Consider the following 56,571-nt stretch of genomic DNA (forward strand, 5'->3'; position numbering starts at 1 on the left):
CCGCCAAGCTCAGCTCGGCGTGTTGAACCAATGACCGGATCAACCGTTATTCAGACAGTCCCTGCCGATCGAGAATCGGACTCAGTAGGCGCCGTCGTAGTAGGACTCTCCGGTGCTGTACGTGTTGGTTCCGGTGGCATCGGCGCCGCCGACGTACATGTCGACGCCGGTGTCCCAGGCGCTGTTGGACTCAGCCGACCAGTAGTTGTAGCTGTCGTAATCGCCCGACTGCCATGCGGTATCCGCGTAGCTGTTGGCCTCGATAGATGCCCAGGTGTAGTCGCTGTATCCGTATCCGGAGTCGAGTTCCATGATGGTGCCCTTCGTGATGTGGTTGTTTGCGTGCGGTGGTGTTCTTAGGAGTCATTCTCTGGGGCGAATGTTCCCAGGAACCCGGTATCAAGAGCACGGTCAACGCACGGAAGGGCACGGTCGGCGGTCGGATTGGCACTGTCGGCGGTTGTTTCGGCCCGCTCGGCCGTTGTTCGGGCCCGGTCAGTGGACGGTGCGGGCCAGAGACAGACCTCGGTCGAGGCGGCGGATGTTGTCGGCGATGTCGCGGACACGGCCGACGAAGGTGTCTTTGGTAACCCCGGACGAGTGGGGGGTCATCAACAGATTCGGCAGCTCGGCGAACGGCAGGTTGCCGGGATCGCCCTTACCGTCGGGACCGGGGTAGGAGTACCAGACGTCGATGGCGGCGGCGCGGATGAGGTTGCGCTGCAATGCATCGTAGAGCGCCTGCTGTTGCACGAGCGGCCCGCGGCCGACGTTGATCAGGACCCCGTCACTGCCGAGGGCCGCAAACTCGGTTGTGCCGATCATCCCGCGGGTGTGGTCATTGAGGGGTGCGGACACAACGACGATGTCGGACTCGGTCATCAGGCGGTTCAGGCCGGCGGCGTCAGCTGCCCACGACAGCCCGACGGCCGCAGCATCGACGGTGCCGCGGCCGGTCACAGCGGACCCGGTGCATCCCAGACCGCGGAGCAGCTTCCAGCTCTTCGAACCGATGTGCCCGAATCCGACGAACCCGATGTGAGCGCCGTTCATCGACAGAGGCTGGGGAAGCGCGTCGTCGTACACGGAGGTCGACCAGGTGCCACAGCGAAGGGCCCTGTCCTGGGCAATGAATCCGCGCCGCAGCATGATCGCAGTGGACAGAACGTACTCCGCGATCGAGTCCTCATGGTGAAAGGTGTTGGCGACCTTGGTGCGTGGATCGAGCGAAGCGAAGGCGATGTTGTCGGTACCTGCTCCGGCAACATGGACCAGCTGCAGCCGGGGTGAGGCGGCGGCCATCGCCGTGGTGAACTTGCCGCCGACGTAGACGTCGGCCGTACCCAGGTCGGCGATGATCGCAGCTTCGTCGAAGACTTCGTGCCAGATCAGGTCGGTGTGAGCGGGAACCAAGCCCTCCAGGAGCTCCCGGTGTGGCAGCAGGTTTCGATCGCCGATGACCACGCGCATGCTTGTCCCGATCTGTTCAGGCCCGCACGAGAGCGGGTCGTTTGCTGTCGAAGGTCCAATTGGGCACGAGGAATTGCATGCCGACCGAGTCGTCGCGGGAACCGAGGCCTTCACGCAGGTACAACTCGTGTGCGGCCTCCACCTGGTCCATGTCCAGGTCGACGCCGAGGCCGGGCCGATCGGGAACGGTCAGGTACCCGTCGACGATCTCGTAGGGCGCCTGGGTGATCCGCTGGCCGTCCTGCCAGATCCAGTGGGTGTCGATGGCGGTCACGTTCCCGGGGGCGGCAGCGGCCACATGGGTGAACATCGCCAGTGAGACGTCGAAGTGGTTGTTGGAGTGAGACCCCCAGGTCAAACCCCACGCGTCACATATCTGGGCAACGCGGACCGAGCCGGCCATCGTCCAGAAGTGCGGATCTGCGAGCGGGATATCGACCGCTCCGGAGCGGATGGTGTGGCCCATCTCGCGCCAGTCGGTGGCGATCATGTTGGTGGCGGTGAGCATCCCGGTGGCGCGTTTGAACTCGCTCATCACCTCGCGACCGGAGAAGCCGCCCTCCGGGCCGACGGGGTCCTCCGCGTACGCCAGCACGTCGCGCAGACCGCGGCAGGTCTCGATTGCCTCGGACAACAACCACCCGCCATTGGGATCCAGGGTGATCCGGGCGTCGGGGAATCGCTCGGCGAGAGCGGTGACCGCGTCCGCCTCGTCACGGGGCGCGAGCACACCGCCCTTGAGCTTGAAATCGGCGAAACCGTATCGGGCTTGCGCGGCTTCGGCGAGGGCGACCACCGACTCCGGCGTCAGCGCCTCCTGATGCCGGAGCCGGAACCAGTCGTCGGTCTCACCGGCACCGTCGGCGTAGTCGAGCCCGGTCTTGTTTCGGTCACCGATGAAGAACAGGTACCCTAGCGCCTGCACACGTTCGCGCTGTTGTCCGTCGCCGAGCAGGGCTGCGACCGGCACGCCGAGGTGCTGACCGAGGAGGTCGAGCAAGGCGGATTCCACCGCCGTGACGGCGTGGATCGCGACCCGGAGGTCGAACGTCTGGTTGCCGCGACCCCCGGCATCGCGATCGGCGAAGGTGCGTCGCATGTCGGCGAGAACCGCGTTGTGGCCGCCGATTCCGCGGCCGACGACCAGCTGCCGGGCATCGTCGAGCGTCTGCCGGATCGGTTCACCGCCGGGTACCTCGCCGACACCGATGTTGCCGTCGGAGTCGGTGATGATCACCAGGTTTCGGGTGAAGAATGGCGCGTGCGCACCGGACAGGTTGAGCAGCATGCTGTCGCGGCCGGCGATGGGGATCACGCGCATGTCGGTGACGACGGGCGCGCCGGGGCTCGTCGAGTTCGGGTGTGTGGTCATTCCTGCGGCCTTTCGGGTGGTGGTGATCATAGAATTTGTTGTCCGATGAGCAGGACGGCCCCGACGGATGAAATCCCGATCGAGAGCCACCGCAGACGAGCCGGGTCGAGGATCCGGTTCACGAAACGTGATGCGACGTAACCCAGAACGGTGGCCGGGATGAGCAACACGAACATCTCGGTGTTCTCCCGCTCGATCGCCCCGGCGACTGCGAGGACCGCGATCGACATGATCGAGCCGACCAGAAAGAAGGCGCTCATGTTGCTGCGGAGCCGGGCACCGGTCGAGCCCTGTAGCACCAGCGCCATGGGTGGGCCGCCGATGGAGGTGGCCGTGCCGAGAAGTCCTGACGCTGCGCCCGCAGTGGCGAGGTTGCGGCGCAGCGGCTCCGGTGCCCATCCCATCGTCGCCATCACGACCCCGGCCAGTACCACCCCGGCGAGTAACAACGAGAGGCCCTGTTCGGGGAGGAGTAGCAACAGGGCGGCACCTGCGAGGGTGCCGGGCACCCTGCCGGCCAACGCCCAGCCGGTGCCACGCAGATCGAGGCTCTGCCGCTCTCGCAGCACGACCAGCAACGTGACGACGACCGCCGACATGATGAGGGTGCCCGGGATCAGACTCGGCTCGATGAGCGCCACGATCGGGGCCGCGAGCATGCCCATCCCGAACCCGATCGACGCCTGCATGCAGGCGGCGGCGAAGACGGCCAGTGCCACCAGAGAAAAGGCGGCGACGCTCACCCGACCGCAGTGGGTATGCCCAGGGACACGGAGCTCCGGGGATGGAAGCATTCCGCGATGTGGGACGGCTCGCTCAGCTCGGCCCGGATCGACTTGCCCGGTGCCACATCGGTCGCAACGGGTGGCGCCGACTCCGCGCATTCGGCCGTGGCATGCATGCAGCGCGTGCGGAATCGGCAGCCCGACGGCGGATTCAGCGGCGACGGGACCTCGCCTTCGAGGATGATGCGCGTCCGGCGGGTGCTCGGGTCGAGAGTAGGGGCGGCCGACATCAGCGCTTCGGTGTACGGATGCAGGGGTTTGTCGAAAACTGTCTCGGTCGGTCCTGTTTCGACGATCCTTCCGAGGTACATCACCGCGACGCGGTCGGCGACGTGCCGGACGACCGACAGGTCGTGCGAGATGAAGATGTAGGAGATCCCCAGTTCCTTCTGCAGGTCGTTGAGGAGGTTGAGCACCTGCGCCTGGACGGAGAGGTCGAGTGCGGAGACGGGCTCATCGCAGATGACCACCGACGGGTTGAGCGCGAGCGCGCGGGCGATGCCGAGCCGCTGCCGCTGACCGCCTGAGAACTCCTGCGGCGAGCGGTGCTCATCGCTCGGCCGCAGTCCTACCAGGTGCAGGAGTTCGCGGACCCGGGCGGCCCGGTCGCGCTTCGACTTGTAGAGCGTCTTGTGTGTCCGCCATGGCTCGGAGACGATTTCTGCTGCTGTCATCCGGGCGTTCAGTGAGGCGTACGGGTCCTGGAAGACCATCTGGACGCGGCGCCGCAGGGCGAGCATGTCCTTGCTGCCGAGGGTGTAGGGATCAACACCGTCCCAGCTGACTGTGCCGTCGTCTGGGCGCTCCAGCATCATCAGGGTCCGAGCGAGGGTCGATTTGCCGCAACCGGATTCGCCGACGAGGCCGAGGGTCTCACCGCGGGCGAGATCGAGACTGATCCCGTCGAGCGCACGAAGCTGCGTCTTCCCGTCCTTACCGGCGGGCACCTTGAAGGTCTTGGTGAGATCCCGGACCTCGAGGACTTTCGATTTCTTGGCGACTGGGGTTGATTCAGACATTGCCGACCTCCTCGGTGAAATGGCACGCTGCCGAGCGTCCGGTGTCGAGCGACTGCAGTGCGGGGCGTGTAGTGCAGCAGATCTCCTGTGCCAGTGGGCATCGCGCTTGATATACGCACCCGGTGGGGATCGAGTGCAGATCCGGCGGGGTGCCGCCGATGGACTTGAGATCCTCGCCCCGCTTGGTGTGCACCGGCACCGAATCGAGCAGGCCCTTGGTGTACGGGTGCCGCGGGTTGGCGAAGACCTCCGAGACCGGCCCCGTCTCGACGACGTTGCCCGCATACATGATCGCGACACGATCGGCCTGCTCGGCGACGAGCGCGAGGTCGTGGGTGATCAGGATGACCGCCATGTCGAACTCGGTCCGCAGATTCTGCAGCAGCGACATGATCTGCGCCTGCACGGTGACATCGAGTGCAGTGGTCGGTTCGTCGGCGAGTAGCACCTTCGGGCTCAGGGCCACGGCCATGGCGATCAGCAGCCGTTGCCGCATACCGCCGGAGAACTGGTGCGGGTAGGAGTCGATCCGCGATTCCGGTTCGGGGATCCCGACGTGTTCCATCAGCCGGATTGCCTCGCGTCGGGCGGCTTTGGCCGACATCTTGCGATGGATTCGGAACGGTTCGGCCAGTTGTGTGCCGACCGTGTACACGGGATTGAGTGCGGTGAGAGCGTCCTGGAACACGATCGCCAGTTCGGTGCCCGCGACTTGACGGAGCGTGCGTTTGCTCGCTGTCGTCAGATTGGTCTCGCCCAGCAGCACCGTGCCGTCGGTGATGTCAGCGATGGGGTCGAGCAGCCCCACCAGCGCCTGCGCGGTCATGGACTTGCCGCACCCGGATTCGCCCAGCAGGGCCAGGGTCTCACCACGGCGGGCGACGAACGACACGTGGTCGACGGCGCGCACCACACCTGTCGGGGTACGCAGATCGACGGTCAGATCCGAGACGTCCAGCGCGATGCGGTCGTCGGCGGCCGTGGCGGTCGGGTTGTCGATGGCGGGAGCACTCATGCGACTGCCTTTCGTGAGGAGAACAGACGGCGGCGGGCACGCGGCACCGTCAGGCGCCAGCGCTGACCGGGATCGGTGGCGATCCGGGCCCAGGCCGCGAGGATGGTGGCCGACACGGTGGTCACCACGATGGCCAGTCCCGGGAAGAACGAGAGCCACCATGCGGTCTGCAGATAGGTACGGCCCTGCGAGACCATCAGGCCCCAGCTGATGTCCGGGGGCTGGATGCCGATGCCGAGGAAGCTGAGCGATGATTCGGCCAGCATCACGAAGCAGAAGTCGAGCGTGGCGACGGTCAGCAGGGTCGGGAGCAGGATGGGGAAGACGTGGGAGCGAATGATCGATCCGCTGCTCGCCCCGAATGTCCTTGCGGCGTCGACGAAGATCCGGCTCTGCAGCTCGGCCGACTCGGCACGGGCGGTGCGCAGGTAGATGGGGATCCGGGTGAAGGCCAGCACCAGCACGATGTTTGCGGCGCTCGGTGAGAACACGTAGAGCACGACGACGGCCAGGAGCAACGAGGGGAAACTCATGATGACGTCGGCGACCCGCATCGCGGTGGTCTCACGCCAGCCGCGGTGGTAGCCGGCCCACATGCCGATCACCGATCCGATGACGCCCGAGATGACCACTGCGGGTAGCGCAACCATCATCGTCGTCTGGCAGGCCACGATCAGCCGGGCCAGCATGCTGCGGCCGAGCGGGTCGGTACCCAGGACGTTCATCCAGCCGGTGTCGAGGTTGAACGGGGCCAGGTTCGACTCGTCCAGATTCTGGTCGGTCGCGGCATTGCCGACCAGCCACGGCCCGAAGACCGCGACCAGCAGGACGAAGGTGAGGATTCCCGCGGCGACGGTGGCCATCGGGTCCCGCAACAGCAGACGCCAGAGCGGCATCTTGCCGGACGGGACCTTGCCGGTGGCGACGGAATCGCCGGCGAGGTCGGTGGGTGCGACCAGAGACCCGGTGGGGTCGGTGACGGTGGACTCGGTGGGTCCGGTGGCAATCGACATGTCGTTCTCCTAGACCTTGACCTTTTCGCGGACCCGCGCATCGAGCAGCGCGTATCCGGCGTCGATGACGACGTTGAGAATGAAGATGCTGACGGCGGTCAGCAGGACCGCGGCCTGCAACACCGCGAAGTCGCGTTGCAGGATCGAATCGATCATCAGCTTGCCGATGCCGGGCCACCCGAAGATGGCCTCGACCACCACCGCGCCGTTGACGAGGGCGACGGCGAGATCGCCGGCGACGGTCAATGCCGGTGCGGCGGCGTTGCGCAGGGCGTGGTGGGTGACGACCCGGAAGTCGCCTGCGCCCTTGCTGCGGGCGAGTCGAACGTAGGGTGCCGACAGGGCCTGCACCATCGCTCCGCGGACGACCTGGGTCAACACACCCAGCGGCCGGATCAGCAGGGTCGCGATCGGCAGGATCCACGACAGGGTGCTGCCGGTGCCCGAGGTGGGCAACCACCCGAACACCACGGCGAAGATCCAGATGCCGGTGATGGCGAACCAGAAGTCGGGGACGCTGGCCGCGGTCATCGACAGCAGTGACGAGAGGCGGTCGGCGAGGGAGTTCGGCCGCAGGGCCGCCCAGCATCCGAGGATCACTGCGCCGACGATGGCCAGCAGCATGGTGAAGAACGCGAGCTGCAGGGTGGCCGGGAACGCGCGCAGGGCCATTCCGGCGGCGGACTCCCCGGTGCGCAATGACTCGCCGAAGTCCAGGTGTATGACGCCACCGAGATAGTCGAGCATCTGGTTCCAGACGGGCTTGTCGAGGCCGTTCTCGGCGGCGAACTCGGCGCGCTGGTCGGGGGTGGCGGAGACCGGTAGGTAGAGGTTGGTGGGGTCACCGGTCAGTCGGGCGAGCAGGAAGACACCGAAGAGGACGACCAGTAGTGGGATGAGGCTGGTGTACATGCGGCGTCGCAGGAAGGCGAACATCTCTCACCGCTTTCTCGGTTGAGTGGGACTGGTCATGGTGGATCCTTCGAGTGGGCTGAAGAGCGCGAGTGGGCTCACGGCGGATGTCAGTCGTTGCCGGACGCGGTGGCGTGGGTCATCTCGGCCAGGCGCATCTCGTCGCCGGTCGCGGAATTGGGTTGGTAGGCAACGGTCGATGCCTTGGCAAGGACGGCGTTCATGTGCGCGATGTAGGCGTACTGCCGGATCAGGCGTGGCTCGTCGGCGAGCACCGCCGCGAAGGCATCCTGGCGGGCGTCGCCGATCTGTTCCTGTGCGGTCTCGATCTCGCGGTCGAAGGCGGCGGTGCCGTAGGTGCTCTGGTAGCCGTCGCTGAGCAGGTATTGCTCGGCGGTGAACTGGGCGTCGCCGGCCTGGTTGCCATGCTGGATCATCAGGATGACCGGGCCTTCGTCGGGGAAAGGGCGGATCTGGTAGAGCATCTGGCCCGAGGTGTCCATCATCTCGATCTTCACGTTGAGGCCGGCCTGGTCGAGGGAGTTCTGGATGACCTCGATGGTCTCGTTGATCTTGGGGAACATTCCGGTCCGCCCGATCAGTTTGATCTGCTTGTCGACCGGGACACCGTCTGCCTTGGCCTCGGCCACAAGCTCTTTCGCCCGGTTCAGATCGTAGGGGGTGGGCGTGATCTCGTCGTTGAACCCGACGATGCTCGGACCGACGAGTTGCGATGCCGAGTCTCCGAGGCCGCGGAACAGGGCCTTGATGATGCCGTCACGATTGACCGACAGGTCGATGGCCTCGCGGACCCGGTAGTCGTCGAGCGGTGGTTCGTCCGCCTGCATCCGCAGCGCGGTGGTCTCGTTGTTCGGGTAGGAGACCCCGAGGTCGCCGGCGCCGTCCTCGGGGCCGAGGTAGGTGGCGATCTCCGCCTCGTCGTTGGTCACCATCGCGGCCCGAACACTGCCCTCGGTGCGCCACTGGTACACCGCGCGAGTGTATTCCGGTGTCGGACCTGAGTATTCGGGATTCAGTGCGAGTGCCAGCTTCTGGCCCGCGTCCCAGTAGTCGACGAGGTAGGGCCCGGTCCCGATCGGGATGCGTACCTTGTCCCCTGCGTCGGTGGTGGTGGGGACCATCTCGATGAACGAGATACGCAGCGGCAGAATGGGATCAGGTGTCGGCGTGGTGACGGTGACCGTGGCGGGATCGGTGGCCTCGACGACGAGTTCGTCGTCGCCGAAGACGTATCCGTCGACCTCGCATCCGATCGAGGAGTTGATGGTGCGGTTGATGGAGAAGGCGGCATCTTCGGCGTCGAAGGTGGTGCCGTCGCTGAACTTCACCCCTTCGTGGATGCGGAAGGTCCATGTGTTCGGCGAGGTCTGCTCCCAGGAGTCGGCGAGCTTGGGTTCGAGGTCGCCGCTGTCAGGATTGCGCTCGATGAGTGGCTCGGTGATGTTGGAACGGACCACCGGGCCGGTGGCGGTCAGCGAGGCGTCGCACGGTTCGAGTGTGGGCGGCTCCTGGGGGAGCACGATGCGAAGAGTGTTGGGGTCGGCGGCGTCGGTCTGTGTCGTGTTGGCGACAGAACATCCGGTGGCGAGTGCGGCGACTGCGGCGGCAGCCACGACAGCGCGCAGGGTGCGTCGGGAAGCCGGCTGCATCGGGGCTGCGGCGTGCATGGTTCCTCCGTTGTGAAGATGAATCGCGTCGGTCGTCGGACGCTGCCGTTTGTGACGGTAGCCACAACGTAGGAGTGCTCCGAGAACGCGTCAACAGGCCAAAACGCCTGCAAACGGCCCTTTTGACCGATGATGACCATCACCGGGGCGCCGAACTGGTGACTTGAATCACTGTAAATATACTGCGTGACCAGCCAGTTCCCCGAATGGCCTGGAACGTCCGACGAGCGGTGCCGAGCGAATCATGCCGTTTGGGTATCAGTTGATGTTATTTACGAGTTGGACAGGTATTCCTGGGGCGGCATAACGTACATGTAGCCCAGTGGTGGACCACGATGGTTCTGCCCTGCCGTCAGGAGGCGCGATGGTGAACGCAGCAACAGCCGCGACAAGAGATGCGAAATCGGTTGTGAAACAGGCTGATCGGGTGCTCCAAGTCGGCCCACTGAAGCCTTCACTCGCCAAGTCGCTGGCCGTCGACCACGACGCGATCCTGCTGCCCACCGATGAGACCAGGGCCGCGTTCCTCGCCGAGCACGGAGACGCTGTTCGTGCCGTGGTCACCTCGGGACGCACCGGAGTCGACGCCGCTCTCATGGCGGACCTGCCGAACCTCGGCGCGATCGTGCATTTCGGTGTCGGCTACGACACCACCGACGTCGAGCTCGCGGAACAGCGCGGAGTCGGGGTCAGCAACACACCCGACGTCCTCACCGACTGTGTGGCCGACACCGCCCTGGGGCTGCTCATCGACACCCTCCGCGGCTTCTCCGCCGCGGACCGCTTCGTGCGGGCAGGCCGCTGGCCGCGCGAAGGCAACGTCCCGCTGTCCCGCAAGGTGAGCGGGGCTCGCGTCGGCATCATCGGCCTCGGCCGGATCGGCGCAGCCATCGCCGACCGGCTCGTCGGATTCGGCTGCGACATCGCGTACCACAACCGCAACGAGATCCCGGATTCGCGGTTTCGATACGCAGCGTCCCCGGTGGAACTCGCGGCGTCGGTCGATGTCCTGGTGGTCGCCGCGGCAGGCGGCAAGGGCACGCGAAAGTTGGTCGATCGCGTGGTGCTCGAAGCACTCGGTCCCGACGGCTACCTGATCAACGTGGCCCGCGGCAGTGTCATCGACCAGGAGGTGCTGGTGGAGCTGCTGACCTCCGGTGGCCTCGCGGGTGCGGGTCTCGACGTCTTCGCCGATGAGCCGAACGTGCCCGCCGAACTGTTCGACCTCGACAACGTCGTGCTCCTGCCCCATGTGGGCAGCGGGACCACGCAGACCCGTGCGGCGATGGAGGCGCTGACGTTGGCGAACCTGAATGAGTATCTCGAGCACGGGACACTCACAACCCCTGTGCTGCAACCGAAGTTCACGTCAGGAGTGCACTCATGAGCGTCGTCTTGAGCTATGTCTCGTCCATCGAGGGCCGCGGTGCGCTGAGCTTCGGCTTCGCGGAGGCTCGAATGCGTGGCACCGATCTCCTGGTCATCGCCGAGGACGACAGCGCCGCGACGCCCGAGTTCGATCTAGACCTGACCGCCGCTCGCCACGCCGCCGACGCGGCGGACGTCGTGGTCAAGCTCGAGCCGAACGACCCGGATCTGTCCCATGCCGACAACCTGATCGATGCGTCGTACCGCGACGACGTCGAGCTGATCGTCATCGGCATCCGCCGCCGCTCACCGGTCGGCAAATTGCTGACCGGCAGTGCCATGCAGCGGGTCCTGCTCGACGCCCAGTGCCCCGTCACGGCCGTCAAACCCCCGGTGCGCTCAGCTGTCTGACCCGGAATTGGTGGGTTCTGCCGAGCGTTTCCCCAGGCAAAGTCAAGTGGTCAACGCAACGAGCTGGTCTTAGCGGTGACTTCTTGACGGGCTTGGAAGACTCCGGGCTGGCGGCGTGGGTGATCGACCCGCGTCGCCTGTGGAGTGGCTTGGGGTAGTTGCTCTTGCTTCCGGTTCGAGGGCAGGGACGGGGTATGGATTTACTTAGGCGGCGGCGTGTACGGCAAGTAGTTCCGTCAAGGCTTGGGCCGGAGTTTTCCACTCCAGGGTTTCCCTCGGCCGTCTGTTGAGGGTCGCAGCGACGCGGGCGACGTCGGCTGCGGTGTGCACGCTCAGGTCGCTGCCTTTGGCGAACCAGTGGCGCAGAAGCCGGTTGGTGTTCTCGTTGCTACCGCGCTGCCACGGTGAGTGTGGATCGCAAAAGTACACAGGCGCTTGGAGTTCAAGCTGAATCCGGTCGTAGGCGGCGAGCTCGGTGCCGCGATCCCAGGTAATGGATCGCCGTATGTGGGCGGGCAAGTCTCCCATCGCTGTGATCATCGCGCCAGCAACGGTATCGGCTTGGTGATTGCCCGGCAGGTGCAGCAAGATCACGAACCGGGAGGTTCGTTCGACCAACGTCCCGATCGCTGTGCCACCGGACCCCATGATCGGGTCACCTTCCCAATGCCCCGGAACCTTACGAGCTTTCACGTCTTGGCGGTCAACGATCTTGAGGGCTTTGTCGTAGATTTTGCCCTGTCGACTCGCGCTGATTCGCGACTTACGCGCCGGCCTACTGGTGGACAGAGTCTTGTACAGGTCCGCCCGTAACGACCCACGCGACTGGACGTACAACGTGTTGTACAGCGTCTCGTAACTAATTTGATGCGCCTTGTCGTTGGGGAACTGAACCTTGAGCGAATGCGACACAACCTTGGGACTCCACCCGTCGTCAAATGAGTCTTCCATCATCTGCTGTTCGGGGTGGCCATCGAGCTTGAATGCTTTAGGCCGCAACGCATTGACCTTGGATCGCTGGTGCGCCATCAGCGCGTGATACGTGCCGTCGGCGTTCGAGTTGCGGCCGATCTCACGCCACACCGTCGTCCGCGGCCGACCTATGAGCATCGCGATCTCAGTGACGCCCAGATCGCGCTGCAGCGCGGACTGGATCTCGATCCGCTCGCCCAACCCCAGTCGATGCCCACGCGCCTCAGTGCCATCGTCGTCGACCACAACCGCCAGGCCGCCTACTCCGCCCTTCATCAGTGTCATGCCGCCAGCATTCGCCCACCAGCGGTCGGCAGTGCTGTTCGACACGCCCATCACCCGAGCCGCAAAATCCTTCGTCGACCCCGTGCAAAGCAGATCGAAGAACCCAAACCGAATAGCAATATCAAACGGACGTCTACCCATCGCAACCTCCAAGCAGTCAGTGTTGCGTTGACCGTATGAATTTGCCCCAGGTCGGCCTCACCAAAACCCACCAACTCCGGGGAGCCGGGGGTCAGATCCACTCTCGTTGCGGCAGCACGTCTTCCATGAGTCTGGCCAGGGCCGGATTCTGATTGTCCGGGCGCCAGGCGGCATTCATCTGCACCGGCCGGTCCCGCACCGACGTCACCTCTTTGAAGACCACGCCCTCAGGGTGCATGGTGGCCGCTGATTCGGGAACCAGCGCCATCCCAAGGCCGGACCGGACGAGGACCAGCATCGTGTGTACCTGCGTCACGTACTGGACGTATCTCGGTGTGGCGCCGACGATCGTGAAGGTGCTGATCAGCAGTTCATGGAAGTATCTGGCGTCGACGGGGGAGTACATCACCACCGGACGGTTGTCGAAGTCCTCGATCGTCAGATGCTCGGCGTCGACCAGTTCGTGGTCGGTGGGCAGCGCTGCGATCAGCCGCTCGTGATGAATGGGCCTGCTACTGATCCCGGGGCGGGTCATGATGGGCCGGACGAGCCCCAGGTCGAGTTCGCCTCCGGACAGCGACTCGATCTGGGCGGATGAGACCATCTCGCGGAGAACCAGTTTGACGTCGGGAAGTTTCTCGCGCGCAGTTGACAGCAGCCTGGGTAGGACGGCGTGCGCCGACGCCCCGGTGAATCCGATGATCACGGTGCCGAGGTCGCCGGCGGGCACCCGTCTGACGGTCAGCACCGCGCTCTCGGACAGGCGGACGATGCGACGGGCGTCGGGCAGAAAGGCCGTGCCTGCAGCCGTCAGCGTCACCGAACGGCTCGTCCGGTCGACGAGCTGAACGCCGAGTTCGTTCTCGAGCTGCTGGATCTGTCTGCTCAGGGGCGGTTGCGTCATGTGCAGGCGCTCGGCTGCCCTACCGAAGTGGAGTTCCTCGGCGACAGCGATGAAGCACGTGAGGCGGGCCAGCGAGAACATTGATCCACTCCTGGTATCGGAAGGAGACGCGTGCGCGTCCCAGTGGATCAATGTACGCGCTTCGTCGGGCCGCGGAGCGCCAAGCTACCAGCGTGGGCAGGTGTTTTCGAACGACGGGTCGATCGATTTCATGTACCCGGTGTCATCACGATCGCGGATGCCGCAGTCGAGATACTGCTGGTGGAGGACAGAAAGTGCGTCCTCGTCGATCTCGACTCCGAGCCCCGGAGCAGTCGGGACCGGCACGGCGCCGTCGACGATGGACAACGCGCCGGGTTTGACGACGTCCTCGCTCTTCCATGGCCAATGGGTGTCGCACGCATACGAGAGGTTGGGCGTCGCCGCAGCCAGGTGGACCATGGCTGCGAGGCTGATCCCCAGGTGCGAGTTGGAATGCATGGACAGCCCGAGGCCGAAGGTGTCGCAGATGCCGGCGAGCAGTCGCGATCGCTGCAGGCCACCCCAATAGTGGTGGTCGGAGAGCACCACAGACACCGAGTTCTGCCGTACGGATGGTTCGAGGTGATTGAAGGCGACGACGCACATGTTGGTGGCGAGCGGCATCTTTGCCTCCGCGGCGACCTCGGCCATTCCTTCGAGTCCCGGAGTCGGATCCTCGAGGTACTCCAGCACGCCGGCCAACTCGGACGCCACGTGAATCGACGTGTCGACCGTCCACGCGGCATTGGGGTCGAGCCGCAGGGGCAGGTCGGGGAAGGCCGCGCGCAGCGCCTTGATCGCCGCGATCTCCTGCTCGGGAGGGAAGACCCCGCCCTTGAGTTTGATCGCCTTGAAGCCGTACTCGTCGATCATCCGGTGTGCCTGGCGGACCAAACCCTCAGGATCGAGGGCGCTGCCCCAACTGTCGGGTTCGGCACCGGGATGCGCGGCCCACTTGTAGAACAGGTACGCGCTGAACGGCACCTCGGTGCGCACCGCGCCGCCGAGCAGATCGGACACCGGTCGACCCAGCGCCTTGCCCTGCACGTCGAGACACGCGACCTCGAAAGGCGAGAGGACCCGGTCGGTCGTACTCGCGGTCGTGATCATCCCCGCGACGCCGTCGCCGCCGGTGATCGAGAGGGTGTCGAGCTCGGCGTCGATGGCCTGCCGGACGGCGCCCAGGGCGAACACATCCTGACCGACGATGGCGTCGGCGGCCGCTTCGAGCCGCGCCAGGTGGGCGGTGTCGGCATAGGTTTCACCCAGTCCGACCAGTCCGGCATCGGTGTCGAGCTGGATGATCGCCCGGAGCGCGTAGGGCTGGTGGACGCCGACCGTGTTCAACAGCGGCGGGTCCACGAAGGCGACCGGGGTGATACGGGCCCCGGTGATGCGGATCGGTGCGGCGCTCATCAGACCGCGACGGCCGAGGCCAGTGCACTGTCGAGGACTGCACGTCCCGCCGCGGTGATCTCGATCAACTCCTGCTGGTGTTCGGCGGTCAACGCCACGAGGGGCGCGCGTACGGGCCCGGCGTCGATGCCTTCCATCGTGACACCGAACTTCACCAGCGAGACCGCATATCCCGGGACGAGATTGCGCAGGCGGACCAGCGGATGGAAGAAGTTGCGCAGCAACGCCTCCGCGAGCTCGTCGTCGCCGGACTCGAGGGCGTTGTAGAACGCCAGCGCGATCTCGGGTGCGAACGCGAATGTCGCCGACGAGTACAGGGTCACGCCGATGGCGCGGTAGGCCTGCTGGGTGATCTCGGCGGTCGGCAACCCGTTGAAGAAGAGGAACTCCTTGCCGGACGGCGCCAGCGCATCCTTGACCGCGATGACGATGCGGGCGACGTTGTCGAGATCGCCCGTGCCGTCCTTGAATCCGATGACCGTCGGTAGCTGCGCAACCTCCACCGCCGCGGCCTCGTTGTAGACGGCGGTGCCGCGGTTGTAGACGATGAGCGGCAGGTCGGTGGCAGCGGCGATGGCGCGGGTGTACTCGACCAGGCCGGCAGGCGGCATCGTGACGAGGTATGGCGGTAGCAGCAGGATGCCGTCCGCACCTGCGGCCTTGGCGCTGACCGCGAACTCCTTCGCCTGCACCAGCGAGCCGCCAGCGCCGGCGAACACCGGCACGCGACCGGCGACGACGTCGACGGCAGTGGCGACGATCCGGCCGAACTCCTCGAGTCCGAGGGCGTGGAATTCCCCGGTCCCGCAAGCGATGAACACTCCGCCGGGACCGGCCGCGACGCCCTTCTCGAGGTGCTGCGCGAGCAGCGAATAGTCGACGTCGCCGGCAGGCGTGAACGGGGTGACGGGGAAGAACAGGACTCCGTCGAGCATGGGGTATCTCCTTGGTGTGTGTGGTCTGATCGAGCGGGGGGTGAGGTCAGTCCTGGACGAGGCGGCCGTCGATGCGGCGCCACAGGTGATCGGGGTTGCCGTCGGCGATCGCAGACGGCAGCAGAGCGGGTGGGACGTCCTGATAGGCGACTGGGCGCAGGAAGCGTTCGATGGCCAGTGAACCGACCGAGGTACTGCGAGAATCCGAGGTCGCCGGATACGGGCCGCCGTGAACCATCGCGTGCCCGACCTCGACCCCGGTGGGCCATCCGTCGAACAGGATTCGCCCGACCTTGAGTTCGAGGACGTTGAGCAGGGCCGAGGCGTCGTCGGTGTCGGCGTCGTCGGCGTGCACCGTGGCGGTGAGTTGTCCCTCGAGTGCTCCGGCCACGGCGCGGACCTGCGCTGCGTCGGTGCACTTGACCACCAGACTCGCCGAGCCGAACACCTCTTGCTGCAGCACTTCCGATGACAGAAATGTGTCGGCGTCGGTGCTGAAGACCGCAGCGCCACAGCTGTTCGGCGCGCCGGAGCCGGGGGCCTGGGCCTCGATCGTCGATGCGGCCGAGAGAGCCTCGACGCCGGCCGAATACGAGCTCGCGATGGTCGGGGTGAGCATCGGGGTGGGAACGGTGTCGGCGATCGCGGCCCCGGCAGCCTCCACGAAGGTGGACAATCCGGGGCTGTCCACGGCGATGACCAGCCCGGGGTTGGTGCAGAACTGCCCTGAGCCCAGCGTCAACGATCCGATGAAGGCCTTGCCGAGCTCTGCTCCGCGAGTCTGCAGTGCGTTGTCGAGTAGGAATACCGGGTTGATGGAACTCATCTCGGCGTAGACGGGGATCGGCTCCCGCCGGGCAGCTGCTGCGGCCACGAGAGCTGTTCCACCTGAACGAGATCCGGTGAATCCGACTGCCTTGATCCTTGGGTCGGTGACGAGTCGTGTGCCGAGGGTCGGGCCGAAGCCGTACAGGAGGGAGAAGGTGCCTGCCGGCATCCCGGTGCGGGCGATGGCGTCGGTGATGGCGCGGCCCACCAGTTCGGAGGTGCCGGGATGGGCGTCATGGGCTTTGGCGACCACGGGGCATCCCGCGGCGAGCGCCGATGCGGTATCGCCGCCGGCCACCGAGAAGGCCAGTGGAAAGTTGCTGGCGCCGAAGACGGCGACCGGCCCGAGTGGGATCTTGCGCTGGCGGATGTCGGCGTGTGGCAGGGGAGAACGATCGGGCTGCGCCGGATCGATACGTGCTCCGTTCCAGCCGCCATCGCGCAGAACTCCTGCGAACAAACGCAGCTGGCCGGACGTGCGGCCGACCTCGCCGGTGATGCGTCCGATCGGTAGCCCGGACTCGGCGGCCGCCCGGTTGATCAGGGTGTCCCCGAGGGCTTCCAGGTTGTCCGCGATCGCTTCGAGAAAGCCCGCGCGGGCCTCGGACGTCGTTGCACGGTAGTGGTCGAAGGCCGTTTCTGCGGCTGAGCAGGCATTATCGACATCAGAATCGTTGCCATACGCGTAAGCGGGCTCGAGAACGTCATTGGTCGACGGGTCGAGTCCACGGATCGTTTCGCCGCTGCCGGTCACGAAAGTGCCTGCGATGATCATCTGCCCGGTCAGGGCGTCGGTCCGATTTACCGTTGCTGTCATGGTCGATTCCTTGCGTTGTCGATGCGCGTGCTCTCGTTGCCGACTCTGATCACGCCCGGGAAACCCAGAAGCGTGACCTGAGTCATAACTCTGACCGTAGGAGGCGGATTCATTCCTGTCCAAGTCAAATGTGCCGATCTTCAATAGCTCTATTGAATCGACGCACGTCAACGCCCCAGCGGTACGCCTGGGAGAATCGGGTTTGCGATCGTGTGCCCTGCGGTAGGTTTCCCTCATGGAGCGAATGTCGCCGGCCGACGCCCAGATGTACTGGATGTCGGAGAAGATCCCCAACGACCAGTTTCTGGTCTACGCGTTCGACCGCGCTCCGCAATCTCTGGAATCGGCAATCGATTTCGTGATCGAGCGAGCCGGATCGATCCCTGATCTCCGGCTTCGGATCGCCGACGTCGACTGCGCGCTGGACTACCCGTATTGGGTCCGGTGCGATGCCGACTGGGACCAGGTCATCGTTCACGACCTCGAGGATCCGACCTGGGGCAACTGCCTCGACGAGATCGCCGGGCTCGCGGATGCGCAGCTCGACCCGCGCCAGAAGGCGTGGCGGCTGCACGTGTTCACCCATATCGCCGACACCCCGCACTGCGATCACTCGGCGACTGTCGTCGTGCTGCAGATCTGCCACGCCCTTGCCGACGGTAGGAGATCCTCGGGCCTGGCCCGCCTACTGTTCGGCCCCATCGGGCCAGAAGGTCCAGGGCCGGGGGGCACCGAGCACGCCTACTCGGCGGTGCAGGCCGCTGCCGTGGCGGCTCTGCGGTTTCCGGTTCAGATCGGCTCGCTGGGCTGGCGTGGCCTCAACGCGGCGCGTACGCACCGGCGACTCGTCGATGACATGGTCAAAGGTATTGTGCCGCAACAGGCTAGAGGTCGGCCGCTGCTGCTGACCAATACCCGGCCCGAGGGTGTGCGGACCGTACGCACCCTCGTGCGCCGACGCGACGACTTTCCCGGGCCGACCGTGACGGTCAGTGCGCTCACGGCGATCTCACTCGGACTCTCGGACTATCTCCGTGAATGTGGCGAGGACCCGACCACTCTCGGTGCCGAGGTGACGATGGCCAAGTCCGGCGCCCCACTGTCTCGCAATCACTTTCGGAACGTCGGCATCGGCCTCTATGCCGACACCGCCGACCTGGGAGTACGGTCCAGGCACATCGCGGATGCCTTGGGGCAGCGGCAGTTGCGTAACAACCACCCGGCGCTGCGGGCGGGTGACGAGGCGTTCGCGGCAGTGCCCGCACCCCTGCTGCGATGGGGTGTGGCGCAGTTCGATCCGACGCACGTGCCCGAATCGGTGACCGGCAACACCGTCGTCTCCAGCGTCAACCGTGGCACGGCCGACCTGACCTTCGGAGACGCTCCGGTCGTGTTCACCACCGGTTTTCCCGCGCTCTCGCCGGTGATGGGGTTGACTCACGCCGTGCACGGCATCGGTGACACGGTCGCGATCAGCGTTCATGCCGCCGAGTCCGCTGTCGGCGACATCGACAACTACATGGAGATTCTCGGTGCCTCGATCGCCTGGAACCAGATCGTCTCGAGTAGTAGGTAGACGCCGCGCTGTTCTCGCGCGGCGGTAGAGCCGTCGGCGTTTCCGTTGCGGCCAAGCCGTCAGTGTTCGCCTGTGCCGTTCTTACTCCGGACGAGGCGTTTCGGCAGCTTCCCGACGAGTTCACCGAGCGGGGTGACGGCCACGCTGAGCGTCTCGGCGGCGTCGTTGAGTTCGTCCACCGTCGATTGGAGCTTTTCGATGCTCGGCGCCAGTTGGCCGATCATCTCGACCAGGTCCGAGAGCCGGTCGATGGGGCCGCCGGGCGCAATGGTGCGCTCGATTGCGCCGTTGTCGCCCACGAGTTGCTCGAGCAGACCTTCATCTGCGGTGAGGCGGTCCAGGAAACCCTCGTCCTCGGACAGCCGGTCCAGCAGGCCGCCCGACTTCGTGAGCTTGGCCAGGACCCCGTCTTCGGCCAGCATCCGGTCCACGGGTCCGTTGCGGGAGAGCAGACGATCGAGCGGTCCACCCGCTTCCGTCATCTGATCGAGTACCCCGTCGTCGGCCAGTACGCGTTCGACCAGCCCGTCTTCGGCAAGTAGCCGATCGAGTGGACCGCCGCGGGCCAGGATCCGGCCCAGCGAGCGGTCTTCTTCCAGCAGCTCGCCGAGTTGGTTGAGCAACTGCAGGGGACTGCGGAAGGCCGGACTGTCCCGCAGACCCATCGCCGCGGAGATCTCGTAGTGCACATTCTCGACGGCGACACGGCTCAGGGCCACACTCGCCTCGACAGCCGACAGTGCTGCCCCCGCTGCCGCGAACCCCAGCCGAGTTGGGATCTCGATCACCAATTTGGCATCCATGGCCTCAGCCTAGGGCGTTGCCGTAACCCCCGGGCACATTCACCCGGCTTTGGCCTTGGCGGCGGCTTTTTGTTTCTTCTTGAATTCGCGGACTTCTTGCAAGGTGGCGTTGTCCACAACGTCGGCGACCGACCTGCGCGAGTCGGCCTTGCCATAGTCGCCCGCGGCTGTGCGCCAGCCCTTGGGGTCTACGCCCAGTTGCTTGCCGAGCAGTGCCAGGAAGATCCGTGCCTTCATATCGCCCCACCCAGGCAGCGCCTTGAGCCGCTTGAGCACGGTCTTACCGTCCGGGTCGCCTTCGGTCCAGATGGCCGAAGGCTTGCCGCCATAATCGTCGACGATCACCGTCGCGAGGTCGTGTACGCGCTTGGCCATCGACCCCGGAAATCGGTGAATCGCAGGCGTCACCGAACACAACGCCACGAACTCGTCCGGGTCCGACTCGGCGATGCGGTGGATGTCGAAACCTTCCATTCGCTCAGCGATTTTCTGCGGTCCCTTGAACGCCGCTTCCATCGGATATTGCTGATCGAGGGTCATGCCCACGACGAGCGCAAAGTCGTCTTTCGACAACAACTCGTCGGCCGCAGGGTCTTGTGCGATGCAGATCTCGCGGGTCATGTCGCCCTCCAAACGCCGCTCGGATACGTCGCGCTCCAGCGTATAGGGCAGTTCCCCGGCACAATCGCGCCCTCGGCTGGTTCAATGCTGGCAGGAAACACACTCGGCTCGGGGATGAGGGAGTTCGTGGTGGGAATCGGAGCAGTCAGAAGTAAGGCACGGAAGACGCTGGTGGGGGCAGCAGTCGCGGTGGCGGCGGCCGCGATGACGGTGGTCGGGGTCGCACCGGCCGCTGCCGAACCCAACCTGGTCGACACCATCAGTTGCAACAGTGCCGATCCGTGGGGGCCTCCCATCAGCAACGGCAGTCCGCTGCGCATCAACATCGACCTCTACAACAACGTGCAGTTCCCGAAAGACGGTGCCAGGGGGCCGGTGCTCTACCTGAGTGCCAACAACCCGCGAGCCGGTTTCCTCTTCGAATACAACGTGGAGACGACCGTTCTGTGGGTGAACACGACCACGGGCGCTCGAGGCAAGGTGATCATCCCGGCCCGGGGACGTTCGGCGAGCTGGGAGGGTTCTTTGCGAACGGGCCACGGCGCCGTCCAGTTCACCGTCCACCAGAAGATCGGCGCGCTCGCATTCTTCCCGATGGTGAACCCGCAGTACTCCACGTGTGGGGGAGCGGCCACCGTATGACCCACTGGGACCGCAGGACCCGCGAGCGGGTGTTCGAATTGTGACCGACTTTCTATACAGGACGTACGAACTGGCCAGGCGCCGAGGAGTAACGTCACGCGAAGGTGTCCGACGCCGGCAATGACGCCGGCCGCCGATCGGAAGGTGGGTTACCCCCGATGTCCACAAATGCGAGCAAGAGTTCGCCCTCACCACAGGTGGGAGAGGCTCACGTAGCCAAGGTGATCGGGGTGACGGTCGCGGCCGCCGTCGGCGGTTTCCTCTTCGGTTTCGACAGTTCGGTGGTCAACGGCGCCGTCGACTCGATCGGCACCCATTTCGAGCTCAACGACTTCATGAAGGGCTTCTCGGTCGCGATCGCGTTGCTCGGTTGCGCGCTCGGTGCGTGGTTCGCGGGCCGTCTCGCCGACATCTGGGGCCGCAAGAAGGTGATGCTGCTCGGTTCGGCGCTGTTCATCGCCTCGTCGATCGGTACCGGCCTTGCCTGGGCGGTGCCAGATCTGTTGATCTGGCGCGTCATTGGCGGTCTCGGCATCGGTATCGCGTCGGTGATCGCGCCCGCCTACATCGCGGAGATCGCACCGGCCCGCTATCGCGGGGCGCTGGGATCGTTGCAGCAGCTCGCCATCACGATGGGTATCTTCGTCGCCCTGCTCTCGGACGCCCTGCTCGCCGACAGTGCCGGCGGTGCCGCCAACGACCTGTGGTTCGGTATCGAGGCGTGGCGCTGGATGTTCATGGTCGGTGTGATCCCGGCACTCATCTACGGCATCCTGGCGTTCCTCATCCCGGAGTCGCCGCGCTACCTCGTCGGCAGCAACATGGACGAAGAGGCTGCCCGGATTCTGACCGAGGTCACCGGTGAGGCCGATCCGCTGGAGCGGGTGAAAGAAATCCGGTTGACCCTCAAGCGCGAATCGAACGTGTCCATCAAGGACATTCGCGGACCGTCGTTCGGTCTGCACCCGCTGGTGTGGGTCGGTATCTGGATTGCCATCTTCCAGCAGTTCGTGGGCATCAACGCGATCTTCTACTACTCCACGACCCTGTGGCAGTCGGTCGGTTTCAGCGAGAGTCAATCGTTCAAGACCTCGGTGATCACCGCCGTGGTGAACGTCGTCATGACCTTCGGCGCCATCCTGTTCGTGGACAGGATCGGCAGGCGGAAGCTCCTGCTGATCGGTTCGGTGGGAATGTTCATCGGATTGGTGCTCGCCTGCGTGGCGTTCACGCAGCAGCAGGGCGCCGGCGACGACATCTCGCTACCGAAGACCTGGGGCCTGGTGGCCCTGATCGGCGCCAACTTGTTCGTTGTCGCGTTTGCGGCAACCTGGGGCCCGGTCATGTGGGTCATGCTGGGGGAGATGTTCCCGAACCGCATTCGCGGTGTGGCGCTGGGCGTTTGCACCGGCGTCAACTGGATTGCCAACTTCACGATCTCGCTGCTGTTCCCGCAGCTGAACGAGACGCTCGGACTGGCATGGATCTATGGCTTCTTCGCCTTCTGCGCGTTCGCCTCGTACTTCTACGTCCGCCTCAAGGTGCCCGAGACCAAGGGCATGGAACTCGAGGACATGGACACCCTGGGCGACGTCGAAGCGGCTCTGAAAGCAGACAAGGCCGCCGACAAGGCAGCGGCCAAGGATCTGAAGTAACCCGCTACCTCGAATCGGAGAAGTTCGGCGGCCGTCCCTCTGCACGGGCGGCCGTCGCTTCTTGGAAGTTGTCGGTCAGGAGCCGGACGTACAACTGGCCCATACCCTCGGCCTGGATGTGGGCGTCGAGGTTGGATGCCTGGATGCCGGACCACAGGGTGCGTTTGGTGAGTTCGATACCCGGCCGCGACAACTCCGCGATCCTCATCCCGATGCGGTATGCCTCCGTCAGCAGATCGTCGTCGGGTACCGAGCGGGAGACGAGTCCGATCCTGGCCGCCTCCTCGGCGGACACGTCCCACCCGGTGAGCATCATCTCGGCCGCGTGCGAGGTGCCGACCGCGCGCGGGAGCAGAAAGCTCAGTCCGAGTTCGCTGGCGGTGAGGCCGTTGTTGATTCCGGCGGCCCGGAAGTAGGCACTCGACCCGGCGATCCGGATGTCGCAGGCCAGCGCGAGACACAGCCCGCCCCCGATCGCGGCGCCGTTGACCGCTGCGATGACCGGTTGATGCATTGCCCGCAGCGCGCCGAGGGCATCGTCGAGCATCTCCATCGACCGCAGGGCAATCGTCGGCGCGGTCAGTCCGTCGATGTGTGGGATCTTTCCCGCTGACTTCTGATCGGCGCCGGAACAGAACCCGGGCCCGGCGCCGGTGAGCACCACGGCGCGGATGTCGTTGTCGCGGCTGATCTGCTCGAGCGTCTCCTTGAACGGGATCATGACGTCAAACGCCATGGCATTCATGCGTTCTGGACGATTGAGAGTTACCAGGGCGACGTGCGGACGGGGATGTTCGACCTCTACGAAAGACATTGGGCCATCGTGGCATGTGCCTGATTCCCTGAGACGCGGATCAGGGAAAACCGGCCTCGAGGTCAGGGAAGGGGACGCCGAAGATCAGGGTCGTTCCCCGATGCCACCGAGGCCATCAGATCCCTACCGTGAATGAGGTGAGGCGGGAGACCATTTCCGCCCGGTCGACGAGAGGTTGATGTGATGGACAAGTTGGTGCGGGTTTCCCAGGGCCGGATGCTCGGTGGCGTGTGCACGGGTATCGCGCGGCGCTACGGATGGGATGTGAATCTGGTGCGCGTGGCGTTCATCGCCTCGTGTTTGCTCCCGGGTCCGCAGTTCGTGCTGTATCTCGCACTGTGGCTCGTGATCCCGATGGACAAGGGGCACGTGAACACGGTCGCCGCCTGATCAGTGGGAGCCGGCGCGGCGACTCAGCGCGTCCATGCCGTCGAGCAACAGCATCTGCGCCACAAAGTAGGTGGAGAGCACAGTGGCCTCGGCGAGGGCGCGGGGGAGCGGGCCGCGCAGTAGGTACCGTCGATTCATCAGGGTCGCATCCGATGCCATGAAGACGATGCCGCCTGCCGCCAGCAGGCGGGTCGGGTCGGTGCCCGAACCACGCAGGAGAACCGGGTCGGCGGCGGTGGCCGCCATCGTGGCCAAGGTGCCACCATAGATTCCCAGGATCGGCAGCATGCGCGGCTGATTCAGGATCAGCAGCGCGGCAACCTCGTTCATGACGGCGAAACGGGGGAGAAGGCGACGATTCGTCGGGCGGCCTCCGTGCCGGGTCAGCACACCCAGATAGGCGAGGTGTGCGAGGCCGAACATCGTCGCGCCGGTCTGCAGTGATCGGTCTTTTTCCGGTCCGGTCGCGAACTCCTCGCGGTACATGACGTAGTCGCCGGCCGCCGATGCGCCGACGGCCAGTGCGAGCAAGGCGTTGTCGGGTGCGCTGCGACCGCGGGTGCCGCGTGCCAGCGTGACGGCCAGCGCCGCGAGGGCCGCGGGCTTGGCCGCTGCGACGCCCGGTCGCCAGCGCACTGCGCCGGCGACCGAGACCGCGACAGTGGCCGCCACGAATATCTTCCGTTCCGGCAGTTTCCAACCGGGAAAATCCATCTCGGCGTCAGCCGCCCAGGATCTTCGAGATGAAGGCCGTGGCGTCGGGCAGGGCCGTGGCCGAGGTGCCCGGACCGTCGACCGGGTAGGTCCGGATCGTTGCGGTGCGGTCGGTGGCCTGCACCCGATTCAGGAAGTCGAGCGTGTACGGCAGCACGACAGTCGTGTCGAGTAGGCCCTGGCCGATGAACACCGGCTTGGCGAATCCGCTGTCGGGCACACCCAGGTACGCCTCGACGATCGGCCCGAGGTTGGGGATCGACGCCACCGGCTTCGTGAACAGCTCGTTCAAACTGGTTCCGGCAACTGCGCGCTGGAGTTCGGCCGAGCAGACCTTGACGGCCTTGTCGGTGAGTGCGCGACCTTCGGTGCTGAGGTAGGAGTCGAGGTTGAGCTCCGGGTGTGAGGCCCGGATCCCGGCAACGGCGTACAGCACCTCGGCGGTGAGATCGGTGGGCAAGGGCACCGGGATGAAGCCGGGGCCTGCGTTCAAGACGAGGGCACCGAGGTCGGCCGGAACGCTGGTGACCGTCGCACCGCGGAAATCGAGATCCGGACCCTGTAGCTTCACGGCGTTGCGGGCGGTCGCGAGTGCGGCCGTGGCACCACTGCCGTTGCCGTTGACGGCCCATTTGGCGGACAGGTCCGGAGCGATGTCGTGCGCTGCCTTGACGGCGTCGATGATGTTGTCGGACTTGATCGTCGTCTGCAGGTCGGGCAACTTGCCCTCTGTGCCGAGCCCGGCGTAGTCCGAGGCGACGACCGCGTAGCCCTTCTTCAACCACGGCGTGATGTCGTTCCACCGCGCTGCCGACTCCGTCTTCCCCGACCACGACGGAGCGCACTTGTCGGCGAGGCCGACCGTGTCGTGGGCCCACGCAACCACGGGCCAACCACCCTCGGGGGCAGTGCCGTTCGGCAAGTAGATCGCAGCGCTGCTGAGTTCGGTGCGGTCTGCTGCGGCGTTGGTCCAATAGGTGAACCGGTTGGCCGATCCCGCTCCGGTGACCCACCGATCATCCGGCAGGCCGATGTTCGCGTACACCTTGCCCGCGGTGCCGCCGGTCGGCACGGGTGCGGCTGCAGCCGTGCCGGCGCCCAGCCCGCTCGCCACCACGGCGGCAAGTGCCGTCGCGGTCAGCCCACACGTTCCGATACGTCGCAGTGCTTGTTTGTGAACACTTTTCATGATGTCTCCTACGAAGGTCCGCGCTGAGCGGACTAAGCCTGCGTGATCCCGATCATCGGGAGGAAGAAGCAACTGCGGTTGCCGTTCTCGACGGTGCCGAAGACTGCCGACAGCACGGTGCCGTTACCGGTTTTGACCGGTGCCAGCCGTGATCCGGGCACGCTGAGGCGATTGGCGAACGTCGTGAGCGCTGCTTTGATCTGCCCCTTGAAGGGGTTGTCGGGAACCTTCTTCATCCAGATGTCGACCAGGGTGGTACCGACCGGTGCCATGTCCGCGAAGCCGCCCTGCAGCGTGTTGACGTTGAACCACGCGACCTGCATTCCGCTGGCGGTGCCGTCCTTGGTGATTCCGGACGGGACGAAACCGAAGAGGGTCTCACCGTCTTTGACCAGGTTGGCATCGATGGCCGCGGGCAGTTTCAATCCGGGAAGGAAGAACGGGCCGGGTACCGCTCCACCGACCGCAGGTAGCAGGCCGAAGGGGTTGTCCGGCGTCGGTGCGGTGCAATTGAATGCCACCGACGGGTTGATGAAGCTCTGGATGCCCATCTGACGCAGCGCGGAGTTCGCCTCCGCGAGCAGGGTGAGGACGTCGGTGGGGGACGCCGCGGGTGTTGCGGTGGGCGCAGCCACCTCGGTCTTGGGCAGCGTGGTGGTCGACAGCTGCGACCCGATGCCGAGTATCGCCTTGGCGGCCGCGAGCGCCTCCGGATCGACACTGGTCTTCTGAAGCTGCGCGATGGCGGCGGACAAGGCCTTGTCCGCGGGGATGCTCGTGGGTGCGGTCAGCGTCAGGTCGGCCGGCGGAACCGGATTGGCCACGGCGAGTGTCGGCGCCATCAGGGCTGCTGAGGCCGCGATCGCGAGTGCTACGACACCACGACGGATCAGCGGTTGGTTCGGCATGGTTCTCCTTGAACAGACGAAACCGGCCCAAATGTTACGGATGTGACAGATGTGGCCAATGTTGCGGTTGTTAAAGCCAACCATGTGATTCGCGCAGTTGGCAAGCTGCGAGGCCTACCTGTGACAGAACTGCGACCCAACCGCACTTCTGCTGTGGTTCAACGAATCTCGAGGGTGTGACCGCTTTCACCCCAGACAGCAGAACAGGCGCCGACCTGATGGTCGGCGCCTGCTGCTGTGGTGTCTGTGATCAGACGACTGCGAGCCCCACAGTCGGGATGATGGTGCAGCTGACCGTCTTGCCCTCGGTCTTGGTGGTCACGTTGCCGTAGATGGCCGAGATGACCCGCCCCTGGCCGGTTTTCGCGATGGTGGTGAACGTGCCGGGGCCCTCGGCGACGTTGATCTTCTCGTTGCGTTGGAGGCTTTGCTGGCCGCTCTTGCCGGTGTCGACGTTGATCCACGCGACGGTGAGCGGCGCGGCGTTGTTGTTCAGTGCGGGGCCGGTGCCGAGGCTGGTGTAGACGAATCCGGCCTCACCCTTACCGGGGCCCGGGGCGGGGGCCTTTTGCGGGCCTGCGGTAGCCAGCGCGGTGCCCACCGAATTGCCGCCGGGGATGCATCCCTGGCCGAGCGTGGGGTAGAGGAATTGCTGGATGATCGGAGCGCCGTCGCCGGTGGGGATGGCGGGGCCGCCACCGCCCGTGCCCTCGAGGAAGCTGATGACCTTGTTCCAGATCTCGGCGAGATCCGGCGGCAGGCCGGAGTCGGCGGCGAGCGTCTTGGCATTGGCCACCAGGTCGGCATTGACCTTGCCGTCGGGACCCGGGGTTGCGGCAGAGCCGATGATGGCCGGCACGAAGGCGCCCAGCGACTGCAGGGTCGCGTCATCGATCTTCGGAGCGGGGGGCGCGGTCGGTTCGGCAGAGGCGGTCGCCGGCAGTGCCAGCGCTGCGCAGGCTGCTATCGCCACAGCCGTCACCGTCCGGCGGGCGGTACGCCCAGCACTGAAACGTCCGCGGTCGCGACCTGTCAGCTCACTCAGTAGCACTGTTCTTGGTGTCCCATCTTGCGTTGGTAGCCCGCTGTCGCAGGTGCCTGTGTTCTGTATCGCCGTGCTGACGGTAACCGTTCCGTGACTCTGCCGCCAACAGTGCGGCCGACAAGTCGTCCGGGTTCGGAAGACGATTCGTGCCGCCCCGGGACCATAGCCTGTTACGGATGGGGCTTTTGGTGCTGGTGATGCAATTGTGATGTCACATTTCGACTGCGGGACACCTCGCCCGTGCTGGTTAGATCAACGAGAGAAGAACACCGCTATTTGGAGGCACCATGCGTCGAAGAGTCCATATCGCGGCAGTCCTGATCGCTGCGGCGGTCGGTGCCACTGCCCTGAGCGCCTGCGGCGACTCGGGGTCAGACGACGAGGTGGTGCTGCTCACACATGATTCCTTCGCCCTGCCCGACGAGTTGCTGACCTCTTTCGAGGGCCAGACCGGACTGACGTTGAAGGTCGTGAAGGAGTCCGATGCCGGTCAGTTGTCGTCGTCGATCGCGCTGACGGCCGGCTCGCCCCGCGGCGACGTCGTCTACGGCATCGACAACACCTTTGCCTCGCGGGTGCTCGATGCGGACGCCCTGGAGCCTTACACGAGCCCCGACAACGGTCTCGGACCGAACGAGCACGCCCTGCCCGAACCGAACCGACTCACCGCAATCGACCGCGGGGATGTCTGCGTGAACGTGGACAGCGACTGGTTCGCCCAGCGAGGACAGCAACCCCCACAGAACTTCGCCGACCTCGCCGACCCCCGCTACAAGGGTCTGACCGTGGTTCTCGACCCCGCGACGTCGTCACCGGGGATGGCATTCCTACTTGCGACCATCGCCGCGTATCCGAGTTCGACCGCAGGCGGCTGGGAAGGTTACTGGCAGCAGCTGCGCGACAACGACGTCGCGGTCGCTCCCGGGTGGTCGGAGGCGTACAACCAGGAGTTCACGGCGGGGGAGGGCAAGGGATCCAAGCCCGTCGTCGTGTCGTACGCCTCGTCGCCCGCCTACCTGCCGACGACGAAAGCCTTGCTGAACACCTGCTTCGAGCAGACGGAATACGCAGGAGTGTTGCGCGGCGCCGAGAACGTCGAGGGTGGCCAAAAGGTGGTGGACTTCCTGCTGAGCGAACCGGTGCAGGCGGCACTGCCCGAGTCGATGTACGTCTATCCGGTGCGGACCGGTACACCGTTGCCCGCTGAATGGTCGCAATACGCACCCGAACCCGAGTTCGTGGCCTCCATGCCGGCCGACGTCATCGCGGGGAACCGGGAGGCGTGGCAGCAGGAGTGGCGCACCGTCATGGGTCGCTGACCGAGGTGACGGCAGGCCAGCTCGAGGGCCGACCCCTGCTTCGACGTCCCCGCGGTTCCCGGCTGGCGCTGCTGGGCGCCCTACCCCTGTTGTTCGTTGCGGTCATGTTCGGCTGGCCGTTGCTGGCGCTCGCGTTGCGGGCATTCGGCGACAGTGAGAGCACCGACCTTCCGCAACTGCTCTCCGACGCGAATGCGGCAGATCTCCTGTGGTTCACGATCGCGCAGGCCGCGGCGTCGACGGCCGCCACACTGGTCGTCGGTCTTCCGGTGGCCTTGGTCCTGGCCACCTACGAACTGCCCGGCGCGCTGGGGTTCCGGGTGATCGTCACCATTCCCTTCGTGCTGCCGACGGTCGTCGTCGGCGTGGCCTTCTCCGTCCTGCTGGGGGACAGCGGGCCGCTGGGATGGCTGGGGATCGGCGCTTCCCTCTGGGCGATCATCTTGGCGCACATGTTCTTCAACGTCGCGGTGGTGGTCCGGACTGTCGGATCGGTCTGGGCTCAGATCGACCCGCGCGCCGAGCAGGCAGCCCGGACCCTGGGTGCGAACCGGTGGCGCGTGCTCCGGACCGTGACGCTGCCCGCGCTCGCTCCCGCGATCGCGTCGGCCGCGTCGGTGGTGTTCCTGTTCTGTGCCACCAGTTTCGGTGTGGTGCTCATCCTAGGCGCCGGGCGGTACAACACCCTGGAGACCGAGATCTACCGTCAGGCCATCGGCTTCTTCAAATTGCCTGCCGCCGTGGCGTTGTCGATGGTGCAGATCATTGTTGTCGCGGTGGTGGTGGCGATCAGCGCGTTGCTGGGGCGCCGCGCACGGGCGGTCGGGGCGCCACGGCGGCGTCGCAGGCCGCACGGGCGCCAATGGGTGCCGATCGTCGCGATAATCGCGGTGGCTCTGCTGATCCTGATCGCGCCGCTGGCCGTCCTGCTCTGGCGTTCGGTACGGCCCACGGTCGGCGGCAGCTGGAATCTCGATGGTTACCGGGCACTGTTCGACTCGGTGAACGGTCAGACGCCCTGGCAGAGCATGCAATATTCGTTGATCAGCGCAACGTGGGCCATGGTCATCGCGATGGTGCTCGGACTTCTCGGCGCCCTCGCGCTCGCTCGTGCGCGCGGGGTGCTGGCGGGCGCGGCGACCGTGGTCGCCATGCTCCCGCTGGGCGTCAGCGCCGTCACGGTCGGGCTCGGGTACTTGGTGATCCTGACGGGGATGCCCCGCGAGATCAGCACCTCCCCGGCCATCGTCCCGGCCGTACAGGCACTGATTGCCTGCCCATTGGTGATCCGCATCCTCGTCCCCGCGATGGGTCTGGTCGATGACCGGCTGCGACAGGCGACGGCGACCCTCGGCGCCAGACCACTGCGGGTGTGGTGGACTGTCGACCTGCCGGTCATCAAACGGGCGCTCTGTGCCGCAGCCGGTTTCGCGTTCGTCATCGCCATCGGCGAGTTCGGGGCCACCAGTTTCGTCGCCCGGCCCGACACCACCACGGTGCCGGTGTTGATCGGCTCATCCCTGGCCAAACCCGGTTCGGGGAACTTTGCGACGGCGATGGCGTGCTCGGTGATGATGCTGGTCGTCACCGCCGCGGTGGTCGCACTGATCGAAGTCGTCCGCAAAGATGAAGGAGGGGAGTTCTGATGCTCGAGTTGGCCGCTGTGACAGTCGGTTACCGCTCAGAGATGGTGCTCGCCGAACTCGATCTCGCGATCGGCACCTCTGGCGCGGCGATCACCGCATTGCTCGGCCCGTCGGGATGCGGAAAGTCGACGCTGATCCGCGCGATCGCCGGGCTCGAACCGCTGTCCGGTGGGGCCATCACGTTCGACGGCATGGACCTGGCGCCGGTCCCCGTGCATCGCCGCGACTTCGGAGTCGTCTTCCAGGACGGCCAACTCCTGCCGGGCAGGACCGTCGCCGACAACGTCGCCTACGGGCTGCGGGTGCGACGCCGGCCGAAACGCGAGGTCGCCGAGCGGGTCGCCGAACTGCTGGACCTCGTCGACCTCGCCGGGTTCGGGTCCCGAAAGGTCGCAGAATTGTCGGGCGGCCAACAGCAGCGGGTTGCCCTTGCCCGTGCCCTTGCGCCGCGACCACGTTTGTTGCTCCTGGACGAACCGCTCTCGGCACTCGACCGGCAACTGCGCGAACGACTGGCGCTGCAGATCACGGAGGTCATCGCGGCCACCGCCACGCCGACGATCGTGGTGACGCACGACCACACCGAGGCGGCGATGATGGCCGACCGGATCGCGGTCATGGAAGCGGGTCGAATCATCCAGGACGATGTTCCCGAAAAGCTTTGGCGAACACCGCGAACCGACAGCGTCGCGCGGTTCATCGGCTGCACCACCCTGTGTGACGGGGTGATCCGCGGGGGAGTGCTCGTCAGTCCGCTCGGGTCGGTGCCGATCGATCTGCCCGACGGGTCGGTTCGACTGGGCCTGCGGCCCGAGGCGGTGATCGCCGGTCCGGTCGGCAGCGGCCGCCCGGTCGGGCGCGCGGTGCACGTCGCGTCGCTGCCCGACGGTGTCCGGGTGCGCCTGTCGACGGCAGGTATCGAACTCGACGCAGTGAGCGACCTCCGGGTGGAGGTCGGCGACGATGTGGGTATCACCCTCGATCCCAACAGGCTTGCGATCATCGCCGAACCCCGGCAGACGGACCACCATGCGTGAGGTGGTTGCCGGCGCAGTGGTCGTCGACGGTCGGCTGTTGCTCGCGCAGCGTAGCTATCCAGCTGAGGTCGCGGGTTTGTGGGAGCTTCCCGGCGGCAAAGTCGAAGCGGGGGAGTCGCGAGGTCGCGCGCTCGAACGTGAGCTCGCCGAGGAACTCGGAATCGACGTGCGCGCGGGAGATCAGATCGGGGTCGGGGTACCGCTCAAGGCCGATCTCGTGCTTGTCGCGCTGTTGGCGACCGTGGTCGGTGGGAACCCCGAGCCCACCGAACACACCGCGCTGCGGTGGGTGGATTCGGCTGCCCTGCGGCAGATGGCGGCCGACGGTCAACTGGTCCCCGCCGACGCGGTCTGGCTCGACGATCTGGCCGGCTTGCTCACCTAGCCACAGATGCACACGTTCGGGTCATATGCACACGTTCAAACGTGTGCATATGACTTGAGCGTGTGCATTTGCGAGAGCTCAGGCGGCGCGGGCGCGGACCTTCTTCAGCGCCTTGCCAAGCTCCTTCTCGGACAGACCCTGACCGGAGAGCTTCTGCATCTTGTGGATCACGACAGGGCAGCGCACGCAGCGCGTGGAGCTGCGGCAGCATTTCTTCTTGGGCTTGAGTCCACACACCTTGGACGCCTTTTTATTGCCCACGTACCTGCCTTTTCGTCTCGTTTGTCCGTTGCAAGTGAGGTTAGCATCACCTTGATTCGCGTCCGGCTGGAGCTGTGACGGCGCTCTCATCGGCCGATCTGGATCAGCTCCGCTTCGCTGCCCGACCAGTGCACGCGATACCCTGTTAGAGGTCTGAGCAACTTGCTCGACAGTTTTGACATGCCCACTTCACGTCCGGAGAACTTCAGTGACTGCTGCCCCCAATTTCCGCAACGTCGCGATCGTTGCGCACGTCGACCACGGGAAAACCACCCTGGTTGATGCGATGCTGCGGCAATCGGGCGTTTTCGAGGAACGCGCCGAACTCGTCGACCGCGTCATGGACTCCGGTGACCTGGAGCGGGAAAAAGGCATCACGATCCTCGCCAAGAACACCGCTGTGCACCGTCGTCAGCCGGACGGCACCGAGGTCATCATCAACGTCATCGACACCCCCGGCCACGCCGACTTCGGTGGTGAGGTCGAGCGCGGCCTGTCGATGGTCGACGGCGTCGTCCTGCTCGTCGACGCGTCCGAGGGCCCGCTGCCGCAGACCCGCTTCGTGCTCCGCAAGGCCCTCGCCGCCTCGCTGCCTGTGATCTTGCTGGTCAACAAGACCGACCGCCCGGACGCTCGCATCGCCGAGGTCGTCGAGGAGAGTCACGACCTGTTGCTCGACCTCGCTTCGGACGTCGACGACGAAGCCGCCGAGGCCGCCGAACTGGCCCTCGACCTGCCCGTCCTCTACGCCTCCGGTCGCGCCGGAATCGCCAGCACCAAGGCGCCCGAGAACGGCAACGTTCCCGAAGGTGAGAACCTCGACGCCCTGTTCGACGTCCTGTTGTCCTATGTCCCTGCCCCCAAGGGCGATCTCGATGCGCCCCTGCAGGCCCACGTCACCAACCTCGACGCGTCGGCGTTCCTCGGCCGCCTCGCACTGGTCCGTCTGTACGCCGGCTCGCTGAAGAAGGGCCAGACCGTGGCCTGGCTGCGTGAGGTCGACGGCGAGCCCGTCACCGAGCGCGCCAAGATCACCGAGCTCCTGATCACCGTCGGCGTCGAGCGGACGCCCGGCGAGATTGCCGTCGCCGGCGACATCGTGGCCGTGGCCGGTATGCCGGACATCATGATCGGCGACACCCTCGCCGACGTCGATCATCCGATCGCACTGCCGCGGATCACGGTCGACGAGCCGGCCATCTCGGTGACCATCGGCACCAACACCTCGCCGCTCGTCGGTCGGGTCAAGGGCCACAAGCTCACCTCGCGCATGGTCAAGGACCGCCTCGACAGCGAACTGATCGGTAACGTCTCGCTGCGCGTCCTCGACATCGGCCGACCCGATGCCTGGGAAGTCCAGGGTCGTGGCGAGCTCGCGCTGGCCATCCTCGTCGAGCAGATGCGCCGCGAAGGCTTCGAGCTGACCGTCGGCAAGCCCCAGGTGGTCACCAAGCAGGTCGACGGCAAGCTCCACGAGCCGTTCGAGCACCTGACCATCGACGTCCCCGAGGAGTACCTCGGTGCGGTCACGCAGCTGCTGGCCGCCCGCAAGGGCCGCATGGGCGACATGACGAACCACGGGAGTGGCTGGGTCCGCATGGAGTTCATCGTCCCCTCGCGCGGCCTGATCGGATTCCGTACCGATTTCCTGACCGAGACCCGCGGCACCGGTATCGCCAACGCGGTGTTCGACGGCTATGCGCCGTGGGCCGGCGAGATACGCGCCCGCCACACCGGTTCGCTGGTCTCCGACCGCGCGGGAACGGTCACCCCGTTCGCCATGATCCAGCTGGCCGACCGCGGAACCTTCTTCGTCGAGCCCGGCGCGGACACCTACGAGGGCATGGTCGTGGGCATCAACCCGCGCATGGAGGACCTCGACATCAACGTCACCAAGGAGAAGAAGCTGACCAACATGCGTCAGTCCTCCGCCGACGTGATGGAGACCCTCGCCAAGCCCATCAAGCTCGAGCTCGAAGCGGCGATGGAGTTCTGTACCGACGACGAGTGCGTCGAGGTCACCCCTCAGGTGGTCCGGGTGCGCAAGGTCAACCTCGACTCCAACACCCGCGCCCGCGAGCGTTCGAAGACCAAGGCTCGCAACCAGAGCGTCAGCTGATCTGCGGTGGACCCGGGGCGGCGACGCCCCGGGGACACCTTCGGGTAGAAAGGTCGCCAGCCCTGACGGGTGAACCGGGCCGCGGCGGCGACGGGTACGACAGGGGAAAACGAGCAATTGGGCAAACGATGGATTTTCGCGCTGACGTTGTCATGCCTGCTCGTCGTCACCGGCTGCGTCGCGGATCCGCCGCCCCCCGTGCAGCAGACCAATTCGGTCCCGCCTGAGCCTGCCGAACCGTCCGGGCAGGTCCTTTACGTGGCGACCGATTCGATCGGTATCGGGTTCAACCCCCATCTCGCTGCGGACCAGTCCGCGGTGACCACTGCAGTCGCCGCGATGACGTTGCCCAGTTCGTTCCGGCCCGCGAACGAGGGCGGTCGCGTGGTGTGGACGATGGACAATGCGCTGCTGACCAGCGCAGATGTCTCCGGCACGGCACCGTTCACCGTCACCTATCGCATCCATGAAGATGCGCAGTGGTCGGACGGGCTGCCGATCACCGCGGAAGACTTCATCTACCTCTGGCAGCAGATGGGCCGCCAGCCGAACGTGACGGCTCCGGCCGGCTACCGCCTGATCACCGACGTCCGCAGTGGTGCCGGAGGCAAAGAGGTCACGGCGACGTTCGCTGCGCCCTACCCGGCGTGGCGCGAACTGTTCAATGATCTGCTGCCCTCCCACGTCCTCAAAGGCGCACCCGGCGGTTTCCAATCAGGCATGGACAGCGGCTTCCCGGCATCGGGCGGACCGTTCACCATCAGCGGCATCGATCACAGCCGGGACGAAGTTCGGCTCATCCGCAACGACAGGTTCTGGCTCACCCCGGCGCTGCTCGACCGGATGACCTTACGGCGCGCCGGCACCACCAGCCAGCTCGCCGACTCGATGCGTTCGGGTGACACCAGGGTGGCCGCGGTCAGTGGCGGACCCGCCCTTGCCGCCAACCTCGGAAGCATCGGCGGCGTGCAGACAGGGAATGTTCCGCAGTCGCGCACGCTCGGAGTCACGGTCAACACGCGGACGGAGTCGATGTCGAACTTCGACCTCCGGCGCGCAGTCCTGGCGTCGATCGACACCCGGCTCGTCACCTTCGCAGGGGCCGACGACACCGAGGTGTTGCCCGCCGAGAACTCCGTGTACGCGCCGTCCGATCCGGGTTACTACCCGGTGCCCCGACTCACTGTGACGCCTGAACAGATCGAGCAATGGCTGACGTCGGCGGGATACCAGCGGGGTCCGGTGGAGCCCGCTCCCACCCCCGCGCAGAGCACCCCGGGTGCGACGACCACCACAACCACGACCGAGGCGCCTGCGTCAGGCGAAGAGGGCACGACCGGATCAGAGAACAGCAGTCTGCCTCCGCTTCCCGCGGGCGCGCAGGAGGTCGAGGAAAGCGACGGCGACGCACTGATCGTCCGGGTGGCATCGGTGACCGGCGATCCGCGGACCGGGGCAGCCGCGGCGAACATCGTCGATCAACTGAGCAGGTCCGGCATCCGGGCCGAGGCCGTGACGCTGTCGACCGCCGAGTTGTACAGCTCCGCGCTCACCGGCCGCCGGGTCGACCTCGTCGTCGGCTGGAGTCGGGCGGGAGAGTCCCCGGCCACGGCGCTCGCCTCGAACACCGAATGCCTGAGCACCGAAGTGCCCGGGGTATCCGGGACACCGAGCACCTCGCTCACCCGTACGACCGCACCCGAGCCGGAACCGAGCGCGACTCCGTCGCCATCCAGCTCAGAAGCTCCCGACGCCGAGCGCAGCGAGCCGCGGTACACGAGCAACGTCTCCGGGCTGTGTGACCCCGAACTGGAGGATCTCGCGACCCGCGCGATCTCCGAGGACGACCCCACGGACAATCTGCGGACAGCACAGCGACTGCTCGACGAACGGTCGGTTTACCTGCCCGTCTATCAGGACGTCTTGACGACCGCGGTCTCGCCTCTGGTCACCGGAGCCGCGGTGACCGGACCGGTGCAGACCGGTATCTTCGGTGGATCCGCGGCCTGGCAGCAGCAGACCGGTAACTGAAAGCGAATCGAGACGATGAACCGTTTGCTGCTCGTCCATGCCCACCCCGACGACGAGACCATCACCACCGGCGGCACCATCGCGAAGTACCTGGCCGACGGCGCCGAGGTCACTGTGGTCACCTGCACCCTCGGTGAAGAGGGTGAGGTCATCGGTGCTCGATGGGGCGGCCTCGTGGCCGACGGAGGCGCCGATCAGCTCGGTGGGTACCGGATCGGCGAACTCAGCGAGGCGCTGGTGGCGCTCAGCCCCGATCCGGCGAAACCGCTCGAACCGCATTTTCTCGGCGGTGCCGGCCGGTGGCGTGATTCGGGCATGGCCGGCGCACCGTCGAACGATCATCCGCGCGCCTTCATCGGCGCAGGGTCGCGAGCGCCCGCGCAAGCTCTCGCGGAGCTGATCGTCGAACTGCGCCCACAGGTGTTGGTCGGCTATGACCCGGTCGGCAGCTACGGACACCCGGACCACATCCAGGTGCACGCGATCTGTGCCGAGGCGATCGACATCGCGGCTGCCGCCGACAACGCCTGGGCGGTCTCCAAGCACTACTGGACGGTCACCGAGGAGTCGGCACTGTCCGACGGTCTGGCTTCTGCACAGACCCGCGTCCCTGCCGGCTGGCGGATGCCGGCGATCGGCGAACTGCCCAGTCATCGTGACGGCGAGATCACCACCGCCATCGACGTCCGGGAGGTCTACGACCGCAAGGTCCGGGCCCTGGCCGCGCACGCCACGCAGGTCACGGTGGCACCGTCCGGCACCGAATACGCTCTGTCGAACAACATCATTCAGCCCATATTCGCCGAGGAACACTACATGCTGGTGGCCGGCGACCCCGGTCCGCTCGGCCCGGTAGGGCGGGAAACCGACCTTTTCGGAGGGCTGTGATGCATGGCGAGGTGATGCGGAAGTTCCTTCTCGGGTTCCTGTGGATCGACGGCTTTCTCGTCGGCATCCTCGGCGTCGCGTTCCTGCAACTGTCCATCGGTTCGGTGGCGTTCCCGATCAGCGCGCTGGCGGCGGGGCTCGCGAACTACGTGTTGCTGTGGTTCAGCGCGACCCTGACCGCGGGGCCTGCGAAGTTCGGAGCGCTGGTCGCGTTCGCGGTTGCCTTCTTCGTCTCGGCTGCGGGCGGTCCCGGCGGCGATGCGGTGATCCCGCAGGACTGGCGCTCGTTCCTGCTGCTGGCCCTGGGTGTCGCGGCACCGATGTTCGCGGGTTATGCGGGCCTGCTGCCTGCGTCGGAGACGCCGCCGGTGCACCCGAGCAAGGGTGGCAGGGAATGAACCGGCGACCAGGGAGCATTATCTGATGGTGACCTCCGAGACGACACTGCTGCCCGATCCGGCTATGCCCGGGGCCGTGAACCCGTCCGATGAGCCACCTGAACCCGCCGAGGTGGCGCGCGCGCTCGACCGGGTGCGCGCCGGCGAGTCGATCGACCTCGACGAGGCCACCGTCCTGCTCGGTGTGCGGGGCGACGATCTCGCCGCGCTGTGCACCTATGCGGGCCGGGTCCGTGATGCCGGACTCGAGGCCGAGGGGCGCGGAGGGCAGATCAGTTACTCGCGCAAGGTGTTCATCCCGCTGACCACACTGTGCCGCGACCGCTGCCACTACTGCACCTTCGTCACCGTCCCCGGCAAGCTCGCCCGGGCGGGCAAAGGGATGTACCTGGAGATGGACGAAGTGCTCGACATCGCGCGCCGCGGCGCCGAGATGGGCTGTAAAGAGGCGCTTTTCACGCTGGGTGATCGTCCGGAGGATCGTTGGCCGGAAGCGAGGGCGTGGCTCGACGACCATGGATACGCATCGACTCTCGACTACGTCCGCGCCGCCTCGATCCGCGTGCTCGAAGAGACAGGGCTGTTGCCACACCTGAACCCCGGGGTGATGAGCAGCGATGAGATGGCTTGGCTCAAACCCGTTGCCCCGTCGATGGGAATGATGCTCGAGACCACCGCCCGCAGGTTGTTCACCGACAAGGGCAACGCCCATTACGGGAGTCCGGACAAGGACCCCGAGGTCCGCAAGCAGGTGCTCATCGACGCAGGCAAGAACTCGGTGCCGTTCACGACCGGGATCCTGGTGGGGATCGGGGAGAACCGGGCCGAGCGTGCTGACTCGCTGTTCGAGATGGCCAAGGTGCACAACGAGTTCGGGCATCTGCAGGAGGTCATCGTGCAGAACTTCCGGGCGAAGCCCGACACCGCGATGCGTGGGGTCGCCGACGCGGAGTTCGACGAGTTCCTTGCCGCCGTCGCGGTGGCGCGACTCGTACTCGGACCGCACATCCGGATCCAGGCCCCGCCGAACCTGGTGTCGCCGGAAGAATGCGCGTCGCTGGTCAAAGCCGGAGTGGATGACTGGGGCGGTGTTTCGCCCCTGACACCGGACCACGTCAACCCCGAGAGGCCGTGGCCCAATCTCGACGCGCTGGCGCAGATCACGGCCGGTACCGGCTACGTGCTCACCGAACGTGTTGCGGCGCAACCGAGATACGTGTTGACCGGTGAGCCCTGGATCGATCACCGGATCAGTGCGCACGTGCAGGCGCTGGCCGACCCGGACACCGGGCTGGCAGTCGACGTCAACCCGACCGGCGCGGCATGGCACGAGAGCCCGTGGCACGAGAACGCAGCACCGGCGACGTCACCCACCTCGACCCCACAGGCGCGCTGATGCTGCTTCCACCTGTTCAGGCGCTGACCGACCGCGACGTCGCCAAACTGCTGTACACCCTCACGGGTGTGATCGACCCGGCGCTCTCTGCGGTCGAGCACCTCGACCCGCTGGGCATCAAACGGCGCACCTTCGGCACCGTGGAGCAACAGGCGAATCAGGCGATGTCGTCCGAGGCGCTCGTCACCAAAGTCCTGGGTGCCATTGATGATTCGCTGATCTGGGCCTCCGACAGCGCCGGTCTGCCCGGCACCGCGAAGTGGGCGGGGTGGACCGCAGAGGAGCGTCGGGACTGGTGGATCAAGCGGGTCGGGCCGATCAGCACCCTGGCCGTGGCGTACCCGGGTGTTTTCGGGGTCATCGCCGATCGGCTTCCGCTGCAGACCGTCATCGGCTTCGCCCAGCAGGCCGTACTCCTGTGCGCGGTTGCCCGCGCCTACGGCGTCGACGATCGCCACCGCCATGTGGACTTGCTCGCGCGCGTGCTCCTCAACCGAAATCTCGACTCGAAAACCGTTCTGAGCACACCTGATACGCGCAAGGACGAGCACTCGTCCACGGACCTCGCCCGTGGGGCCTGGAACCGGATCGGCAAGTCGCGCGCGATCCTCTCCGAACTTGCCCGGCGCCCGTCCTCACGTCAGCCCTGGCGACTGCTCGGGGCGCTACCGCTGGTCGGGGCGGCCGCCGATTACATCGGGGAGACCGGCGCACTGCGCCGCGCCGCGGACAACGCGGTGAAGAACATCCGCTGAGCGGATCACCGCCGAGCGGTGATCCGCTGAGCGGATCACCGCTCGGCGGTCACGTCAGACCAGACCTGCCTGGACAAGTGCCTCGTAGCCGCCGATGACATCGGTGGCGCGGTGCAGTCCGAGATTCTGCAGCGCGGCAGCGGCCAGACTCGAGGTGTAACCCTGCGAGCACAGGATGATCCAGGCCACGTCGTGGTCCACGGCCTCGGGAATCCTGGCATCGGAGGTCGGATCGGCGCGCCACTCCAGGACGTTGCGCTCGATCACCAGGGCACCAGGGTGCTCACCCTCCTCGGCACGCTGGGCGGCGGGCCGAATGTCGACGAGGACATCGCCATTCGCCAGCGCGGACGGAAGATCTTGTGCCGCGAGCCGGTCGAGACCTGCGCGGGCTTCGAGGAGTACCTCGTCGATGCTCTTGGGTCGTGCGCTCACGCCGACCCTCCGTCGGTGAGCACCGTCTTGGTGCGTCGCCCCGAACTCATGCCGCGCCACCGTCGGTGAGCACCGTCTTGGTGCGTCGTAGCGACTGACTGTCGGTGACTTCGTAGTAGGACATCGCGGTGAGCGGCGGTGAGTAGGCGTGGACGCTCAGGGTCGGCTCGCTCGTCACTGCTCGAGTCGGGCTACGGACGACGTCATGGACCCAGCCCAGCGGGAACGACGCCTGATCACCTTCGTCGAGGGTGCGGGCACGTAGTTGGCTCCCGGTCCAGCGATATTCGGTCAGTGCACCTGACAGCACGGTGAGGGCGCCGAGGGAACCGGCATGGTCGTGCAGGTCCGTGGACTCGTCGGGGGTCCAGCTGATCAGCCACACGTCGACGTCGTCGTCGTAGTGGAGGCGGGTGGCCCAGCGCTTCTCCCGGTCCCAGTACTTGGGCAGCACATCGTCGTGCCGACCGTCCAGGACGTCGGATGCACCCTGATCGGTCAGCCGCAGCAGGTCTGCGGGACGCAGACGCGTCGGCAGGTGATGGGTGGGCGACGGGGTGCGGCTGGACAGATGCTGTGTCGGCGCACTGACGGACGCGGGCCGCGAGAGGGTCGAGGTCATGTGAGGATGCTCCTGATGAATCGAGTGGTGTTGGTTGCCAGGGGTCAGCAGCAACAACACATTCGGTTCCACAGGGGGGTCGGTCGCACGGTCACGGAACAGATACTGCCGCCGCCCCGGCGTTTCGCACAGGTTTAGGACCTGTCTGATTTGAAAGCAGTGGTCAGGCGTGCGCTGCCGACGTCGATTGCGTTGACCTGGGGAGGCGCCCGTGAGGCAGGGTGACCCGGGTTTTGACTTGGAATGCAGTACGCGGATACTGGAAGGCAACAAGCGGGCAGGCTGGGCGACCTTCAATCCACAAGGCATGCCCGCTTTCGAGCGCGTGCAGCCCACGTGTGAGTGAACTGTGATTGTGAGGAGGGTGGCCGGTGACCTATATCATCGCTGAACCTTGCGTTGATGTCCTGGACAAGGCGTGCGTCGAGGAGTGCCCTGTCGACTGCATTTATGAGGGTGGACGGATGCTGTACATCCACCCCGACGAATGCGTCGACTGCGGTGCATGCGAGCCGGTGTGTCCGGTCGAGGCCATTTTCTACGAAGATGATGTGCCCGACGAGTGGGCAGGTTATTACAACGCGAATGTCGATTTCTTCGACGACCTGGGATCCCCGGGTGGCGCCAGCAAGCTGGGCAAGGTCGATTACGACTCGCCGTTCGTCAAGGCCCTGCCCCCGATGAACACCGAGGACTGACGACGCCGATGTCTGTGCTGCGCGGCCGAGCGCCGGTGTCGAGGCGACTCCCGGACTTTCCCTGGGACACGTTGCTCGGTGCGAAGGAGCGCGCGGCCGCACACCCCGGCGGGATCGTGGACCTGTCGGTCGGTACCCCGGTGGACCCGGTTGATCCGCTGATCCGCGAAGCGCTGGCAGCGGCATCCGGCTTTCCCGGATATCCGACGACCATCGGCACCGTGGAGGTGCGCAGGGCCGCGATCGATGCGTTGAAGCGTAGGCATGGCATCGATGGGCTGGACCTGTCGATGATCCTCCCCGTGATCGGCACGAAAGAGGCGATCGCCGGGTTGCCGTCGACCCTGGGGCTCGGCGCCGGTGATCAGGTCGTCATACCGGAGGTCGCCTACCCGACGTATGAGGTCGGTGCTCTGCTGGCCGGCGCAGACGTACTCCGGGCGGATTCGCTCACCCAGATCGGACCCGCAACGCCGGCCATGATCTACCTCAACTCACCGTCGAATCCGACCGGCAAAGTGCTGCCTGTCGAGCATCTGCGCAAAGTCGTCTCCTGGGCGCGCGAACGCGGCACGTTGGTGGTGTCTGACGAGTGCTACCTGGGCTTGGCCTGGGATGACGAGCCGGTCTCCATCCTCGACCCACGGGTGACCGACGGAGACAACTCCGGTCTGCTCGCGGTGCATTCGTTGTCGAAGACGTCCAACCTCGCCAGTTATCGAGCCGGGTTCCTTGCCGGTGATCCCGCGCTCATCAGTGAACTGCTGGCCGTACGCAAGCACGCCGGGATGATCGTTCCGTTCCCGATCCAAGCCGCGATGTCGGCGGCGCTCGGCGACGACGGGCACGCAGCCGAGCAGCGGGAACGCTACCGGCTGCGCCGCGAAACCCTCAGGGCCGCGGTGACCGCCGCCGGGTTCCGGATCGATGAATCCGCGGCGGGGCTGTATCTGTGGGCCACCCGCGACGAGCCGTGTCGCGACACCGTCGCTTGGCTCGCTGAGCGCGGAATTCTCGCCGCTCCCGGCGACTTCTACGGACCTCGCGGAGTGCGGCACGTCCGGATGGCTTTGACCGCCACGGATGAGAGAATCGCTGAAGCAGCGAGCCGTCTGGCCTCCTGACCTGCGTCGTCGCAGCTGTGTCCAATCTGAGACCAGTCCGTTACCCCAGACGCCGAAGTTTCGGTGAAACTGTGGAATGAGAACTGACTGCGAATCTGTAACTCGGACAACGGATTCGAATGTGGCCAACGGCGTCCACTCGTGAGCGAGTGAAAGGACGCGCACATGAGGGCACAGGTCTCGGGTTCGTCCATCGCATGGCGCCCGGCCATCTCGGAGATGCTCGTCGGGCTCGCCGACGCCGGATCGCTGACCTTCACCGAGGTCGTCGCCGAGAACATGACTCCCGGACGGTTGCCCAGCGGAGTCGAGGAACTGCGGGCGCGGGGCGTGGTGCTGATCCCGCACGGGGTGGGACTGGGCCTCGCCGGAGCGGACCTACCGGACCCGGACCGGCTGGCACATCTCGCGAGGCTCGCGCGGGAACTGGAGTCGCCGCTGGTGAGCGAGCACATCGCCTTCGTCCGGGCCGCCGAGTCGCCGGACCCGATGCACGGGGACGTGCTCGAGGCCGGGCACCTGCTGCCGCCGCCGCGAACGCGCCAGGCATTGGATGTACTGTGTGACAACATCTCCCGCGCGCAGGACGTGCTGGGGGTGCCTTTGGCCCTCGAGAACGTCGCGGCTCTGATCGGCTGGCCAGAAGACGAGTTCGATGAACCCGACTACCTGACCGAGATCGTCCGCCGCACCGGTGTGCGACTCGTTCTCGATGTGGCCAACCTCTATGCCAGTGCAATCGCCCGAGGTGGCGACCCCGTGGCCGATCTACACCGATTCCCGTTGGCGCACGCGGCGTACGTCCATACGGCCGGTGGGCGCTTCCGTGAGGGGATGTACATCGACACCCACGGAGATCCGATGATCGACGCTGTCGGATCGATGCTCGCCGCGTTCGTCGCGCACTGCCGTGAGGGTGGTCTGCCGCTACCCGGGATCATGCTCGAGCGTGACAGCGACGTCACCTCAGCTGCGGTGGCGGCCGACCTGGAGGTCATCGATCAGATCATCAGTGTGGCAACGTCTCGCCGGCAGGAGGAATCGCGTGACCTCGAACCCAGCACTTGACGACGCGCGGGCACTGCTCGCAGCGCGGCAGCATGCGGTGGTCACGGACCTGTTGGCCGGCCGCGTGCCGGCCGGGTTCGATCCGGTGGGCTCCGCTTTGACCAGTGACATCCTCATCGGAAAACGCGCCTCAGCGGCCCTGCGGGCAGGACCGCAACTCGGCGCCCTGCCGCAGTGGCGGCGCCGGTTCGCCGAGTACGGAAGGGAGGTCGCGGTCAACGGATGCGCGCACGACGATGTCGCGGCGTTCACGCGGTGGCTCGGAACGCGCTCCGACCTCGATGGCGTGACCCGGGATTGGCTGCGCGTCGAGAGGGTGTACATCGGCGCCAGGCGGACTGCATGGGTGCGTTATCGCGGTAGGCGGGTGTTGATCATCGGGATCGGTTCGAACACTTGGCATCTAGCTGTTTCACGACCACGTGAAGACGAGAGGGAGGGATTGTCATGACCATTGCGGTGATTGTGATCGTCGTGAGCGCAGCGGTGCTCTACTCGACGAGGGCCTTTTTCGGCAGCTCCGAGACGGACAGGGCCCGCCGCCGGCGTCCGGGCGGCTGGATCGGAGACGGCGGCGGAGGCGGGGATGGGGGCGGCGGTGGCTCCTGCGGAAGTTCGTGCGGAAGCGGTTGCGGGGGAGGATCCTCCGGTGGTGGAGGCGGTGGCGGTTGTGGAAGCAGCGGCGGATAGGAGGGCGAGGCAATGACGGTTCTCGTGGTGGTGCTGGCATGTCTGGCGGGCGGGGCGGTGATCGCCCTGATCGCGGTCGTGGGGTCGCATTCGTCCAGAGCGGCCGATCGATACCGGGATGATTCAGGCGGCACGGGTGGGTACTGGAGTGGGTCGTCCGGTAACACCTGGGATTCGGGTCACCATCATGGCGACAACAACAGCTGCAGTTCGGGTAACTCCTGCAGCTCGGGTTCGTCGTGCAGCTCTTCGTCCTGTGGCTCCGGCTGTGGCGGAGGCGGTGGCGGGGACTGATCTCCCCGCAGCCATCACGGGCCCCACCGCCCACCCGAATTCGCGCCGCCCACCGGTAATCACCGGTGGGCGGCGCTATTTCAGGTGGAGCAGCGGTGAAACCGCCCGATTCAGTTGGCGTGCAGAGCTGCGTTCAGCTCGATGCCGTCGCCCTTCCAGGGCACGACCTCGACCGCGCCGGTGGTGCTGTTGCGTCGGAACAGGATGTTGCTCTTTCCGGAGAGGTCGCGGGCCTTGACGACGGTGCCGTCGGGACCGGTGACCTTGGTGCCGGCGGTGACGTAGAGCCCGGCCTCGATGACGCAGTCGTCGCCGAGCGCGATGCCGCAGCCGGAGTTGGCGCCGAGCAGGCATCGCTTGCCGAGGGAGATGATCTCTTTGCCGCCGCCGGACAACGTCCCCATCGTCGACGCGCCACCGCCGACGTCGGAACCGTCTCCGACGATGACGCCTGCCGAGATGCGTCCCTCGATCATCGAGTGGCCCAGCGTGCCCGCGTTGAAGTTCACGAAACCCTCATGCATGACGGTGGTGCCGTCGGCGAGGTGTGCGCCCAGGCGGACCCGGCCGGCGTCGGCGATCCGGACCCCGCTCGGCACAACATAATCCACCATCCGAGGGAACTTGTCGATGCCGTAGACGGTCACCGCACCGCGGCTCTTGAGCTTGGCGCGGGTCACCTCGAAGCCGTCGACCGCGCACGGGCCGAAGTTCGTCCAGACCACGTTGGACAGCTTGCCGAAGACGCCATCCATGTTCGCGCCGTGCGGGATGACGAGTCGGTGCGAGAGCAGGTGCAGGCGCAGGTAGGCGTCATGGGCGTCGGCGGGGGCGTCGGCCAGGACGATCGAGGTGCGCACGGCCACGGTCCGGACGCCGCGGTCCGAATCGGTGCCCACCAGCGACGACAGTTCTGCGGGGGTGCCGGCAGCGTCGAGTTCGGTGGTCCCGGATTCGCCTGCCTCGGTCAATTCGGGGGAGGGGTACCAGGTGTCGAGCACTGCGCCCGAGTCGGTGATGGTGGCGATGCCGATGGCGGAGGCTCCAGATGCGTTGGTCACGGGTCAGGAGTTTACGCGGGGCGACAGTACCGAGGACAATGGAGCGCGTGGGTTACTCCGAGCAGCGCTCGACGCTGGTCCCGGCGACCGTCTGGCGTCGCCAGGGCCCGGTCGCTCCTGTCGAGATCTTGCCGGACGGCTGTATGGATCTGATCTGGACGGGTACCGGGCTCTTGGTCGCCGGGCCCGACACGGTTCCGGTCAGCGCGACGGGTTCTGGCGACATGGTGGCGTTGCGATTCGATCCCGGCGTCGCACCGTCGGTGCTCGGTGTGCCGGCCGACGCGATGGTGAACGGCCGCGTCGACTTCGCTGACATCGCGGGGTCGTCGCAGGCCCGTCGCCTGTCCGAGGAGGCCGCCACCGGTGACCCGGGAAAGGTCCTGGAGCGTTTCGCGGCCGCGCAACTCGACCGGAGCCCACCTCCGCGATGGCTTCATCCGGCCACCTCGCTGCTGTCGGCGGGTCATCCGGTGGCGGGCGTCGCCGATCAGATCAGTGCCAGCCCGAGGCAGCTGCAGCGCTGGTCTCGGCATCACTACGGCTACGGCGCGAAGGTGCTGCAGCGAATTCTTCGGGTGAACGCGGCGATGGCCGGTCTGCGGACGGGCTGCTCGGCCGTCGACACGGCATACGACTGCGGATATGCCGATTACGCCCACATGTTCCGCGACTTCCGGTCCGTGACCGGCCGCTCACCCGCCGACTTCCTTGCCCCCACCCTCCGATGATGGGTTGTTCTGGCGGAGCTGACCTGCACTTTTCCTCGCCAGAACAACCCATTTCGGGAGGTCAGGACAGAGCGGCGTAGAAGTCGACGGTGTTGCCGTTCGGATCGGTGACTGTGGCATACCGCTGGCCCCACACCGCATCGAACGGTGCGAGGTGTCCGGCGTGTCCGGCGGCAGTGAGCGCCTCGTAGCGGGCGTCGACCTCGGCGGGAACGGCACACTCGAACGCGAGCGAGATCCGCTGGCCACCCGTCGCGGGATGCCAGTCCGGATCGAAGGTCGCGACGCTCGCGGCGGTGTCGAGCAGGATCCGGAATCCCCCTGCGGCAACGGCTTCCGCATGCGGGGCGCCGGCATCCTCGGGAAACTCCAGACCGCAGGCGCGATAGAACGCCAGCGAGTCGGCCATGTCGTCGACGACGATCGACAGGGCATTGAGCGTGGGTGTCGTTGATGTCATGGTGTCGACGCTATCGGCGTGGTAGTCCCGGTGGCATGAACATTTCGGACAGTTCTGAAGTCTGGTGTGCCTGGGGGTTGCCCTGAGATCGTCCCCTTTCGGGTGGACGCCTGGCGATATGCCGGGCGACCCTTGAAATGGGGACGATCTCAGGGCGAGCCGCCGGCACCAACCTCAGAGGAGCATCCATGAGACCCAAGTCGAATGACGCGATCTTTGCCGAGATAGCCGAGGAACGGCGCATCTTGGCCGAGACCCTCGCGACGCTGACCACCAAACAGTGGGATACCCAGTCGCTGTGCGACGCCTGGACGATCCGTGATGTCGCGGCCCATCTCGTGATGCCCCTGGTGACGCCGCTCTGGAAGTTCGGATTGACGATGGCGCGATATCGCGGCGACTTCGATCGGGCCAATCAGCACATCACCCGGCGCACCCGCATCGAAGACGGCGACAATCTGCCCGAGCTGCTGGCCGCGAAGGCAAACAGTACATTCACCCCGCCGGGGAAGGGGCCGCTGGCTCCACTGACCGATATCCTTGTGCACGGACAAGACATTCGCCGGCCGCTGAACCTCGCCTACGTGATACCTGAGCACAGGCAGGTTGCTGTGCTGGACTTCCTCACCGGCTACTCCGGAGATATGCCCTTCTCGAAGCCGATCGACAGCGTGCGCTGGCAGGCGACAGACCTCGCCTGGAGCCAGGGCGACGGACCGGTGGTCGAGGGCCCGGCCGTATCTCTGATGCTGATCCTGACCGGGCGCGGTTGCGCATTGACGGACACCACGGGTCCGGGGACGGAAGTGCTTGCGCGCCAGATGTCTGGGCAAGGCTGACGACTGCGGTGCTTCGGACGCTACGGTGAACACCGTGAGCATTCCCGCATTGGACCTGCACGCCGACCCGATCGACCTGACGGCGGCGCTCGTCGACATCGCCAGTGAGAGCCACGACGAATCCCTCATCGCGGACGCCGTCGAAGCCGCGCTCCGCGAGCAGACCACCGGGTTCGAGGTCGTGCGCCACGGTAATCGGGTGTTGGCCCGCACCAACTTCGGGAAGGGCAGGCGGGTGATGCTCGCCGGGCACCTCGATACGGTGCCCATTGCCGACAACGTGCCGAGCCGCCGAGAGCGCGACAGTGCCGAGGGCGACGTGCTGCACGGTTGTGGCACGGTGGACATGAAATCCGGCGACGCGGTGTTCTTGCACCTGGCTGCCACGCTCGTCGACCCCGTGTGCGATCTGACGTTGATCTTCTACGACTGTGAGGAGATCGCCGCCCGGTACAACGGTCTGGGCTTCATCGAGCGGGAGCTCCCGGAGTGGTTGCGCGCGGACGTCGCGATCCTCGGAGAACCGACCGCAGGCCAGATCGAGGCCGGCTGCCAGGGGACGCTGCGGGCGAGGCTCACCGCGTCTGGGGTGCGGTCACACTCGGCCCGGTCCTGGAAGGGAGACAATGCGATCCACAAGCTCGGATCGGTGTTGCAGACCTTGGCCGACTACAGCCCACGGCGCGTCGACATCGACGGCTGCGAATACCGCGAGGGACTCTCGGCGGTGCGCATCGAGGGTGGCGTGGCCGGAAACGTCGTGCCCGACGCCGCGAGCGTCGACGTGAACTTCCGGTTCGCCCCGGATCGCTCCGTCGAGCAGGCCACCGAGCACGTCCGCGAGGTGTTCGCCGCCGCAATCGATTCGGGAGCGGTCACCTTCGAGATCACCGACGCGGCGGGCGGGGCGCTGCCCGGATTGTCCGACCCGGCGGCAGCCGCGCTCGTCGCCGCAGCCGGTGGCAAGTTCCGGGCGAAGTTCGGCTGGACCGATGTCTCCCGGTTCTCGGCCCTCGGTATCCCAGCGGTCAATCTCGGCCCGGGCGACCCCAACCTCGCGCACAAACGCGATGAGCGGGTACCCACCGCGCAGATCACCGAGGTGACCGACATCCTGCGGCGTTATCTGCTGAGCTAGCGTCGTGGCCATGCCCCAACCCGACCGCGACACCAGACTCAGCTACCGCGGCGCTGCCCGGATCCGCGAAGACCAGACCACGCCGACGCAGACCACCGACCAGCGGCTGCTGCGGTCGGCTGACTCCGACCGCGACCCCTGGCGCGTGCTGCGGATCCAGTCCGAGTTCGTCGAGGGCTTCGACAACCTGGCCACGGTCTCCGGCGCGGTGACCGTCTTCGGGTCGGCGCGCATCGCCCCGGACACCCCCTACTACGACCTCGGCCGGGACCTCGGCGGCGCGCTCGCCGGCGCCGGGTATCCGGTGATGACCGGCGGCGGTCCGGGACTGATGGAGGCGGTCAACCGCGGAGCTTGCGAGGCGGGCGGCTACTCCATCGGTTTGGGCATCGAGTTGCCGTTCGAGCAGAACTTGAACCAGTGGGTCGATCTCGGGATCAATTTCCGATACTTCTTCGTCCGCAAGACGATGTTCGTGAAGTACGCGCAGGCCTTCGTCTGCCTCCCGGGAGGATTCGGCACCCTCGACGAATTGTTCGAGGCATTGACGCTGGTGCAGACCCGAAAGGTCACCCAGTTCCCGATCGTCCTGCTCGGCACGGAATTCTGGGGTCCCCTGCTGGACTGGGTGCGCGGCACTCTCGTCGAGCAGGGCTTCGTCTCACCCGCCGACGTCGAGCTGCTGCAGGTGACCGATTCGGTCGCCGACGCGGTCGCGATCATCGGTGAGTCGCGCCAGCGTCAGGGCGGAGAGGACCGGCGATGAGCGCCATCTGTGTCTATTGCGCCTCTGGCCCCGTCGCCGACCGCCACCTGTCGCTGGCCACCGAACTCGGCACCGCGATCGGGGCCGCGGGCCACTCCCTGGTTTCCGGTGGGGGAAACGTCTCGATGATGGGCGCCATCGCGGTCGCGACCAGGAAGGCCGGTGGGCAGACGGTCGGAATCATCCCAAAAGCATTGGTACACAGGGAAGTCGCCGACGTAGATGCGGACGAGTTGGTGGTCACCGACACCATGCGGGAACGCAAACAGCAGATGGATGACCGCGCGGACGCCTTCATCACCCTTCCCGGAGGGATCGGCACCCTGGAAGAACTGTTTGAGACGTGGACGGCCGGGTATCTGGGCATGCATGACAAACCGGTGGTGCTGCTCGACCCGGACGGGCACTACGAGCCACTGCTGCAGTGGCTGGACACTCTTGCAGAAACCGGATTCGTGTCGCGATCGGCGCTCGACCGGTTGCTGGTGACGCGCACGGTGCCCGATGCACTGGCAGGGTGCGGTATTTATCTGTGAATGTCGGTAACCTCTTCAACGCGACCGCGACGGGGCGAGGTTGACCGGGGCGGAGTTCGACTAAATTCAACCGTGGCACAACTCACAAGCATCGGAGCTTACGTGGCGAACGAAACCCGGAACAGTGTTGGACTACTCGACGTCGCCAAAGGCGCCCTGGGCATGGTTCCCGACCTTCCGGGGGTCATTCGGCACGCGCCCGGACTGATCCTGCGTCGCCCGAAAGCAGAGGCGACGATCGGCTCGGTCTTCGACGGACTCGTCGCCAAGCACCCCGAACGTCCGTTCATCCGCTTCGAGGGCAAGTCCATCACCTATGGCGAGGCCAATCGGCAGATCAATCGTTACGCCGCGTTCTTCGGCAAGAACGGGGTCGGCGTCGGTGACGTCGTCGGAGTGCTCGCCAAGAACAAACCACAGACGCTGCTCGTCATGCTCGCCGCAGTCAAGCTCGGCGCGATCGCGGGAATGCTCAATTACAACCAGCGCGGCCACGTGCTGAGCCACAGCCTCGGCATTCTCGACGCAACCGTGCTCGTGGTGGACCCGGATGCCAAGGAAGCTCTCGACTCCATCGACAGGACCGAAGCCCCCGACGTCACGGTCGATTTCGCAGAGCTCGACGACGCGTCCGAGGGCCTCAGTGACGAGAACCCGTCCGTCACCGCCGGTCTTCCGGCGTCCACCAAGGCGTTCTACATCTTCACCTCCGGTACCACCGGGATGCCCAAAGCCAGCATCATGTCCCACTACCGGTGGATGACGAGCATGGACGGCATCGGCGGTATGGGTGTTCGGTTGCGGCACAGCGACACCATGTATTCCGCCCTGCCGCTCTACCACAACAATGCACTGACGGTCGCGCTGTCGTCGGTGCTCGCCTCGGGGGCGTGCCTGGCCATTGGCAAGTCGTTCTCGGCCTCGAAGTTCTGGGACGACATCATCCTCAACCGGGCCACCGCGTTCTGTTACATCGGGGAGTTGTGCCGGTACCTCATGGCGCAACCGGAGAAATCCACCGACCGCAGCCACGGTGTGAACATCATCGTCGGCAACGGCATGCGGTCGGAGATCTGGGACGACTTCACCAAGCGTTTCGGCATCGAGCGGGTGGTCGAGTTCTACGGGGCCTCCGAACTGAACCTGGCCTTCATCAACGTCTTCAACCTCACCAAGACGGCGGGGTTCTGTCCGCTTCCGTTCAAGATCGTCGAATACGACGCCGAAACCGGTGAACCCGAGCGCAATGCACAGGGCAAATTGACGACAGTACCGAAAGGTGGCTGCGGACTGCTGATCTCAGAGATCTCCGATCGCGTCCCGTTCGACGGCTACACCGACGAAGAGGCCTCGAACAAGAAGATCATCAAGGACGCGTTCAAGTCCGGGGACCGCTGGTTCAACTCGGGTGATCTGGTCCGGGATCTGGGGATGCACCACATCGCGTTCGTCGATCGACTCGGGGATACGTTTCGATGGAAGGGCGAGAATGTCGCCACCACGGAGGTGGAGGCCGAACTCGGCGGCGTCGACGCGATCGATCACTGCGTCGTCTACGGCGTCGAGGTGCCCGATACCGACGGCAAGGCCGGAATGGCTGCGGTGACCCTTCGCGACGGCCAGGAACTGGACCCGAAAGCGCTCGGCAAGCATCTCTACGACTCCCTTCCGGCATACGCGGTGCCGCTGTTCGTCCGGGTGGTGTCCGAGCTCGAACAGACCTCGACGTTCAAGAACCGCAAGGTCGAGTTGCGCGAGGAGGGTTTCGGCGACGTCGGAGACGACAAGCTCTACGTTCTCAAGGGCAGCGCCGACGGATATGTCGAGTTCTACGACGACTATCCACAGGATGTCGCCGCGGCGAAGGTCCCCCGCGGATAGGGGCCCGGCTCACATGACGCTGCCCCAGCGCAGCCCGGCCGGACCGTCCGTCTCCGCGACCCTGTGTGGCCGTCCCGTCGCCACCGACCGTGCTCTCGTCATGGCCATCGTCAACCGCACCCCGGACTCCTTTTACGATCGCGGATCGAGCTTCACCGACGACGCGGCGAAGTCGCGGGTGGACCAGGTGGTGGCCGAAGGCGCGGATATCGTCGACATCGGTGGGGTGAAGGCCGGGCCGGGTGCGGACGTCGACGCCGCCGAGGAGACGCGCCGCGTACTGCCGATGATCGAGTGGATCCGGGCCAGGCATCCCGATCTGATCATCAGCATCGACACCTGGCGCGCCGAGGTGGCCCGCGCGACGGTCGCGGCCGGCGCCGACCTGATCAACGACACCTGGTCGGGTGCCGATCCCGGGTTGGTGGCCGTGGCCGCCGAGATGTCGGCGGGAATCGTCTGCTCGCACACCGGTGGGGCCGTCCCGCGCACCCGGCCGCACCGGGTGCGGTATCCGGACGTTGTTGCGGATGTGCACAGCGAACTCACCCGTGCTGCCGATCATGCGTTGGCCAGTGGCGTGAAACAGGATTCGATCGTGATCGATCCCACCCACGATTTCGGGAAGAACACTCATCACGGGCTTGCTTTGTTACGCCACGTGAACGTTCTGGTTAATAGCGGTTGGCCAGTGCTGATGGCGCTCAGCAACAAGGATTTTGTAGGGGAGACTCTGGGTGTAGGCCTGGAAGATCGGCTGGAGGGGACTCTCGCCGCGACCGCACTTGCCGCCTCCGCCGGGGCTCGCGTGTTTCGCGTACACGAGGTTGCCGCCACTCGAAGGGTGGTCGATATGGTTGCCGCAGTGAACGGAACCAGACCACCCACCCGAACAGTAAGGGGTTTGGCATGACCGCTGGGAAGCAAGTCACTGGAAAGTCCGACCGTGTCTGGACGCCGATTGCGTCCGCACCCGAGAAATCGCCCCAATCCATGTGGGCGGCCGATCACAGTTGGGATCGCCCCGACTGGACCGTCGACGAGCTCGTCGCGGCGAAGAACGGCCGCACCGTCTCGGTGGTGTTGCCCGCACTCAACGAAGAAGAGACCGTGGCCGACGTCATCGCGTCGATCCGCCCGCTCCTCGGCACCCTCGTCGACGAGCTGATCGTGCTCGACTCGGGCTCCACCGATGCCACCGCCGAACGGGCCATCGCGGCGGGCGCTCAGGTCATCACCCGCGAGGAAGCCGTTCCCGAGGTGGAGCCCGTGCGCGGTAAGGGCGAGGTGCTCTGGCGCTCGCTCGCTGCCACCACCGGCGACCTGATCGCGTTCGTCGACTCCGACCTGATCGATCCGGATCCGATGTTCGTGCCCAAACTTCTCGGCCCGCTTCTCCTCAACGAGGAGATCCAGCTGGTGAAGGGCTTCTATCGACGGCCGCTCCGCACCGGGCAGGTCGAGGATGCCAACGGGGGAGGCCGGGTCACCGAGCTCGTCGCCCGTCCGCTGCTGGCGTCGTTCAAGCCCGAACTCACCGCGGTGCTCCAGCCGCTGGGGGGCGAATACGCGGGAACGCGCGAGTTGCTGTGCGCGGTGCCGTTCGCTCCCGGGTACGGGGTGGAGATCGGCCTGCTGGTCGACACGTACGACCGCTACGGCATGTCCGGTATCGGCCAGGTCAACCTGGGGGTGCGTACACACCGCAACCGCCCCCTGGTGGAGCTCGGCGTGATGAGCAGGCAGATCGTCGGAACCCTGATGGGCAGGTGCGGCATCGAGGACTCGGGCGTCGGACTGACCCAGTTCAAGATCCAGCCGGACGGCACCTTCTCCCCGAAGACCACCGATGTCTACCTCACCGATCGGCCGGCGATGAACACCCTGCGGCCCACGGTCGCAGAGCGCAGCCGCCGCGCCTCCTAGCTTCACACGATCCACTTCTACAAAGACGAGCCGCCGATAGGCGGCTCGTCTTCGTATATCCGGCTCGCCCAGGTGGCCGGCACGCTATCGTAGAAACTAGAACATGTTCTAGCTACGGGAGTTGTCAATGTCGGGTTCGATGTCGGGGAAATCAGTTCTGGTCACCGGAGGTGGCAGCGGAATCGGCGAGGGGATCGCGGCGCTGCTCGCCGAACGTGGTGCTCAGGTCACCATCCTGGGGCGCAATGCCGAGCGACGGGGTGCGGTCGCCGAAAAGCTCAACGCCGCAGCCGGCGGGTCGTCGGTGCTGGCGCATGCCGCCGACATCACCGACGAAGACCAGGTTGCGAACGCGGTCGCGGTGGCCACCGCGCGTACCGGCCGGCTCGACGGCATCGTCGCCTGTGCGGGCGGCAGTGAAACGATCGGACCGATCACCCAGATGGACACCGAGGCCTGGAAGCGGACCTTGGACCTCAATCTCAACGGCACCATGTTCACGATCAAACACGGTGCGCGAGAGCTCGTTCGCGGTGGCTGCGGCGCGATCGTCGCCATCTCGTCCATCGCGGCCAGCAACACCCACCGGTGGTTCGGCGCTTACGGCGTCACGAAATCCGGGGTCGACCATCTGGTGGCACTGGCCGCAGATGAGCTGGGCGCGAGCAATGTTCGTGTCAATGGCATCCGACCGGGGCTGACCCGCACCGAACTCGTCGGGATGATCACCCAGGATCCCGCGCTGAGCGAGGACTACCGGGTCAGCACACCGCTGCAAAGAGTCGGAGAGGTCGAGGACATCGCGGGCCTGGCGCTGTTCCTGCTCGGCGAGGAGTCCACCTGGATCACCGGACAGGTGATCAACGTCGACGGTGGTCAGATGCTGCGTCGCGGACCGGATTTCAGTTCGATGCTCGAGCCGCTGTTCGGTGCGGAAGGACTGCGCGGTGTGGTGGCCGTGCCGGACGGACAGGTCTCGGATGAGGTGGCGGCATCATGACCGCCCACGACGTGCTGGGCACGGCGATCGAGATGCCGGTCCGAATCCGGCAGGCAAGTTGCTTTGTGGCCGGGTTCACGGCATCGGCGGGCGCTGTCCAGTCCGCCATCGCCGACACCGGACTGGAGGTCCTGCGCATCAGGCCGGGCCGGGCGATGTGCATGCTCGTCTTCGTCGACTACGTGGACGGAGATCTGGGCCCGTACAACGAGTTCGGGGTCTGCGTACTGGTCGCCGACCGCGAGCAGCCCGGACAGTCGATGCTGCGCAACCTGAAGGACCTCGCCGGCGGACAGGCCAGGGCCCTGGTGCACCGGCTGCCGGTCGACGGTGAGTTCACGCTCGCGGCAGGGCGCGGGATCTGGGGTTTTCCCAAGACGCTCGCCGACTTCGACGTCGATCACCAGAGCCGGACCAAACGTGGTGTCGTCAGCGAGGGCGGTCAGATGATCGCGGCGCTGACCGTGCGGCCGGGTTTCAAGGTGCCCGATTCGCCCGCCTCGGCGGTCCTGCGGGCGTATTCGCACCTCGACGGGGTCACCCGCGAGACGCCATGGGTGCTGAACAACACGGCAGACACGCGCACCCGACTCGGCGGTGCGCAGCTGCAATTGGGCTCGCATCCCATCGCCGATGAGCTGCGGCGGTTCGGACTCTCGCGCCGCGCACTGATGACGTCCTCCGTGGGCAAGATCGAGATGACCTTCGAGGACGCCGAGGTTGTCAGTGGGTCAGACCGGTCGTGAAAAGGAGCTGAGGCGGGCATCCGCCCACCGTGGGATAGTGGACAAGTGCTGACACTACTTCTGTACCTGGTGATCATGGTGGCGGTGATCGGGGTCGTGTTTGCGGTGGTCTGGCGGGTTTTCGGACGTTCCGAAGATCTGCCACCGCTGGAAAAGGGGACGACGCTGACGCGGCTGCCACGGGCGGGCATCACCGGCGACGACGTTCGGGGACTTCGATTTGCACAGGTGACCCGGGGTTACAAGGCCGGCGAGGTGGACTGGGCGCTGGAGAAGTTGGCACGTGAGATCGACGAATTACGGAACGCCCTGCACGACCTGCAGGCGCGGGACGAGATCGAAAGCCCAGCGCAAGGGGCAGAATAACCTGGGCCGGGTCCGTAGTATGGAATCCGAATCAAAGCAATGCGAACCGCGCGGTGTCCAACGATTGATGGCACCAACCTAATAAGATCAGACTTCGACGCCGACTGCGGCAGCGAATCTGAAGGGAGCAGAGATGGCGGCGATGAAGCCACGGACCGGGGACGGTCCCCTTGAAGCAGCCAAGGAAGGGCGAGGAATCGTCGTGCGCATACCTATCGAGGGCGGC

At 66.0% G+C, this 56,571-nt stretch carries 57 protein-coding genes and 1 pseudogene (1 of these 58 only partly in view); 32 read left to right on the forward strand and 26 right to left on the reverse strand.

Features of this window, described 5'->3' with window-relative positions; translation table 11 throughout:
• Positions 1-81: 81 nt before the first annotated feature.
• From BFL43_RS08430 to BFL43_RS08470, 9 genes are all read right to left on the reverse strand, one after another.
• Complete coding sequence (locus BFL43_RS08430; RefSeq protein ID WP_084892119.1) at positions 82-312, reverse strand: hypothetical protein; 231 nt, start codon at positions 310-312, stop codon at positions 82-84.
• Between the two features lie 183 nt (positions 313-495).
• Complete coding sequence (locus BFL43_RS08435; RefSeq protein WP_084892120.1) at positions 496-1,470, reverse strand: 2-hydroxyacid dehydrogenase; 975 nt, start codon at positions 1,468-1,470, stop codon at positions 496-498.
• A gap of 16 nt (positions 1,471-1,486) precedes the next feature.
• The gene (gene gudD, locus BFL43_RS08440; protein ID WP_084892175.1) at positions 1,487-2,842 is read right to left on the reverse strand and encodes a glucarate dehydratase; all 1,356 of its coding nucleotides are present in this window, start codon (positions 2,840-2,842) and stop codon (positions 1,487-1,489) included.
• Positions 2,843-2,868: 26 nt separating this feature from the next.
• Entirely contained in the window at positions 2,869-3,585 is a 717-nt protein-coding gene (locus BFL43_RS08445) for a sulfite exporter TauE/SafE family protein (RefSeq protein ID WP_084892121.1), read from the reverse strand.
• Entirely contained in the window at positions 3,582-4,646 is a 1,065-nt protein-coding gene (locus tag BFL43_RS08450; RefSeq protein WP_084892122.1) for a dipeptide ABC transporter ATP-binding protein, read from the reverse strand. Before BFL43_RS08450 ends, BFL43_RS08445 begins: the two co-directional genes overlap by 4 nt.
• Positions 4,639-5,661: an ABC transporter ATP-binding protein gene (locus BFL43_RS08455; protein ID WP_084892123.1), complete on the reverse strand. Its 1,023-nt coding sequence runs from the start codon at positions 5,659-5,661 to the stop codon at positions 4,639-4,641. The genes BFL43_RS08450 and BFL43_RS08455 overlap by 8 nt, the downstream gene beginning before the upstream one ends.
• A complete protein-coding gene (locus tag BFL43_RS08460) occupies positions 5,658-6,674 on the reverse strand; it encodes an ABC transporter permease (protein WP_084892124.1) in 1,017 nt (338 codons plus the stop codon). Before BFL43_RS08460 ends, BFL43_RS08455 begins: the two co-directional genes overlap by 4 nt.
• A 9-nt stretch (positions 6,675-6,683) precedes the next feature.
• Complete coding sequence (locus tag BFL43_RS08465) at positions 6,684-7,610, reverse strand: ABC transporter permease (RefSeq protein ID WP_084892125.1); 927 nt, start codon at positions 7,608-7,610, stop codon at positions 6,684-6,686.
• 86 nt (positions 7,611-7,696) lie between these two features.
• A complete protein-coding gene (locus BFL43_RS08470; RefSeq protein ID WP_143695198.1) occupies positions 7,697-9,256 on the reverse strand; it encodes an ABC transporter substrate-binding protein in 1,560 nt (519 codons plus the stop codon).
• 382 nt (positions 9,257-9,638) lie between these two features.
• Here BFL43_RS08470 and BFL43_RS08475 point away from each other — a divergent pair, with 382 nt between their 5' ends.
• Positions 9,639-10,661 (forward strand): 2-hydroxyacid dehydrogenase, encoded by a 1,023-nt coding sequence (locus tag BFL43_RS08475; protein ID WP_084892127.1) that lies wholly within the window; start codon positions 9,639-9,641, stop codon positions 10,659-10,661.
• Positions 10,658-11,053 carry a universal stress protein gene (locus tag BFL43_RS08480; RefSeq protein WP_084892128.1) on the forward strand — a complete coding sequence of 132 codons (396 nt, stop codon included), beginning with the start codon at positions 10,658-10,660 and terminating at the stop codon, positions 11,051-11,053. The genes BFL43_RS08475 and BFL43_RS08480 overlap by 4 nt, the downstream gene beginning before the upstream one ends.
• Before the next feature lie 204 nt (positions 11,054-11,257).
• Here the strand turns inward: BFL43_RS08480 and BFL43_RS08485 are convergent, their stop codons facing one another.
• The 5 genes from BFL43_RS08485 to BFL43_RS08505 all read right to left on the reverse strand — a co-directional run bounded on the left by BFL43_RS08485 (position 11,258) and on the right by BFL43_RS08505 (position 17,372).
• The gene (locus BFL43_RS08485; RefSeq protein WP_240498145.1) at positions 11,258-12,310 is read right to left on the reverse strand and encodes an IS30 family transposase; all 1,053 of its coding nucleotides are present in this window, start codon (positions 12,308-12,310) and stop codon (positions 11,258-11,260) included.
• Between the two features lie 232 nt (positions 12,311-12,542).
• Positions 12,543-13,436: a LysR substrate-binding domain-containing protein gene (locus tag BFL43_RS08490; RefSeq protein WP_084892130.1), complete on the reverse strand. Its 894-nt coding sequence runs from the start codon at positions 13,434-13,436 to the stop codon at positions 12,543-12,545.
• A gap of 84 nt (positions 13,437-13,520) precedes the next feature.
• A complete protein-coding gene (locus BFL43_RS08495; RefSeq protein WP_084892131.1) occupies positions 13,521-14,792 on the reverse strand; it encodes a glucarate dehydratase family protein in 1,272 nt (423 codons plus the stop codon).
• On the reverse strand, positions 14,792-15,727 hold the full coding sequence (locus BFL43_RS08500; RefSeq protein WP_084892132.1) for a 5-dehydro-4-deoxyglucarate dehydratase: 936 nt from the start codon (positions 15,725-15,727) through the stop codon (positions 14,792-14,794). The genes BFL43_RS08495 and BFL43_RS08500 overlap by 1 nt, the downstream gene beginning before the upstream one ends.
• Before the next feature lie 46 nt (positions 15,728-15,773).
• Positions 15,774-17,372: an aldehyde dehydrogenase (NADP(+)) gene (locus BFL43_RS08505; RefSeq protein WP_084892133.1), complete on the reverse strand. Its 1,599-nt coding sequence runs from the start codon at positions 17,370-17,372 to the stop codon at positions 15,774-15,776.
• A 235-nt stretch (positions 17,373-17,607) separates the two neighbouring features.
• On the opposite strand from BFL43_RS08505, the gene BFL43_RS08510 reads away from it, so the two are divergent.
• A complete protein-coding gene (locus BFL43_RS08510) occupies positions 17,608-18,948 on the forward strand; it encodes a WS/DGAT domain-containing protein (protein ID WP_084892134.1) in 1,341 nt (446 codons plus the stop codon).
• A 59-nt stretch (positions 18,949-19,007) separates the two neighbouring features.
• Here the strand turns inward: BFL43_RS08510 and BFL43_RS08515 are convergent, their stop codons facing one another.
• Positions 19,008-19,751: a hypothetical protein gene (locus tag BFL43_RS08515; protein WP_084892135.1), complete on the reverse strand. Its 744-nt coding sequence runs from the start codon at positions 19,749-19,751 to the stop codon at positions 19,008-19,010.
• A gap of 39 nt (positions 19,752-19,790) precedes the next feature.
• Complete coding sequence (locus tag BFL43_RS08520; protein ID WP_084892136.1) at positions 19,791-20,372, reverse strand: HhH-GPD-type base excision DNA repair protein; 582 nt, start codon at positions 20,370-20,372, stop codon at positions 19,791-19,793.
• Between the two features lie 84 nt (positions 20,373-20,456).
• Between BFL43_RS08520 and BFL43_RS08525 the strand changes: the two genes are divergently transcribed.
• Positions 20,457-21,014 carry a hypothetical protein gene (locus tag BFL43_RS08525; protein WP_143695191.1) on the forward strand — a complete coding sequence of 186 codons (558 nt, stop codon included), beginning with the start codon at positions 20,457-20,459 and terminating at the stop codon, positions 21,012-21,014.
• A 158-nt stretch (positions 21,015-21,172) separates the two neighbouring features.
• Positions 21,173-22,669, forward strand: coding sequence for a sugar porter family MFS transporter (locus BFL43_RS08530; protein ID WP_084892137.1), 1,497 nt, complete (start codon positions 21,173-21,175; stop codon positions 22,667-22,669).
• 4 nt (positions 22,670-22,673) lie between these two features.
• Here the strand turns inward: BFL43_RS08530 and BFL43_RS08535 are convergent, their stop codons facing one another.
• On the reverse strand, positions 22,674-23,483 hold the full coding sequence (locus BFL43_RS08535) for an enoyl-CoA hydratase (protein ID WP_084892138.1): 810 nt from the start codon (positions 23,481-23,483) through the stop codon (positions 22,674-22,676).
• 183 nt (positions 23,484-23,666) lie between these two features.
• Between BFL43_RS08535 and BFL43_RS08540 the strand changes: the two genes are divergently transcribed.
• Positions 23,667-23,873, forward strand: a complete 207-nt coding sequence (locus tag BFL43_RS08540; protein ID WP_084835068.1) for a PspC domain-containing protein — start codon at positions 23,667-23,669, stop codon at positions 23,871-23,873.
• On the opposite strand, the gene BFL43_RS08545 is transcribed toward BFL43_RS08540, so the two are convergent.
• The 4 genes from BFL43_RS08545 to BFL43_RS08560 form a co-directional block, all read right to left on the reverse strand.
• The gene (locus tag BFL43_RS08545) at positions 23,874-24,545 is read right to left on the reverse strand and encodes a lysoplasmalogenase family protein (RefSeq protein ID WP_168176575.1); all 672 of its coding nucleotides are present in this window, start codon (positions 24,543-24,545) and stop codon (positions 23,874-23,876) included.
• 49 nt (positions 24,546-24,594) lie between these two features.
• A complete protein-coding gene (locus tag BFL43_RS08550) occupies positions 24,595-25,776 on the reverse strand; it encodes a lipase family protein (protein ID WP_084892140.1) in 1,182 nt (393 codons plus the stop codon).
• Positions 25,777-25,808: 32 nt separating this feature from the next.
• The gene (locus tag BFL43_RS08555) at positions 25,809-26,684 is read right to left on the reverse strand and encodes a hypothetical protein (RefSeq protein WP_084892141.1); all 876 of its coding nucleotides are present in this window, start codon (positions 26,682-26,684) and stop codon (positions 25,809-25,811) included.
• A 250-nt stretch (positions 26,685-26,934) separates the two neighbouring features.
• The gene (locus BFL43_RS08560; RefSeq protein ID WP_240498146.1) at positions 26,935-27,666 is read right to left on the reverse strand and encodes a hypothetical protein; all 732 of its coding nucleotides are present in this window, start codon (positions 27,664-27,666) and stop codon (positions 26,935-26,937) included.
• Positions 27,667-28,016: 350 nt separating this feature from the next.
• On the opposite strand from BFL43_RS08560, the gene BFL43_RS08565 reads away from it, so the two are divergent.
• Genes BFL43_RS08565 through BFL43_RS08580 form a run of 4 tightly spaced genes read left to right on the forward strand, consistent with a single transcriptional unit; the run spans position 28,017 to position 32,116 of the window.
• Positions 28,017-29,048 carry a thiamine ABC transporter substrate-binding protein gene (locus BFL43_RS08565; RefSeq protein ID WP_084892143.1) on the forward strand — a complete coding sequence of 344 codons (1,032 nt, stop codon included), beginning with the start codon at positions 28,017-28,019 and terminating at the stop codon, positions 29,046-29,048.
• On the forward strand, positions 29,012-30,694 hold the full coding sequence (locus BFL43_RS08570; RefSeq protein WP_346425956.1) for an iron ABC transporter permease: 1,683 nt from the start codon (positions 29,012-29,014) through the stop codon (positions 30,692-30,694). Before BFL43_RS08565 ends, BFL43_RS08570 begins: the two co-directional genes overlap by 37 nt.
• Complete coding sequence (locus tag BFL43_RS08575; RefSeq protein ID WP_084892144.1) at positions 30,694-31,731, forward strand: ABC transporter ATP-binding protein; 1,038 nt, start codon at positions 30,694-30,696, stop codon at positions 31,729-31,731. The genes BFL43_RS08570 and BFL43_RS08575 overlap by 1 nt, the downstream gene beginning before the upstream one ends.
• Complete coding sequence (locus BFL43_RS08580; protein ID WP_084892145.1) at positions 31,724-32,116, forward strand: NUDIX domain-containing protein; 393 nt, start codon at positions 31,724-31,726, stop codon at positions 32,114-32,116. Before BFL43_RS08575 ends, BFL43_RS08580 begins: the two co-directional genes overlap by 8 nt.
• A gap of 78 nt (positions 32,117-32,194) precedes the next feature.
• On the opposite strand, the gene BFL43_RS08585 is transcribed toward BFL43_RS08580, so the two are convergent.
• The gene (locus BFL43_RS08585; RefSeq protein ID WP_084892178.1) at positions 32,195-32,377 is read right to left on the reverse strand and encodes a hypothetical protein; all 183 of its coding nucleotides are present in this window, start codon (positions 32,375-32,377) and stop codon (positions 32,195-32,197) included.
• A gap of 208 nt (positions 32,378-32,585) precedes the next feature.
• Between BFL43_RS08585 and typA the strand changes: the two genes are divergently transcribed.
• From typA to BFL43_RS08615, 6 genes and pseudogenes are all read left to right on the forward strand, one after another.
• The gene (typA, locus tag BFL43_RS08590) at positions 32,586-34,496 is read left to right on the forward strand and encodes a translational GTPase TypA (protein WP_084892146.1); all 1,911 of its coding nucleotides are present in this window, start codon (positions 32,586-32,588) and stop codon (positions 34,494-34,496) included.
• A gap of 69 nt (positions 34,497-34,565) precedes the next feature.
• Positions 34,566-36,527: an ABC transporter family substrate-binding protein gene (locus BFL43_RS08595; RefSeq protein WP_240498147.1), complete on the forward strand. Its 1,962-nt coding sequence runs from the start codon at positions 34,566-34,568 to the stop codon at positions 36,525-36,527.
• A 15-nt stretch (positions 36,528-36,542) separates the two neighbouring features.
• Positions 36,543-37,415, forward strand: coding sequence for an N-acetyl-1-D-myo-inositol-2-amino-2-deoxy-alpha-D-glucopyranoside deacetylase (gene mshB, locus BFL43_RS08600; protein ID WP_084892147.1), 873 nt, complete (start codon positions 36,543-36,545; stop codon positions 37,413-37,415).
• A gap of 14 nt (positions 37,416-37,429) precedes the next feature.
• The gene (locus BFL43_RS08605; protein WP_168176576.1) at positions 37,430-37,813 is read left to right on the forward strand and encodes a facilitated glucose transporter; all 384 of its coding nucleotides are present in this window, start codon (positions 37,430-37,432) and stop codon (positions 37,811-37,813) included.
• A gap of 64 nt (positions 37,814-37,877) precedes the next feature.
• Positions 37,878-39,131: pseudogene (gene cofG, locus BFL43_RS08610) on the forward strand (7,8-didemethyl-8-hydroxy-5-deazariboflavin synthase CofG); the annotation flags it as partial.
• Between the two features lie 20 nt (positions 39,132-39,151).
• Positions 39,152-39,964 carry a hypothetical protein gene (locus tag BFL43_RS08615; RefSeq protein ID WP_084892149.1) on the forward strand — a complete coding sequence of 271 codons (813 nt, stop codon included), beginning with the start codon at positions 39,152-39,154 and terminating at the stop codon, positions 39,962-39,964.
• A 54-nt stretch (positions 39,965-40,018) separates the two neighbouring features.
• Here BFL43_RS08615 and BFL43_RS08620 read toward each other — a convergent pair whose 3' ends face one another.
• Both BFL43_RS08620 and BFL43_RS08625 read right to left on the reverse strand, forming a co-directional pair.
• Positions 40,019-40,399: a rhodanese-like domain-containing protein gene (locus BFL43_RS08620; protein WP_084892181.1), complete on the reverse strand. Its 381-nt coding sequence runs from the start codon at positions 40,397-40,399 to the stop codon at positions 40,019-40,021.
• 46 nt (positions 40,400-40,445) lie between these two features.
• Positions 40,446-41,021: a cysteine dioxygenase family protein gene (locus BFL43_RS08625; protein WP_084892182.1), complete on the reverse strand. Its 576-nt coding sequence runs from the start codon at positions 41,019-41,021 to the stop codon at positions 40,446-40,448.
• A 371-nt stretch (positions 41,022-41,392) separates the two neighbouring features.
• Between BFL43_RS08625 and fdxA the strand changes: the two genes are divergently transcribed.
• The 4 genes from fdxA to BFL43_RS08645 all read left to right on the forward strand — a co-directional run bounded on the left by fdxA (position 41,393) and on the right by BFL43_RS08645 (position 44,362).
• On the forward strand, positions 41,393-41,719 hold the full coding sequence (gene fdxA / locus BFL43_RS08630) for a ferredoxin (RefSeq protein WP_084892184.1): 327 nt from the start codon (positions 41,393-41,395) through the stop codon (positions 41,717-41,719).
• An 8-nt stretch (positions 41,720-41,727) separates the two neighbouring features.
• Positions 41,728-42,843 (forward strand): succinyldiaminopimelate transaminase, encoded by a 1,116-nt coding sequence (gene dapC, locus BFL43_RS08635; protein WP_143695192.1) that lies wholly within the window; start codon positions 41,728-41,730, stop codon positions 42,841-42,843.
• A 165-nt stretch (positions 42,844-43,008) separates the two neighbouring features.
• Entirely contained in the window at positions 43,009-43,911 is a 903-nt protein-coding gene (locus BFL43_RS08640) for a DUF692 family multinuclear iron-containing protein (protein ID WP_084892150.1), read from the forward strand.
• Positions 43,889-44,362, forward strand: coding sequence for a hypothetical protein (locus BFL43_RS08645; protein ID WP_084892151.1), 474 nt, complete (start codon positions 43,889-43,891; stop codon positions 44,360-44,362). The genes BFL43_RS08640 and BFL43_RS08645 overlap by 23 nt, the downstream gene beginning before the upstream one ends.
• A 643-nt stretch (positions 44,363-45,005) precedes the next feature.
• Here the strand turns inward: BFL43_RS08645 and dapD are convergent.
• Positions 45,006-45,956: a 2,3,4,5-tetrahydropyridine-2,6-dicarboxylate N-succinyltransferase gene (gene dapD, locus BFL43_RS08655; RefSeq protein ID WP_084892153.1), complete on the reverse strand. Its 951-nt coding sequence runs from the start codon at positions 45,954-45,956 to the stop codon at positions 45,006-45,008.
• Positions 45,957-46,003: 47 nt separating this feature from the next.
• Here dapD and BFL43_RS08660 point away from each other — a divergent pair, with 47 nt between their 5' ends.
• A complete protein-coding gene (locus BFL43_RS08660; protein ID WP_168176577.1) occupies positions 46,004-46,687 on the forward strand; it encodes a helix-turn-helix domain-containing protein in 684 nt (227 codons plus the stop codon).
• A gap of 61 nt (positions 46,688-46,748) precedes the next feature.
• Here the strand turns inward: BFL43_RS08660 and BFL43_RS08665 are convergent, their stop codons facing one another.
• Entirely contained in the window at positions 46,749-47,147 is a 399-nt protein-coding gene (locus BFL43_RS08665) for a VOC family protein (protein WP_084892154.1), read from the reverse strand.
• A 188-nt stretch (positions 47,148-47,335) separates the two neighbouring features.
• Here BFL43_RS08665 and BFL43_RS08670 point away from each other — a divergent pair, with 188 nt between their 5' ends.
• The 11 genes from BFL43_RS08670 to BFL43_RS08720 all read left to right on the forward strand — a co-directional run.
• Positions 47,336-47,986, forward strand: a complete 651-nt coding sequence (locus BFL43_RS08670) for a maleylpyruvate isomerase family mycothiol-dependent enzyme (protein WP_084892155.1) — start codon at positions 47,336-47,338, stop codon at positions 47,984-47,986.
• Positions 47,987-48,026: 40 nt separating this feature from the next.
• A complete protein-coding gene (gene dapE / locus BFL43_RS08675; protein ID WP_084892186.1) occupies positions 48,027-49,124 on the forward strand; it encodes a succinyl-diaminopimelate desuccinylase in 1,098 nt (365 codons plus the stop codon).
• 10 nt (positions 49,125-49,134) lie between these two features.
• Positions 49,135-49,890, forward strand: a complete 756-nt coding sequence (locus BFL43_RS08680) for a TIGR00730 family Rossman fold protein (RefSeq protein ID WP_084892187.1) — start codon at positions 49,135-49,137, stop codon at positions 49,888-49,890.
• A complete protein-coding gene (locus BFL43_RS08685; protein ID WP_084892156.1) occupies positions 49,887-50,426 on the forward strand; it encodes a TIGR00730 family Rossman fold protein in 540 nt (179 codons plus the stop codon). The genes BFL43_RS08680 and BFL43_RS08685 overlap by 4 nt, the downstream gene beginning before the upstream one ends.
• Before the next feature lie 102 nt (positions 50,427-50,528).
• Entirely contained in the window at positions 50,529-52,307 is a 1,779-nt protein-coding gene (locus BFL43_RS08690) for a long-chain-acyl-CoA synthetase (protein ID WP_276206100.1), read from the forward strand.
• Between the two features lie 13 nt (positions 52,308-52,320).
• A complete protein-coding gene (folP, locus tag BFL43_RS08695) occupies positions 52,321-53,220 on the forward strand; it encodes a dihydropteroate synthase (RefSeq protein WP_143695194.1) in 900 nt (299 codons plus the stop codon).
• On the forward strand, positions 53,217-54,233 hold the full coding sequence (locus BFL43_RS08700; RefSeq protein WP_143695195.1) for a glucosyl-3-phosphoglycerate synthase: 1,017 nt from the start codon (positions 53,217-53,219) through the stop codon (positions 54,231-54,233). Before folP ends, BFL43_RS08700 begins: the two co-directional genes overlap by 4 nt.
• A 127-nt stretch (positions 54,234-54,360) precedes the next feature.
• Entirely contained in the window at positions 54,361-55,233 is an 873-nt protein-coding gene (locus tag BFL43_RS08705; protein ID WP_084892159.1) for an SDR family oxidoreductase, read from the forward strand.
• Positions 55,230-55,979, forward strand: coding sequence for an acetoacetate decarboxylase family protein (locus BFL43_RS08710; protein ID WP_084892160.1), 750 nt, complete (start codon positions 55,230-55,232; stop codon positions 55,977-55,979). The genes BFL43_RS08705 and BFL43_RS08710 overlap by 4 nt, the downstream gene beginning before the upstream one ends.
• Before the next feature lie 45 nt (positions 55,980-56,024).
• A complete protein-coding gene (locus BFL43_RS08715) occupies positions 56,025-56,345 on the forward strand; it encodes a DivIVA domain-containing protein (protein WP_084892161.1) in 321 nt (106 codons plus the stop codon).
• Between the two features lie 133 nt (positions 56,346-56,478).
• Positions 56,479-56,571, forward strand: partial view of a DUF3117 domain-containing protein gene (locus BFL43_RS08720; RefSeq protein WP_084835037.1) — the 5' portion only. It continues 81 nt past the right edge of the window; 93 of the gene's 174 nt are visible here — the first part of the coding sequence; its start codon is at positions 56,479-56,481; the stop codon falls past the right edge of the window.

Source organism: Williamsia sp. 1135, from assembly GCF_002095395.1.
Lineage (GTDB): Bacteria > Actinomycetota > Actinomycetes > Mycobacteriales > Mycobacteriaceae > Williamsia.

Coding starts and splice junctions, on each gene's coding strand:
- BFL43_RS08525 (WP_143695191.1), top strand. CDS start 20,457: ATGCTGGCAGGAAACACACTCGGCTCGGGGATGAGGGAGTTCGTGGTG.
- gudD (WP_084892175.1), bottom strand. CDS start 2,842: ATGACCACACACCCGAACTCGACGAGCCCCGGCGCGCCCGTCGTCACC.
- BFL43_RS08465 (WP_084892125.1), bottom strand. CDS start 7,610: ATGTTCGCCTTCCTGCGACGCCGCATGTACACCAGCCTCATCCCACTA.
- BFL43_RS08510 (WP_084892134.1), top strand. CDS start 17,608: ATGGAGCGAATGTCGCCGGCCGACGCCCAGATGTACTGGATGTCGGAG.
- BFL43_RS08435 (WP_084892120.1), bottom strand. CDS start 1,470: ATGCGCGTGGTCATCGGCGATCGAAACCTGCTGCCACACCGGGAGCTC.
- BFL43_RS08710 (WP_084892160.1), top strand. CDS start 55,230: ATGACCGCCCACGACGTGCTGGGCACGGCGATCGAGATGCCGGTCCGA.
- BFL43_RS08535 (WP_084892138.1), bottom strand. CDS start 23,483: ATGTCTTTCGTAGAGGTCGAACATCCCCGTCCGCACGTCGCCCTGGTA.
- BFL43_RS08495 (WP_084892131.1), bottom strand. CDS start 14,792: ATGAGCGCCGCACCGATCCGCATCACCGGGGCCCGTATCACCCCGGTC.
- BFL43_RS08530 (WP_084892137.1), top strand. CDS start 21,173: ATGTCCACAAATGCGAGCAAGAGTTCGCCCTCACCACAGGTGGGAGAG.
- BFL43_RS08475 (WP_084892127.1), top strand. CDS start 9,639: ATGGTGAACGCAGCAACAGCCGCGACAAGAGATGCGAAATCGGTTGTG.
- BFL43_RS08480 (WP_084892128.1), top strand. CDS start 10,658: ATGAGCGTCGTCTTGAGCTATGTCTCGTCCATCGAGGGCCGCGGTGCG.
- BFL43_RS08700 (WP_143695195.1), top strand. CDS start 53,217: ATGACCGCTGGGAAGCAAGTCACTGGAAAGTCCGACCGTGTCTGGACG.
- BFL43_RS08490 (WP_084892130.1), bottom strand. CDS start 13,436: ATGTTCTCGCTGGCCCGCCTCACGTGCTTCATCGCTGTCGCCGAGGAA.
- BFL43_RS08665 (WP_084892154.1), bottom strand. CDS start 47,147: ATGACATCAACGACACCCACGCTCAATGCCCTGTCGATCGTCGTCGAC.
- BFL43_RS08575 (WP_084892144.1), top strand. CDS start 30,694: ATGCTCGAGTTGGCCGCTGTGACAGTCGGTTACCGCTCAGAGATGGTG.
- BFL43_RS08550 (WP_084892140.1), bottom strand. CDS start 25,776: ATGAAAAGTGTTCACAAACAAGCACTGCGACGTATCGGAACGTGTGGG.
- BFL43_RS08460 (WP_084892124.1), bottom strand. CDS start 6,674: ATGTCGATTGCCACCGGACCCACCGAGTCCACCGTCACCGACCCCACC.
- BFL43_RS08450 (WP_084892122.1), bottom strand. CDS start 4,646: ATGTCTGAATCAACCCCAGTCGCCAAGAAATCGAAAGTCCTCGAGGTC.
- BFL43_RS08505 (WP_084892133.1), bottom strand. CDS start 17,372: ATGACAGCAACGGTAAATCGGACCGACGCCCTGACCGGGCAGATGATC.
- BFL43_RS08470 (WP_143695198.1), bottom strand. CDS start 9,256: ATGCAGCCGGCTTCCCGACGCACCCTGCGCGCTGTCGTGGCTGCCGCC.
- BFL43_RS08685 (WP_084892156.1), top strand. CDS start 49,887: ATGAGCGCCATCTGTGTCTATTGCGCCTCTGGCCCCGTCGCCGACCGC.
- BFL43_RS08520 (WP_084892136.1), bottom strand. CDS start 20,372: ATGACCCGCGAGATCTGCATCGCACAAGACCCTGCGGCCGACGAGTTG.
- BFL43_RS08540 (WP_084835068.1), top strand. CDS start 23,667: ATGGACAAGTTGGTGCGGGTTTCCCAGGGCCGGATGCTCGGTGGCGTG.
- BFL43_RS08455 (WP_084892123.1), bottom strand. CDS start 5,661: ATGAGTGCTCCCGCCATCGACAACCCGACCGCCACGGCCGCCGACGAC.
- mshB (WP_084892147.1), top strand. CDS start 36,543: ATGAACCGTTTGCTGCTCGTCCATGCCCACCCCGACGACGAGACCATC.
- BFL43_RS08670 (WP_084892155.1), top strand. CDS start 47,336: ATGAGACCCAAGTCGAATGACGCGATCTTTGCCGAGATAGCCGAGGAA.
- folP (WP_143695194.1), top strand. CDS start 52,321: ATGACGCTGCCCCAGCGCAGCCCGGCCGGACCGTCCGTCTCCGCGACC.
- BFL43_RS08680 (WP_084892187.1), top strand. CDS start 49,135: ATGCCCCAACCCGACCGCGACACCAGACTCAGCTACCGCGGCGCTGCC.
- dapC (WP_143695192.1), top strand. CDS start 41,728: ATGTCTGTGCTGCGCGGCCGAGCGCCGGTGTCGAGGCGACTCCCGGAC.
- BFL43_RS08500 (WP_084892132.1), bottom strand. CDS start 15,727: ATGCTCGACGGAGTCCTGTTCTTCCCCGTCACCCCGTTCACGCCTGCC.
- BFL43_RS08555 (WP_084892141.1), bottom strand. CDS start 26,684: ATGCCGAACCAACCGCTGATCCGTCGTGGTGTCGTAGCACTCGCGATC.
- BFL43_RS08580 (WP_084892145.1), top strand. CDS start 31,724: ATGCGTGAGGTGGTTGCCGGCGCAGTGGTCGTCGACGGTCGGCTGTTG.
- BFL43_RS08640 (WP_084892150.1), top strand. CDS start 43,009: ATGAGGGCACAGGTCTCGGGTTCGTCCATCGCATGGCGCCCGGCCATC.
- BFL43_RS08485 (WP_240498145.1), bottom strand. CDS start 12,310: ATGACACTGATGAAGGGCGGAGTAGGCGGCCTGGCGGTTGTGGTCGAC.
- BFL43_RS08430 (WP_084892119.1), bottom strand. CDS start 312: ATGGAACTCGACTCCGGATACGGATACAGCGACTACACCTGGGCATCT.
- BFL43_RS08515 (WP_084892135.1), bottom strand. CDS start 19,751: ATGGATGCCAAATTGGTGATCGAGATCCCAACTCGGCTGGGGTTCGCG.
- BFL43_RS08565 (WP_084892143.1), top strand. CDS start 28,017: ATGCGTCGAAGAGTCCATATCGCGGCAGTCCTGATCGCTGCGGCGGTC.
- BFL43_RS08605 (WP_168176576.1), top strand. CDS start 37,430: ATGCGGAAGTTCCTTCTCGGGTTCCTGTGGATCGACGGCTTTCTCGTC.
- BFL43_RS08625 (WP_084892182.1), bottom strand. CDS start 41,021: ATGACCTCGACCCTCTCGCGGCCCGCGTCCGTCAGTGCGCCGACACAG.
- BFL43_RS08705 (WP_084892159.1), top strand. CDS start 54,361: ATGTCGGGTTCGATGTCGGGGAAATCAGTTCTGGTCACCGGAGGTGGC.